This window comes from Spirosoma spitsbergense DSM 19989, from assembly GCF_000374085.1.
GTDB classification, from domain to species: Bacteria; Bacteroidota; Bacteroidia; order Cytophagales; family Spirosomataceae; genus Spirosoma; species Spirosoma spitsbergense.
The window spans coordinates 1-56,832 of sequence record NZ_KB893544.1 but is presented as its reverse complement, the minus strand read 5'-3'; the positions used below and the strand labels follow the sequence as shown (position 1 = coordinate 56,832).

Sequence of the window (56,832 nt, the reverse complement as noted above, 5' to 3'; positions counted from 1 at the left end):
CGGCAAAACTCAGGCACATGTAAAAAATCAATTCGCTGCCCCCAAACCGCTTCCCTACCAGCCGCGACGGCTCCCGGCGCGCTACCCGGCTGGCGCCCGACGCGGCCTGAACATCGTGCGACCGGATCGTTAACTGAAGTATATAGAGGGCGGCCAGAAAGGCACCAAACGCCACCAGCAGCAACCGTAATACATCGACATGGGCGTGAACCAGGGCTGCCAGCACCGCGCCTGCTGCTTTGGCAGGCATATCGCCCGAACTGATAACACCAAAGAGCCGTTTGCTCTGGCGCGTATCGAACACCACCGCCGAAACACCCCAAAACTCAAGATTGGTCAGTAAATAAATGATTCGGTAGCCCGTCATGATCGTCACTGCGGCCGCCACCGAATGCCCCACAACAACCAGTATACCAACAACTACCGTCATAACAACAGCAGCTATCAGCACGCGTACGGCCACCACCTGTAAAGCCAGGTGATGCTCAAAATAAGCGTATACCCGACTTACACCAATCATGGCCAGGGCGGCTACCACGTAGGCCACGGGCAAACTGGTTTCGGGATTATTTTCGAGCAGAATAGCATTGGCCGCTACGTAAATCAGAATCGTGCCAATGCCCAGCAGAAAGTTATGCACAAAAAACAGGCCTACTGTTCGACCCTCCTCAGGCCGGATTCCCAGTATACGCTGCCATCGTTGCTTGGAAGAAGGGGACAAATAGCTGGAATCTGCGCCAACGGTCATAATCAGGGATCAATAACAGATTTATGGCCAAATATAAGCATCCAGACAGGACAGCCGACACGGGAATGGCTAATTGGAGCAGTCTCCCCCGAAATGAATTAGCAGTAAACGAGTTGATTTTATGACTTTCCCTGTTGGGTGATTGACTGAAAGGTATAGCTAGCCAGATTGCCTGCCGTTTCTGTTTTCGTACCCACGTTATAATAATATTCTCAACCCCATGCGTTACTTATTGCCTGTTTTTATCAGCCTTTTAGCCCTCGTCACCGGCTGCAAAAAAACGGATACCACACCCCAGGATTTGGCTAAACCAGTGGTAGGGTTATACCGCATGGCCGAAGTGACACCGGCAGGTAGTCAGACGGCTATTACCGTTGCTAATGGGAGTGTATTAATGGTTCGTGAGGGCGAATCCCTAACGACTATCCTGTTTACCCTTACCTACGCCACCGTCGGCACGTCGGGCAGTTCTACGTTTTCAGAAACCCAAAAGATCACGCTCCAGCCATCGGGAAGTGCCATTGCACTACTGTCGGGAAGTACTCAGGTGGGAAGTTGGTTCAACAATACGCTCACCATGAAGGCCTACCCGTTCAATAATTCGACCGTAAGTTTTACGGCTGCCAAGCAGTAGGTTTAGCGACATCCATGGCTCAAACTGAATGATAAATAGCCCCATTTTATGAAATACTGGTTTGTTCTTACAGCGTTACTACTCTGGCAAAGCCTGGCTCTGGCGCAGCAGCCTTTCGCCGGCGGTCGCTTAAAGGTGTCGGATAATCATCGGTACCTGGTTCATCAGGATGGCACACCGTTTTTCTGGCTGGGCGACACGGCCTGGGAACTCTTCCACCGGCTGAACCGGGAAGAGGCCGACCAATACCTCAAACGCCGGTCCGAACAGGGCTTTACGGTCGTACAGGCGGTTGCCCTTGCCGAATTCGACGGGCTTAAAGAGCAAAACCCGTACGGCGAGGTACCCCTTCTGGATAATAACCCCACCCGGCCTAACGAAGCGTATTTTAAACACGTCGATTACATTATTGACAGAGCGGCTCAGTACGGCATTGTGATTGCATTTTTACCCACCTGGGGCGACAAAGTATTTAAAAATACCTGGGGTAAGGGACCGGAAATATTTACGCCGACCAATGCACGTGTGTACGGTCGTTACGTAGGGAACCGCTACAAGAACCGGGAAAATATCGTTTGGGTGCTGGGCGGTGACCGGCAACCCCGCGACGGTTCATTCGACGTAGCAATCTGGCGGGCAATGGCCGACGGTATTCAGGAAGGCGTTGGGGGTGCCGACAAAGCCCTGATGACCTATCACCCCCAGCCTAACGGGCTGGAAGGGGGCGCGTCGAAATGGTTTAAGGATGATGCCTGGTTCGATTTCAACATGCACCAGAACGGCCACTGCCGCAACAACGCCATGTACGACAACATTACCGTATCGTACAATAACCAGCCCGTTAAACCGACGATGGATGCCGAACCCATCTATGAAGACCATCCCGTTTGTTTCAACGCCAAAGACCTGGGCACTTCCAATGCCTATGATGTTCGGATGTATGCCTATCTGGATTTATTCGCGGGTGCGCATGGCCATACGTATGGCTGTCACGACATCTGGCAGATGTACAGTGCAAAACGACCGGCGGTAAATGGGCCACACCTCTACTGGCAGGAAGCCCTCGACCTGCCCGGAGCCAATCAGATGACACACGTTCGGCACCTGATGACGGCACGCCCGCTGCTCGACCGCGTACCGGATCAGTCCCTTATTGTAGAGAATAACCTCTCTCCTGCCGAACGGATTCAGGCCACTCGCGGCACCGACTACGCCTTTGTGTACACAACCGCCGGTAAGTCATTCAGCGTGAATCCGGGAAAAATTTCGGGAAAAACGGTTACGGCCACCTGGTTCGACCCTCGTTCGGGCAAAACGAAACCGGCCGGCACGTTCGATAATCAGCAACCAAAGCAGTTTACGCCACCAACGCAGGGATATGGTCAGGATTGGGTGCTGGTGCTGGACGATGCTGCCAAAAACTATGCGGCTTTATAAGCAAAGCAACCAGCAACACCCCAAATTGTGACGATGCCTGGCTACAAACGGACGAAAAGCCAACAATTTTCGTTACCTTTCAACAGGCGAATTACGCTTTATTCATCTATGAACCTCCTGACTTATACCCGTTTAGGTTTTGGTGCCGCTGCTGCCATCCTTCTAACGAATTTGGTGTCCTGCACCAAAACGGCTACCGATACCCCTGCGCCAACTGAACTATCGTCGTTTGACCTGATTCAACAGAAAATCCTGACCCCTTCCTGCGCCACATCGGGCTGCCATTTGTCCGACAAAGATATTACCTACATCCAGCATGGCCTGGTGCTGGCCGAAGGTGTAGCGTATCAGAATATGGTAGGCGTTGATCCTAAAAACGCGGATGCTAAAACAGACGGTTTAAAACGGATAAAGGCATTTGCTTCGCTGGAAAGCTTACTATACCACAAACTGGCGGGTACGGCCGCCAGTCATCATTCAGGAAAGCAGTACGGAAATCCGATGCCGCTGGGTGGCACTATACTGCCAGACGGACAAGTTGAGTTTGTAAGGCGGTGGATTGAAGCGGGGGCACCCAAAACGGGAACCGTGGCCGATGCCGCGTTACTCGACGATAAAACGGTTACGGTAGTTACCTACGATCCCCTGCCAGTGCCGGCGTCCGGCACTGGTTATCAGATGGCCGTGCCGCTGTTCGAGATTCAGCCGAATTTTGAGCGGGAGTTATTTACCCGCCGGACGGTTGGAAACACGCAGGATATTTACGTGAACCGCTACGAAACCAAAATGCGGAGTGGGAGTCACCACTTCGTCGCCTACGATTTCCAGAATAGAAATATACTTCCCAACCTGAACGACATCCGCGACTTACGAAATCCAGACAAATCCCTTAACCTGTTCACAGCGTTCAGTATGTCTAATCACGTATATTTCGCTGGTTCTCAAGCGCAGTACCAGGATTATGTTTTCCCGGCAGGAACTGCCCTGCTCGTGCCAGCGGGGGCATCGTTCGACCTGAACTCCCATTTTGTCAACAAGACCAGTACCGTGATGAAAGGGGAAGCCCAGGTCAATTTTTACACGGTCGACAAATCGACGGTGCAGCATGTGGTACAAACGCTGAACCTGAGTAACACCAGCCTCAACCTGCCCGGAAATACCCGAACGACGATGACTAAATCATTTACGTTCGACAAGCCCCGTCAGGTGCTGACGCTAACGTCCCACATACACAAAATGGGTGAGAAATTCGTGATTAAAATTAAAGGCGGCACCCGCGATGGTGAAGTGGTTTATACGTCAACCGATTGGGAACACCCAGACATCATCACCTTCAAAACACCCATCAGCCTGAACAAAGGTGAAGGCCTTACTTCGGAGATTACCTACAACAACACCTCATCCAAGACCATTAATTTTGGCCTGACGAGCGAAGATGAGATGGGGATTATTTTCGGCTACTTTTACGAGTAACAGCGGCTCATCCTGTCTTTAAACGTGGGTACGTGAAGCCCACCTTATTCCTCTATTCAGCTATTTTTGCTGCATCAAACGAACCGGAATTATTAAACTGCAGAGGAGCATGAAGCCCGGGAGCGGATATGTTTGCCTAATGCACCCCTTTTTGTGAGTAGAATACAACGCATGTTGCCCCACCTTTTTATCAACAGGACGTTGATTGGATTACCGCTGATAGCCAGTTTTGTATTGTTCATCGCCGTAGCCAGTTGCCAGTCGAATGGAGATGACCCGCAAACGGTGGAAGGCAGGCTACTGGCGCAACATTACTGCGGCAACTGCCATCAGACTCCCTCGCCCGAACTACTGGATAAGGATACCTGGGTGAAGCACGTGTTACCCGCCATGGCCACCAATCTGGGGCTGGAAGTATATCCCGAAGGGCTTTATTACGCTGGCAGCAAATCAACTATTTCGTTCGACGACTGGCAGAAACTGATTGCCTACTACCAGACCCTGGCCCCGGTAAAACTCAAACCAGCCCGTAAGCCCATCCCCGCCGTGGATGACTGGGCCATTTTCTCGGTGGAGAAACCTCGTCTTGATACCACCCAAACGGCCATGACAACACTGGTGAAGATGGATACCATTGGACATCAACTCTACACCAGCGATGCGTTCCGAAGCGACCTCACCCGCTGGGATTCAAGCCTGCAACCCACCCGCTTCCGGCAACTTAAATCGGCGGTGGTCAATGCTGATTTTTTTCGGGATAAAGGAGGGAACGAACGGGGTATATTCACGACGCTGGGAACCATGCGGGCCGCCGATATTGCGCGGGGAGAACTGGTTTCGCTGAATCTGGATAGCAAGCAGCAGGCAGACTCCTCAACACTGGCTGTCGATTTGCCCCGCCCGTTGCAGTCAATCCCCGTCGATGTTAATAAAGATGGCCGGATGGACTGGGTGATTTGTGGATTTGGCCATCTGAAAGGCGGACTTTACTGGTTGAAACAGGAGGCAAACGGGAAATTTACCCACCAAACCATTCGGAACGTGCCCGGTGCCATTCAGGCAACTACCGGCGATTTCAACGCCGATGGCTGGCCTGACCTGATGGTACTTTTTGCCCACGCCGACGAAGGTATCTGGCTATTTCTGAATGACAAAAAAGGCGGCTTCACCGAACGAAATCTGCTCCATTTCCCATCCGTTTACGGCTCTACCAGCTTTCAGCTGGTTGATTTTAACAAAGATGGCCAATTGGATATTATCTACACCTGTGGCGACAACAGCGATTATTCTAAAATTCTGAAACCATATCATGGCCTGTATATCTACCTGAGTCAGGGTAATTTCGAGTACAAACAGGCTTACTTTTACCCCATAAACGGCTGCACCAAAGCCATCGCCACCGACTTCGACCAGGATGGCGATCTGGACATCGCGACCATCGCCTTTTTTGCCGATTTTCTGCATGAGCCATCCGAAGGCTGTTTACTTTTTGAGCAGAAAGGACCCATGCAGCTACAACCCCACGCCATGCCTGTCAGCACGCTGGGACGCTGGATTTGCATGGACGTGGCCGATGTTGACCGGGATGGTGATCAGGACATTGTGCTGGGTAACTTCTCAAAAACCTTTATCGTTCAGGAAGGCATAACACCAACCTGGAATACGCACCTGCCGCTGGTTGTGCTGAAAAACAAAACCCGATAAGTTTGCCAAAACTTACTTCAACCAGCCACCGCTGAACCCGGCTCGTTGCAATCCTTTCCGAATGTGCGGATTTCGCTGCATTAGTGTCCAGACGAACTCCGTCCGAAGATTCTCGGCCATGAGCAGAATTGGCCCCTGATCGATGCCGAGGTAATCGATATCAAACCAGCCATTGGTAGTGGGGCCGTTGGAAATTCGGGCCGGATAACGATAGGTAGGATTGAATGCATCGCGGAAGCCATACTCACCGTATAGTTTGGCACCGTACTTCATTTTCATCGCCTGGAGGGCAGGGATGCATATTTCGGGGGCAAACGCCATGGAACCACCGGCAGCCGTAGGAGAAATCGTCCCATCGTCTACAATCTGCGTGGATGCGGCTCCCCGGGCCCTATACGAAAAGAATTTCCGGCCATTGACGACTGTGTCTTTAGGGCCATCGCAGGCCGTTAAGCCCCAGATATTCGGCCCGTAGTCCTGCCATCTGGCCGGATTTTCCAGGCAGTAGGCCCGGTTGGCGTAGGTTGCCCGGTGTGAGTTTTCGGCGTAGTCGATGCCTTTACCGGCCATGTACGAGTCCCTGATACCCCGAAAATCAATCCAGATTTGCGAGTACTGATGTCCGAAAAGGGGATCAAAGTTGACGTGTGTCTGCCCCTCGAATGCCGCCCAGTCGTAGGTTTTTATCCAGGCCGACCAGGCATCGGCTTCTACCGGGTGCGTGGGTGACCCCAGTGCCAGCACGTAGAGCAGCATAGCTTCGTTATAGCCTTTCCAGTCGGCTTTGATGAATCCTTTTTCTGGATGCCAGCCCATAGAAACGAGCGGCTTCCGTGGTTGTATCCAGGTCCAGTCAACGCGTCGGTAGATCTGTTCGGCCAACTGCCGTATTTCCGTTTCGACCGGTGTCTTTTTATCGAAGTATGACTGCGCGCTCAGTATTCCCCCCAATAACAGCGCCGTGTCGATGGTAGATAGTTCGACCTGTTTGAAGCGTTCACCGGTTTTCATATCCAGAAAATGGTAGAAAAATCCTTTGTAACCAGACACGTTAGCTACGTTTTCCGATTGGGGCGCATTGGCGAAAAAACGCAGTGTTTTTATGGTGCGCTCTGCCGCCTGTTCGCGGCTGATATAGCCCCGCTCTACGCCCACCAGGTAGGAGGTAAGCCCAAAGCCAACGGCGGCAATGCTGGCAAACGAAGGGCTTGGCGCACGGTCGGGTACGAGTCCGTTTTCGGGGTTAGCCGTTTCCCAGAAGTAACGAAACGTGTCGTGTTGCAGGCTGTCCAGAAAAGCCTGTTCGCTGACTTTCAGGCGACTATTTGTCTGGGGCTCTGGCTGACAGTTACCCTTCTGTAGCGAAAGGTAAGCCAGTAGTAGTACAACAAATAATTTCATAAGTAGTAGGTAGGTAAGTAAAAAACGTTGACAAAGCTAATCTTCTATTTCCTTGTTTATCAGGAGTATCAGCTTTGTCAACGTTCAGGTTACAGAGTTAAGCATTGATTGTTAATCACCTTTTCAATCCATCCTGGTCATTCACTTAGTATCCCGGGTTCTGGGTCAGTGCTCCTCCGCTCAACTGAATCTGGGTTTGCGGGATGGGGAATACTTCGCTTTTGCCCTTGGTGAATGTTTTACCGTGGGCGGCAAATGCCTGTACAGCCCGGCCCGGCTGGATGCTCTCCTGCCGAACCAAGTCGAAAAAGCGGTCGTGTTCCATCGCCAGTTCTACGCGCCGTTCGTGCCAGATTTTCGTCCGGTCAATGGTGGTGAGAGCGGGTAACCCGGCCCGAACGCGGAGTTTATTAATGTCGGTCAGCGCATCGGCGCTGTTGCCCAAAGCGAAGGCCGCTTCGGCGTGAATAAGCAACACTTCCCCCAGGCGCATGATGCGCAGTTTTTTAGGCAAGCGATCATTCACACCACAGTTCTTCTCGGCCGTGCGGCTATGGTAGGCTTTGTAATTATACCGGTCATTTTCCACTGAGTCGCGGCTCGGAACCCGGTAGCCATCCCACAACACCGTACCCATAGGAGCGGGGTTGATAAAAATGATGGTGGCTGCCTTGCGTACATCGTTCGGCTCATATTCATCCACCAAACTCTGCGACGGTGTTCCAAACCCAAAGCCTAGATCGGCCCAGCCGCGTTTGCCTCCGGTGCGTGGCCCCTGGCAAACGACGTAAATTGGAATGGCGGCATCACAGGATAAGTTGATCCCCGTTTGTACTTCGAAGATAGATTCGAAACTGTTGGCTCCTGCCTCCCGCCAGATGTTGGCATAGTTTGGTAGCAAACTGTATGTACCCACCTGATTCTTGATAATAGAATCAGTCAGGTTATAGGCCTGCTGCCAGTTTTTCTGGTACATATACACTTTGGCCAGCATGGCCATGGCGGCCGCTTTGGTGGCTTTACCCGTAGCGACCTGGCTTTTTGTGGCCAGATTCGTTACGGCAAACCGTAAATCGGCAATGATACGGGCGTAAACGGCCTCGGGGGTAGCCCGCCTTTGCAGGGATACATCATTGATACTCTCTACCGGTGGCACATTTTCGATGAGTGGTACCCCACCAAAAAACCGGACTAATTTAAAGTAAAAATAAGCCCGCAGAAACCGTACCTCCCCCTCCAGTTGATTACGGGTGGTCTGGTCGGCGGCACTCTGCGGAATCAGCGCCAACGCCTGATTGGCGCGGGCAATGGCCCGGAAATAGGTAGACCAGACGTTGTTGATATTGCCCACGCCGGGGGTCATATTCAGGTTATCGAGTGTACCATACGAGTTGGCCCCATCGGTCGCCGAACTGCCCTTGTCGGCATCATCGGACGCAATGTTGGTCATACCCACATAATCGAAGCCGTGCATACTACCATCCCACATGATGTTGTAGACCCCTGTAACGAGGTTCTGGGCTGCTGCGGGGTCACTCTGCACGGCTGCCACACCAATCTGCCCCTGCGGTGGCGTAGTCAGAAAATCGTTACAGGCCGTCAGCACGGTACCAAACAGGACCGTAAGCAACGAGAGCCGGATAAATTGTTTTGTATGATTCATGTTTGTAAAGTCTATTGATTAAAAACCTACGTTCAGGCCAACGGCAAACGTACGGGTGGTTGGATATGAACTAAGTTCGATACCGGAGTCCAGCGGCCCGCCGGGCAGTTCAGGACTGAATCCGCTGAATTTTTTGGAGGTGAATAAATTCTGCGAGGTTACGTAAATGCGGGCCTGCCGAAGTTTGGCTTTCTCGCGCAGACTAACCGGAATGGTGTAGCCAAGTGTGAGGTTATTGAGCCGCACAAACGAGCCGGACTCTACAAAATACGTAGAGGCAGGTGTAGCTTTGCGAACGACAAAACCCATTACTCTGTTATTAGAAATCCAGCGGCTATATATGACTCAGATTCGTCAGCTTACCACCTACCTCGAAGCACTTGCGCCCCTCTCCTACCAGGAATCGTATGATAATGCGGGGCTCATCATAGGCGACCCATCGACCGAAATTACCGGCGTATTGGTTACGCTGGATGCGACAGAACAAGTTGTCGATGAAGCAATTGCCAAAGGGTGTAACGTTATTGTGGCTCATCATCCCATCGTGTTTAAAGGGCTGAAAAAACTGAACGGCAAAAACTACGTAGAGCGAACGGTTATTAAGGCCATCAAACACGATGTAGCCATCTATGCTGCTCATACGAATCTGGATAATGTGACCAGCGGTGTCAATTTCCACATTGCGGAGAAATTACAGTTGCAAAACATTCGGATACTGGCTCCCAAAGCGCAGACCCTGACCAAACTGGTAACATTCGTACCCGTAGCTGACACGCAACGGGTACTGCATGCACTTCACCAGACGGGGGCCGGTCAGATTGGGAATTATATGAATTGCAGTTTTCGGGTTGCCGGAACGGGAGCCTATGAAGCGGGCGAAAATGCGCATCCGGTTCTGGGCGAGGTGGGCATGTACCATCAAGAACCCGAAAACCGGATTGAGATAATTCTACCTACTTACCTGCAGGATGAACTACTGGCTGTGCTGCGGGAAGCCCACCCGTACGAAGAAGTGGCCTACTACCTGACACCTTTAGCCAACCAGAATCAGGAGGTCGGCTCTGGGGCGGTGGGTGAACTGGCAACGCCAATGGATGGACCGTTATGGCTGGCGTACCTGAAAGAACACATGAATCTGAACCTGATTCGATACACCCCCTTGCCTGATCGGCCTATTCAACGCATCGCTTTATGCGGAGGAGCGGGTAGTTTTTTACTACCCGATGCCATTCGTGCCGGGGCCGACGTGTTTGTGACGGCGGATTACAAATACCATGAATTTTTCGATGCCGATGGCCGCATTGGTATCTGCGATATTGGTCACTATGAGAGTGAAGTCTTTACGAAAGACTTGATTTGCGGGCATTTGGCAAAAAAATTCACTACTTTTGCGGTAATTTTATCTGAATCTGATACTAATCCGGTTCGATACTTCATATAGCACTAACAAATTTCCGAATGGAACTATCGATTGCGCAAAAACTAGACGCTCTTCTGCAATTACAATCTTTTGATTCTCAACTAGACGAGCTGATTAAGATTCGTGGTGGACTACCCGAAGAAGTCCGTGATCTGGAAGACGATATTGCTGGCTTCGAAACCCGCGTTGGTAAATTTCAGGCTGAAATCAAGACGCTGGAAGAAGAAATTGAGCGAAATCGTGTGGCAAAGAAAGATGCCGAAAAGCTGATAACCAAATATAAGGATCAGCAAATGAATGTGCGGAACAACCGCGAATTCGACGCCATCTCTAAAGAGATAGAACTTCAATCGCTCGAAATCGAACTGATCGAGAAGCGGGTAAACGAATCTCAGTTTCGGGTACGGGGCAAGGACGAAGAAATCAAAACGACGCAGGCTGCTCTGTACGAGCGGCAGGAAGACCTGAAAGCCAAACGGCAGGAACTTGACCAGATTACCTCAGAAAGTCAGGAGGAAGAGAAGGAAATCATCAAACAGCGCGATCATCAGGCAACAACCATCGAGCCGCGTCTGCTGAATTCCTACAACAAAATTCGTGGCAATGCCCTGAACGGGCTGGCGGTGGTCATGGTTAAACGCGGAGCCTGTAGCGGGTGCTTTAACGTAGTGCCGCCCCAACGTCAGGCCGATATTAAAGACAAGAAGAAAATTATCGTTTGCGAACATTGCGGACGCATTTTCGCCGATGTGGAAGGCATGCCAGAACCCGCCCCAACGGGCCGTGGCCGGTAGTTTTTACCAGCCATAACGCAAAAAGGTCGTCGTACAGGCGACCTTTTTGCGTTATAACGTTACGCTTTTTCTTTACGCTGATCCAATGCGTTACGTACTTCTCTTCCTGATCTCGCTCAGTGCAGGTTACGCACAGGATTTTGTGTGGACACCTGGCTTGCAATCAGCTTATGCAGACCTGCAAAAGTTAAAAATCCAGTCGGCCAAACAACGCATGGCCCGCGAGTCGGCAAGGGATGGCGTACGAATTTTTCTGGACGATTATGCCGATATGCTCCTGCTTGTTACGTCAGACGATGACCGGTTATTTGCGGCTAAAAGTGAACAGGAGAGCACCCGGCTCGACGCCCTGAAAAAGCTGTCCGACACGTCTCCCTGGCAACGCGTACTGATAGCCGAGGTGCGCCTGCACTGGGCCTTCGTGAAGCTAAAGTTTGGCAAAGAACTGAGTGCAAGCTGGGATGTTATCCGGGCTTATAAACTGCTCAGCGAAAACCAGAAACGTTTCCCGGACTTTTTACCCACCTACAAATCACTGGGTACGCTGCACATCATGATCGGCTCCGTGCCGGAGAGCTACGTGTGGGTGGCAAAGCTGTTAGGTATGCAGGGTACCATTCGGCAGGGGCAGCAGGAACTACAGCGTGCCCAACACGACCCTAACGTTGGCCTGGAAGCACAACTGATCGACTTGATGGTTCGGGCCTACGTGCTGAAGTTTTCCGATACTGACAGGCAGACGCTGGCCCGTTTAGTGAGTCAGAATCCTGATAATCTGTTACTCCACTTCTTTGGTGCCACCATCGAACAGAAGAATGGGCGCGGGGAACAGGCACTTACCTACCTGCTCAACCGACCGGCTGATAAAAATTATCAGCCTTTACCAGTCGTAGAGAACATACTGGGCGATATTTATCTGCAAAAAGGTGAGTATGAAAGGGCTTCCTTACATTTCAACCAGTTTCTGCACGCCTACAGGGGTCAGAACTTCCTGAAAGATACCTACTATAAACTGTTCCTGTGCCACTGGTTGGCCAGTCCTCAAAATACCAGATCATCCGATACCATAGCCAGAAACCTTCTTCAAAAAGTGTTGTCCGTTGGCCGAACGACGGTCGAATCGGATAAAGTAGCGCAGAAGTTCGCAGAATCCAGTTTGAAAAACGCGCCTGCCTCAGGTCAAAAAATACTGATGCAGGCGCGTTTAGCCTCGGACGGTGGCTTCACGGATCAGGCATTGACTTACCTTCGCCCCTATTCCGAAGCGTCGTTTTCAACAACGGCGGAAAGGGCAGAGTATAATTACCGCATGGGGCGTATCTATCAGCGGAGAGAAAACCCGGATTCGGCCATTTCCTACCTGGCCCGTGCCCTTACTCTCAGCGAAACAGACCAACTATCGTTTGGGGCTACAGCCGCTTTGCAGTTGGGATATATCTATCAACAAAAAAACGACCGGGCGCGCGCCCAGTCGTTTTTCCAGAAAGCCCTCACCTTCAGGCACCACGAGTATAAAAACAGCGTAGACAATAAAGCAAAAGCAGGGATAAGCAGTTTATAGTTTGTGGTTGAATTCCAAAAAACCATGAACAACAAACTAACTACAAACCTTATTCCAGCGCTGCTACCCCCGGAAGCGTCTTGCCTTCCATGTATTCCAGCAATGCGCCACCACCGGTCGATACGTAGCTAACACGGTCGCCGTAGCCCGCCTGATTGATGGCCGACGCCGAGTCGCCACCGCCAATGAGCGAGAAGGCGCCATTTTCTTCCGTTGCTTTCACTACGGCTTCGGCAATAGCGTTGGTCCCTTCGGCAAAATTCTCGAACTCGAATACGCCCATCGGCCCGTTCCAGAGAATGGTTTTCGATTGCATGACGATTCCCTTAAATAGCTCGATGGTTTCCGGACCAATGTCCAGTCCCTGCCAGCCATCAGGAATCTGCCCCGTGGGTACTACCTGCCGGTTGGCATCGTTCGAGAATGCATCGGCGCAGAGATTATCCAGCGGCATGTAAATTTTCACCCCTTTTTCTTCTGCTTTTTTCAGTATCTCAAGGGCTAAGTCCTGTTTATCGGCTTCGAGTAATGAACCACCTATTTGTCCCCCTTTCGCTTTCGTGAACGTATAGGTCATCCCCCCGCCAATGATGAGGTTATCGACCTTATCGAGCAGTTTTTCGATGATCAGGATTTTATCGGAAATTTTGGCCCCACCCATAATGGCGGTAAACGGACGCTCGGCTTCTTCCAGAATCTTTTTGGCGTTGGCCAGTTCAGCATTCATCACGTAACCTGCTATCCGGTCATCAAAAAACTGGCCCATTACGGCCGTACTGGCGTGTGCCCGGTGCGCGGTGCCAAAGGCATCATTTACCCACACATCGCCCAGTTTAGCCAATTTTTTGGCGAATTCTACGTCACCCTTTTCTTCTTCTTTATAAAAGCGAAGATTTTCGAGCAACAGGATTTCGCCCGGTTTCAGGCTGGCAGCCAGGTCGGTAGCCGATTGCCCGATACAGTCGTCGGCAAATTTCACCTCCCGGCCAAAGGCTTCTTTCAGCGCGGGTAGCAAGTGTTTAAGCGAGTATTTCTCTTCGGGACCACCCTTCGGCCGACCGAGGTGGGACATTAGAATGGCCGAGCCCCCATCGTTCACGATTTTCATGACGGTTGGGATGGTTGCCCTGATACGGGTATCGTCGGTGATGTTGTATGTTGAGTCGAGGGGTACGTTGAAGTCAACCCGAACGAGGGCTTTCTTACCCGCGAAATTATAGGAGTCTACGGTTTTCATGCGACGGCGTATAGTCGTTGGTTTGCGGGGTCAAACTTAACGGTTTTTCGGCAGACGTGCCTATGAACTTTGCTGTTCCTGTTTATGATGTCGCAATTCTGAGGGCAGTATGACGAGCGATTTGCTCAAAGTCGATATCATTATGCAGGACGGGAAGATCGTAGAACAGGGCATAATGAGCAATCAGGCAATCGTTGGGTTTCCGAATCGTTACGCCTTTTTTTCGGAGCGTACGATACAGTTGGGCGGCTTCGATAGCAGCCTCTACAGCATCGAGCCGGAGCAGTACGCAGGCAAGCATATTTTTTTGGGTACGCACGAATTGGCTATCGTCTCGAATGCCCTGCAATGTCTCCTGAAGGATAATAGGGAGGATAGCTACGCGGTTTGTACTGACTAGCAGTTCAGTTACCAGTTTTGTCTGGCTGTTCTGAATACCTCGAAAGTAATCTATCCAGATGGACGTATCAACGATTATTGATCCCATCCGTCTACGGTTGTATCCGTTCTCATCTGGCTCAAATCACCTTCCCACGTTACCTGTCCAAACATGGACGCGAGATCCTGTCGACGTGCCATGTTAATGTATTCCCTGAGGGCAAGTTCTACAGCCGCCTTCTTAGTCTTCAACTGGCTGACCTCCATAGCTTGCTGAATCAATTCGTCGTTGATATCAATATTAGTTCGCATCGTGTTTATTGTCTTTATACACAAATATACGCCGTTTTATACACATCAATATTTCCCCTCCGCGCCACCACCACCAAAATTACCTTCGCCAAAACGCAGGTTATCTTTTTGCTCCTGCGTAGCCGCGCCCGTTGCCTGAACGATGGCTATGTTGGCGGCATTGGTGAAAAACTCATTGGGCGAATCATCATCCGGTTCATCCGTAAACCCATGCTTCGATTGGGCTGCGTAACGAATACCCATTACGGCCAACCCAATAAGTATAGCCCCTCCCAACGTCAGGGCCACGTTGAGCGGTACCAGTGCGGCATACTCATGGACCGTTGCCGCAGCCCCAATCAATCCCAACAGGCCCAGCACCAGCAGCATCCGGTCTTTTTTCGTGAATCCCCGACCGACGTAGATACCGGGAATGAGAAAGGTAAGGAGCCAAAACAACGTGGACAAGGCAATTTCAGGAGCCTCCTTTGGCAAACGAACGCCGGGTATGCGTTCCAGCAGTAAGCCGTTGAGTTCACGTACTACAAAATAGTTGCCACTGGCCGCCAGCATAATCAGCGAAAACCATTGGACGAGGTTCAGCGGGTCGGTATAATACGTGTCTTTCGGGTTAGACCGCTGAATTTGGGCAGTACCAAGATATAGCACCAGCGAGAGAGCCATCATCACGAAAGGCAGTACCTCCTTTCCCCAAGGGTATGTCAGTAAGCCGTTGAAAACACCGGTATAAAACGTAGCGACAACAAAAAAAGCAATCAGCGTATCGCCGTAGTACCACAAAATGACCAACAGCAGCGGTAATGTCAGAAAGCAGTGGGCCGCAATAGACAGTTCGGTAGAGACCAGTTGGTTAAAACCGAACGCCAGGAATCCCGCCATCGTCACCACAAAGGCGTTGTCGATGCCATTACGGTATAGTAACCGGCGCTTTATCAGAAGATTCCCAACAAGACCAATGACAACACCAGCGGCCATATTGAATAAACCATAAATGACGGACGATTCAGCCAGGGCTAAAAATAGACTGGCCGGTAACAGATAACAGGCTGTTATGGCCACTGTAGTGAACAAAAACAACCCGATTTCCAGAAAGCCATTCGTCTGCCGAAACTCGACCGGATACGTTTTCCGCACCGATTTCATCTGTTCATCGGACAGTAATTTTTGTTTATGCCACCGCCCGGCCTGCTCCAGAATCGTTCGGTTATAAATCCACTGTTCGTTATACGCTTTCATCCGCACGGTTCTGTTTGGGTAGCTGACTCATCAGGTAATACACGGCGGCAATACCCGTAATGATAAAGTACCAGTAGTAGATGTCGTCATTGGCTGGGCGCAGGTAGTGAAAAAACAGGAACGTGATGCCAATGTACCCGTACACCACACTCATCAGTAAAAAGACGAAGAACCCTTCCCGGCGGGCGTAGGCATCCAGCACCAAACAGGCAACGGCCAGGCCCCCGGCAAACCCCAGTCGAATTTCACCAAAGTTGAACAGGCCGCCCAGTAACGCCACCATCAGCAGATTACCGGCCAGCGTCAGGTAGGTATAGGTAAAATGCGGCTTAACCCGCTTTCGGTCCAGAAACAACGCCACACCGATTAAAACAAGCGCCAAACCGATAGCCGAAAAGACCGTGGCCTGGTTGACAAAGTTGGTTTTAAAATACAGTTCGAGCGGGCGAACAGTTACCCCCACCCAGGAAACGAGTGCCGTCAGCGCCATGCCCAACACGCCCCGGTGGTCGAACCGGTAGGCCAAGGGCAGAAACAACAGGGCGGGCAGCAGCGTAACCAGACCATACCGTTCGCCGAATACATTGTATGCATATTGTGCGTAGCCTTCGAGGGTCAGGAATAGCAGGCAGGCCAGAATCAGGGCGTAGTCGCCCAGGGCAGACCTGCTCTTCGTCTGATTGATGGTCCATTCAGGACGATTTCGCCAGGCAAATACAAAACTACCGGCGCAGGCAATAGCAATGACCACGAGCAGGGCACCATGCCCAATCCGGTCGAAGTTATCATAAACCAGAAGGCCAAGGCCCGAGCTCAGCAGCAGAATACCGATGTACAGCATGGCCCGCAACTCCCAGTGGAGCGAAAACAACCTTCGCTGCTCTACGTCGGCTATACCAGCCTGTTGTTCGGGGGGCAAAATACCCTGTTCTCCCAGTTCGTTCAGGACATCGTTTGGGGACATAAACGGTGTTTTTAGTGTTATTAATCCAGCATGGTCGGACAGCAGAAAATCATTCTCACCCCGCGTTATTACCTCGACAATTTCCGCTACGTGCTGGACTTTGTCAAACGGCTATACGGCAATTTACTGACCGATACCGAATGGGATTTTATTAATCGGTTTGAGGGGCTACCCCTCGATGCCCAATGCCTGTATGTACGATTCAGCAACCGCAAAGGACTCTTTTTTCGCGTCAACAAACTACAATATACCGAAATAACTGACCTACCGGTCGCTACGGCAGAGTTGCTCCGTACCGGATTTGTCGACCCCTTATCGGCGCATCATGTGTCCCAGGGCAACGAAGCCCTTAGCGTTTTCACCAAACCCGAACTGCTGGACCTGTTACCCCTGGAGCCGGAAGAAACGAAAGCATTGGGCAAAGAAAAAAAAGAACAGGTGGTCCGCTACGCCCTGAACGAGCTTGACTTTGGGGAAATTGTGACCAGCCTGACAACGCACGAAGCCGTAGTAAAGGTGAATTTCGAAGCCGAAGACATGATGGTTAAATACCTGTTTTTCGGCAATCGGGGCGGCAGCATGACCGAATTTGTGGTGCGCGACCTCGGTATGGTCAATTTTGAACGGTACGACGAAAGCAAGCTGACCGCCCGGTTCCGCACCCGAAAAGAGGTAGAAGATAAACTACTGATTTCGCTCACCAACGAGGAGTTTTATGGCCTGAAAGAAGCCGAAACGCCCGCCGACGATATTTACAACTGGTTTTTGAACTGGAACGAAACCCGCCCCGAACTGACCGAAATTGCCATTCCAGGTTACCAGAAACTGGTGTGCCGGGTGGGGGCATACCTGGAACGCCAGAAACTACCCGAACAGGCATTATCGGTCTATGAGCTTTCTGACCGGGTACCCGCCCGCGAACGGCGCGTTCGGCTCCTGTTCCGAAATGGGGCCGTGGAAGAAGCACTTGCCCTGTGCGACGAAATAGCCGTCAGCCCGCTCAATGCCGAAGAGCGGTACTTCGCCAATGACTTCCGTGAAAAAATTCTGAGCGCGGGCGAAAAGAAACGTACCCGAAAAGCCACCACCCGCTTCCTGCTCGATGCCGGGAGTGTGAACATACCAGCCGCCTACCGCCACCACGTGGAGGCTGGCGTAATGAATTATTACCTGGAGCAGGACTATGACGCGGCTTTCACGGAGAATTATCCCTGGCGCGGGTTGTTCGGGCTGGTTTTCTGGGATATTATTTACGATGCCAACGTATCGGCCATTCACCACCCGTTGCAACGTGCTCCGTCTGATTTTTACCTGCCCGATTTTTACCTGAAGCGGGAAACGCTGCTGAAAAATCGCCTGACCGAACTGGCCACCAAAGGCGACTGGCGACGGCATACGGGGCGGATGTTCAATGCCAAATACGGCATCACGAACGTACTGGTCGACTGGTCGGATGAGTTGCTGACGCTGGTGCAGCGCATGATTGATTTGCTGGACATCGAACAACTCCGGCTGATTCTGCTCGAAATGGCCCGCAATGTCCGCGAACACACCCGTGGCTTCCCGGACCTGCTCATCTGGAACGAACAGGGCGACTATGAGTTTGTGGAAGTCAAATCCCCTACTGACCATCTCGGTCCACAACAACTGCACTGGCTGGAATTCTTCCAGACCATCGGTGTTCACGGGAAAGTGATTCGGGTAATCTGGGAATTATAAAGACCGGTATGCCGGTCTTTACACCCTACCCACGCGTAGAAATATAGAAAAGCGAACCTCGCGTTCCTGCTCACCCCAGATGGGTTTTAACTCCTCTCCCAGTTCGGTTACGGGGTCGCTCTCGTTTTCGTACAGGTATTGCCGAACTGCCGACCAGGTTCGGAGGTAATTCAGGAATCGGTCCAGCGTCCAGTGTTTTCGTGCCGTGAAGGTGGCCCGTTGAGCATCCAGAAACGGAAAAGGAAGCGTAGCATACTCCTCATCGATGTGAACACGCTGCGGATCCCAGTAGGGACCAATACGGTTTCGATAAAAATCGAGCATAATGCCATCGAGGTCGGATCCCAGTTGCACCAGCCCATAGCCCCATTCGGCAATGATTCCACCGGGCTTCGCTACCCGACGAACTTCCCCATGAAAGGCATCGACATTGAACCAATGAATTGCCTGGGCTACGGTAATCAGGTCGAACGTGTTATCGGCAAAAGGCGCTTGCTCGGCAGAGCCCAGCTGGTAGTGGATATTCGGTTTCTGAACAGCCAGGATAAGTTGCGTTTCACTGATATCGGTTGCTTCGACCTGCTCAAAAAAGCTGGCTAATGCCCCGGCCACCTGCCCGTTTCCCGTAGCACAGTCCCAGGCAATATGTCTGTTTTGGATCAGTGAGCCAATAAAATCGTATAGTTCGGGCGGGTAGTCGATTCGATATTGGGCGTATAAATCGGCGTGGCCGGAGAAGCGGTCAATGGGTTGCCTGATTTTTTCTTTTGCCATTTTAAACGTTTTCGTTTAACAACTGTCTAATAGTTGGGTTAATAGGAAAACCAGTACAAAATTGGGTTATCAATTGAAAGCATCTATTTTTGTGCGGTAACCTATCGCCCTCCGTTATTTTGTTTGTTCATTTACTGTTTACCCGATTCTCATGAAAAAATTACTTGGTACTCTTTTCGCTGCGGCTTCTTTCACGGCTCTTTCGTTCAATGCGAACGCGCAGGCTTCCACTGCCGATATCCCGGCTGATATGAATGCCCTGATGAGCAAATATACCTGTATTGCCTGCCATCGCCCAAACCAGCGGCTGGTTGGTCCTGCTTATGCCGACGTAGCGAAGAAAAATTACTCAAACGAGGAAATCGTCAACCTGATTTATAACCCGATTCCAGCCCATTGGCCGGGCTATCCTCCAATGGCCGCCATGAAGCAGGTTCCTAAAGACGACGCCATGAAACTGGCCGTCTGGATTAACTCGCTGGATGGTGATAAGAAGGGGACGACGAAGAAAAGTTCAACAAAGAAGACCTCGACTAAGTCGAGCAAGACGACCAAAAAGTCGTAAGCGTTTTCCTGTACCAGTTCAACGGCTCATCCTGCGCAGGATGAGCCGTTTTTTTGTAGCCTCTTTTTCAGCGGTATCAGGTCGGATATTGCCAGTCGCCCCGGTAAGCCCGGCTGAGGAGTTTGTTTGCTTCCGGATCGTTCGGAATCTGGCTACCATCCCAGGCCACGCTCCGACCGAGTTTCATGGAGAGCATACCCAGCAGGGCCATATTGGTAGAACGGTGGCCAATTTCAATATCGCAGACAGGGAGTTTATTCGTTTTGATACTATCCAGAAAATTAGCCCAAAGCTGGGCGATATTTTGGTCGTCGGGTTTATTTAGCTGTGCATCCTGATGAATGACGGGCTTTTTGGGGTCGGCCGGATAGAACGTCCAGCCATCGAGCCATCCCATATGGAATGTGCCTTCTGTGCCGTAGAAATAGACACCCACCGCCTGCTGTGGGTGGGTTTTTTCGGCGTTGTTTCCCGCAAAAGTTCGTTGCTCCCAAATAGCGGTAAAATCCTCAAACTCATAAGTAGCTACCTGATGATCGGGCGCATCGTTACTATTCTGCACAATGGCCCGGCCACCCGTTGAATAAATTTTTCGTGGGTGTTTTTCTTCCGTCCACCACAAAATCTGGTCGAGCCAATGAATCCCCCAATCGCCGAGTACACCGTTCCCGTAATCCAGAAAATTACGCCAGCCCCGGGGGTGCATCGTTGGGTTAAAGGCGCGTAGGGGAGCAGGGCCGCACCACATATTCCAGTCCATTTCTTTGGGAGGTTCGGTATCGGGCGTCGGCTGACCGGCTCCACCGGCGTAGTACACAAAGGCGCGGGCCATCCCGATTTTTCCTACTTTCCCCGATTTTATAAACTCCATGCCCGACACATTATGGGGCGACACCCGCCGGTGGGTACCCACCTGACAGATACGCCCCGTTTGCCGGGCGGTTTTAACCATTGCCTTCCCTTCATTGACGGTATGCGAAATGGGTTTTTCGACGTACACATGCGCCCCTGCCTGCATAGCAGCAATGGCAATGAGCGGGTGCCAATGATCAGGGGTAGCGACAATGACTATCTCTGGCTTTTCGGTGGCCAGCATCTCCCGGTAATCGCGGTAGAGTTTAGGTTTGTCGGACGTTAGCTTAGCCAGATCATCGCTGGTCTTTTTAAGTTGACGCGTATCGACATCACAGAGGGCTACTATTTTGGATTCGCCTGCCTGTACGGCATTGAGCAGAATATTACCACCCCACCAGCCGGTTCCAACCACAGCCGTACGGTATTTCTGCGCTTTTTTTGGCGTGATAAACGCACGAACTTCGAGTGGGTCGGTAACGAGGGCAGCGCCGGCCAGGCCAAGTGTGGCCCGGGCTGATGTTTTAAGGAAATCAGTGCGATTCATCGGGTAACATACGGATTTAGGTATGAGTCTGAGTGGCTTTTTCTATTGCCCTATCAGGTATCAAAGAGAATCCATGCGTTTTTTTACCGTCAATTCATCAGCCCTGCCAGTAGCGGTTTACCGGCTAATGCCGAGCTGACGAAACAAAGCAGGCCAAACCAGTATAAAACAGCATTTCGGGTTTTCAGTGTCGTTATGAATGTTATCATTACGATAGCGTTTAGCACTCAGTTAAACGGTTATCTTACGGGTACGAACAATTCGAATGACCCAGTACAAAAGCAAACCAACCGGCCCCAGCATGAAGCAGAAAAACAGGGGAATGATAATAAGCCAGTGCGGTATGGCTTTTTCTTCCGAATCGCGCACAATGAACGTACCGGCCACCAGGTCGAAGGCGAGGTAATGCACCCAACCCGCCAGCATCACCCCATCGCCCCCGTTAGCAAACAGGCCTTTTACGCCCGACAAAGACCCAAATGCCGCAAAGTCAACGGGACCTCCGCTGAACAGATACATTACATACAGAACGGCCAGGGCTACCGGAATCAAGTACGAATTCATCAACCACTTCGTCACGCTCCAGCGTGGTGCAACCACCATCAGCAACCATTGCGGCAGTACAAGGGTGTTGGCCAATTGAAAAACTGTTTCAGGCACCATAACCTGTTTATAGTATTTGGTTTATGGTTTTCAGTAGTTGGTTGCCTGATAAGAACTTAGCTTATTGGGGGCGCTGTGACGCGCCCCCTTAAACCACAAACCAAATACCGTAAACCTACTGAACCTTCGCCTGACCCAGCACCCGCAGCAAGTTACCGCCCCATATTTTGGCAATATCGGCTTCGGAATACTTCCGGCGGACCAGTTCGGCGGTCAGGTTCTCGATTTCACTTACATCTTCCAGACCATTTACACCCCCACCCCCATCGAAGTCGGAGCCGATGCCTACATGATCAATCCCGACCAGTTTGACGATATGGTCGATATGATCGACAATGTCCGACAGGCTTGCCCGCTCGGATGCGTACACCTTCGCGACTGAATCGCTCTGGGCTTCCAGCCGCGCTTTCATATCGCCCGACAGTATTTTACCCACACCTGCCATCCGGATTTTGGTTTTGGCCGCGCGGTGGGCATCCGACGGTTTCTTCAGGTAATCACTCACAAAGTTCACCTGCACTACACCTCCTTTGGCGGCAATAGCCTTAATCATATCGTCGGTCATGTTGCGCGGGAAATCGCAAAGGGCGCGGCAGTTGGAGTGCGAGGCAATAACGGGCGCTTTCGAGAGGGCCAACGCGTCGTAGAATGTACTGTCGGCCACGTGCGACACGTCGATCAGAATACCCAGCCGGTTCATTTCAGGCACGACCTGTTTCCCGAAATCGCTCAAACCGCCGTAAATAGGGCCGTCGGGGTCGGTGGAGGAATCACCGATGAGGTTGTTGGCAAAGTGCGTAAGGGTGATATAGCGGCAACCCAGATCATAATAGGTTTTAAGCATGGACAAATCCTTACCGATGGGATATCCGTTTTCCATTCCGATAAAAACGGCCCGTTTGCCAGCCTTCTGAATCCGGTATGCATCGGCGGGGGATGTGGCTAATTCGGCCAGGTCGGGGTATTTTTTCAGTGCCTGATGAACCAGGTCGAACTGGTTCAGCGCATTACGTTTCGCTTCGGCATGGCCCGAATCGGTGCGGGGTCCCTGTGCGGTGTACACCGCAAAAAACATGGCATCCATCCCCCCCTTTTTCATGCGCGGAAAATCAATCTGCGAACCGTCTTTTTTGGTGTCGTGCGATACGCCCACATCAAAACCCGGCTTCTGCATCATAATAGGAGCATCGGCGTGGGTATCGAGCGTTAATACGCGCTGGTGAATTTTACGGGCCTTTTTCGCAATTGGATCATCGGGACCAGACACCTGAATAACCAGTGCATTGAGTGTTAGCAGGGTTGAGAAAAAGAGAGAGAGCATCGTTCGTAAAGGTTGTAAAATAAAACTGTGTTGGTCGAAACTACGCATTGCCCGGCATAATGGCAAACTTTCAGAATCGACGTGGGGTTAAACAATTAGTGAATGAGCGAATGAGTGAGTGAATGAATAAATTGCTGGTGCATCACTCATTCCCCGCCCTGACGGTCCTGTCATTCACTAATTCAATCATTCACTAATTCACTCATTGAAACATGTCCATTGTTCCGTATAAAGACAAAGACACCTCCAAGCGCGAACAGGTTGCGGAGATGTTCGACACCATTTCGCCCAAATATGACCTGCTAAACCACGTGCTGAGTGGTGGTATCGACATCCTCTGGCGCAAGCGGGCCATTCGGGAACTCCGCAAAGCCCTCGCGCCCAAAACCCCGAAACGGATTCTGGATATTGCTACCGGAACAGGTGATTTTGCCCTGGAAGCACTCGCGCTGAAACCCGAGACAATTGTGGGTATGGATATTTCGGAGGGGATGCTGGCCGTGGGGCGCGAGAAAATGAAGAAACGGGGAGTCGACCAGGTTATCGAAATGCGGTCGGGGGATTCGGAAGGTTTACCCCTGCCAGACAATGATTTCGATGCTGTCATCGTTGCATTTGGTGTACGTAACTTCGAGAACCTGCTCAAAGGCTTAACCGACATGCACCGCGTTACCCGCCCCGGTGGCGTTTGTGTGGTACTGGAATTCTCGAATCCGCGTCAGTTTCCGTTTAAACAGTTATACGGTTTTTACTCCCGGACTATCCTGCCGCTCATTGGGCGTATGGTAAGCAAAGACGCATCGGCCTATACCTACCTGCCCGAATCCGTGCAGGCCTTTCCCGACGGTCCCAACTTCCTGCGTATCTATGAAGCGGCCGGATTCAAACATACCAAATGGATACCGCTTACCTTCGGCGTCGCGTCAATTTACATAGGCCACAAGCTGGCCCAGCCATGATTAAACAGTTTACGCAGGCAGGAATACGCCTGAGCATGGGGCTTCTTATCGGCATACTCGTCTGTAGTCAGGCATCCGCCCAGACCTCGTATAAATATGTACGCAAGCACCTGGAACGGTACGACGACAAAACAATCCACTACGGTTTTTTCTTTGCCATGCCCGTTACCCGTTTCAGCGTAACGTATAGTCCGGCCTTCCTGACCGCCGATTCGGCCCGACGGATTTATTCACCCAACAGGCCGGCTTTCCGGGTTGGTTTTGTGGTTAATACCTTTCTGGATGATCGGTTCGATCTACGCCTGACCCCTTCCGTATCGCTTTTTAGTCGGGAGGTTCAGTATGACTATCCGGGCGGTACCTCAAAAACTGAAACCCGCGAATCGACCTGGATTGATTTTCCGCTGCTGCTTAAGTATAAATCCGAACGGCGCAACAATAGCCGTATGTATCTACTGGCGGGTGGTACGTTCAGTATCGAGAGTAACGTACGCAAGAAAGAGCTTACCGGGGCAAGCAAACTAAGCACCGGCACCATGGATTTTGCCATCGAATACGGCATCGGGTTCGAGCAGTTCTTCGAGTTTTTCAAATTCGCCCCTGAACTGCGCTTCTCGCACGGGCTCGTTAACCTCTATAACCCCGGCACCAATGCGGCCAGCGTAGGGATTAGTAGACTGACCAGCCATTCGGTGACGCTGTACCTGAATTTTGAGTAAAAACAGACGGTTGGCTATCAACTGCTTGCGAAAAAATTTCACTTTTTTTGCCCGAAGGTTTGCATAAAGGCACTTGAGCCACTTATATTTGCACTCCCAAAGCGATAGCAACCGGGACAAGAAAAGGGAGTTTAGCTCAGCTGGTTCAGAGCATCTGCCTTACAAGCAGAGGGTCGGGGGTTCGAACCCCTCAACTCCCACCACTGAAAATCAAGCACTTATAGCATAAAAACTATAAGTGCTTTTTTCGTTTCTACTAACACGTTTACTAACACAAATCTATGTTAGGCCATAATTCAAGACGTAAAAAAAGCCTGACTGTGTAGCCAGGCTTCCTTGTTTGTAGTGCTTGCCGTTAGGTTTACTTCTCCCGAAACGCTGTATAAAGTTCTCCTCCCAGCGCGTTGAACAGATCGTTCAGGATTTTCAGGCCCCGCTTACGCCTACCCTGTTCGATGTTGCCAATAACAGGGGCCGGGTAACCAATAGATTCGCCTGAGTCATGCCCCGCCACTTTCGTAAACCGGTAATCAGTTCATAGTATCAGCTTAAACCCCCAGTCAAAACTGGCTCATAAAAGGGCAAGAACATAGTAATTACATAAACGGTCAAAACCCCGGCTATAAATCAACTGCATGCACAAATAGTAATAAAACGCGCTGCGCTTCACCCTGCCAAAAGCTTAATTCTTTGCTATATTTGACCACTAAGACGTACTACATTCCATTACTATCATTTCATGTTTGATTTTAAATCACTTGAACGAACTCTTTGGCAAGCTGCTGATAAGCTGCGCAATAATATGGATGCGGCCGAGTACAAACACATTATGCTGGGCCTCATTTTCCTTAAATATATCTCCGACGCTTTCGATGAACTGCATATAAAACTGAAGGCTGGGCAAGGAGAATTTGCGGGGGGCGACCCCGAAGATGCCGACGAGTACCTGGCCTACAATGTATTCTACGAACCAGAGACGGCTCGTTGGGCGTATTTACAAAATCGGGCGAAGCAACCGGATATTGGACAGTTGATCGACGGGGCAATGAATGCCATAGAACGCATTAACACCAACCTCAAAGGGATTCTGCCCCGTAACTACGCCGACCCGGACTTAGACAAACAACGACTTGGCGAACTGCTCGACCTGATTGGCAACGTGGGTTTTGGCGCCAACGGTCACCAAAGCAAAGATTTGCTGGGGCAGGTATATGAATACTTTCTGGGCATGTTTGCCGATGCCGAAGGCAAAAACGGCGGGCAGTTCTACACACCCGTAAGCATTGTTCGGCTGTTGGTCGATATGCTGGAGCCATACCGGGGGCGGGTCTATGACGGTTGTTGCGGCAGCGGGGGCATGTTTGTGCAGAGTGAGAAATTTGTCGAGAGCCATCAGGGACGCATTAGCGATCTCTCCGTTTACGGACAGGAAAGCAACCCCACAACAGTGAAGCTATGTAAGATGAATCTGGCCATTAGGGGAATCGACGCCAATATTCAGTTTGGCGATACATTCACCAATGACCAGCACACTGAGGTAAATCATGGGATTGACTACGTAATGGCTAACCCGCCGTTTAACATTAGCGACTGGAAAGGCGAACAACTCCGCGACGACGTGCGCTGGAAATACGGAATACCGCCTGTGGGCAACGCCAACTATGCCTGGCTGCAACACTTTGTGCATAAACTCAGTCCCAACGGTACAGCGGGCATTGTGCTGGCTAACGGCAGCATGAACTCCAACTCAGGGGGCGAGGGCGAAATTAGGCGTAATATGATTGAAGCGGGCTTGGTAGATTGTATGGTAGCCCTGCCTGCGCAACTGTTCTACAACACCATGATTCCGGCCTGCCTGTGGTTTCTGGCACGTAACCGTTCTAATGCCGGGCCGTCGCACGGAAAGTTTAGAGACCGGCGCAACGAGGTCCTGTTTATCGATGCCCGGAAGATGGGCGTGATGATAAACCGACGTAACCGTGAACTGACCGATGCTGACCTTAACCTGATTACGAGTACGTACCACAAATGGCGTAATACCGATAGCGTGTACACCGACATGGCTGGCTTCTGCAAAAGCGCGACACTGGAGGAGGTACGAACGAACAGCTACGTACTGATGCCCGGCCGCTACGTAGGCACGGAGGAAGAAGCCGAAGAAACAATTCCCTTTGCCGAGAAGATGCAGACGCTGACCACGCAACTCGCCGAACAGTTTGCCAAAAGTGCTGAATTAGAAGCGGTAATACGCACTAACTTGCAGTCAATCAGGTACGAACTATAACTATGAATCAGGACATTCGCTGGCTACAACGCTTCAGCAATTTGAAAAAGGCGTTTGCTCAATTGGAAGAAGCGGTTTCGTTGCCAACTCTTTCCAAATTAGAGAAGCAAGGGCTAATCAAAGGCTTCGAGATTGTGTACGAACTGGCCTGGAACACACTGAAAGATCTGCTACAGGAGCAGGGCTACACGGGTATTCTCGGCTCAAAAGATACGTTCAGGCTGGGTAATCAGGTCGGGCTGCTTAACGACGGTAACATCTGGATGGAAATGGTGAAGAGTCGCAATGCTACATCCCACACCTACGACGAAGAAACAGCCGATGAAATCATAGAAGCGATCCGGGAGCGCTACTTCTTCGCGTTTTCGATGCTCATCTCAACAGTAGACGCTATCAGTACCGAACGACTGCGTAACCCCGATGAACCAGCAGCAAACAATTAACCCATGCCATACGGACTGACCGATACTCAGATTACTCAAATTCAGCGGGTGCTGGCCCAAACGCCCCGTCTGGAGCGGGCAGTGTTGTTTGGCTCCCGCGCCAAAGGTACCCATAAACCCGGCTCCGATATTGACCTGGCTTTGATAGGCGACACGCTCCAATTTGCCGACCGGCTCTGGCTCGACAATGAACTGGACGATCTTGATCTACCGGTTTTCTTCGACCTCATTGTGTACCGGCAAATCAGCGAACCTGCTCTACGCGAGCACATCGACCGTGTAGGCGTTACGCTCTATAGCCGCGAAAAACAAACCACCAAACACTATTCGTAAAAATTTAAAAGGAATTGGTTACGATGTAAGGGAGGAGGACATACGGTTTGAATATCAATCAGAATTTGGAATAATGGCTCCTACTGGGGCATATGATGTGTAGCAAAAAAAGAAAGCCCCGCTGGCTTAGCGGGGCTTCTGGTGCACTTGTAGGGATTCGAAGGCGGGCGCGCCCCTGGCCCAAACATCCTGCGTTCCACTCAGGGGACCTATTCCATTGAACTACGTAGGGAAATAATCTTGCTTGGCTATATGCTCTTTTAACAGTTGGCAAAACGTATCAAACGTCAGTAAACCGATTTTTGGAAACGGTATATCAGGTAAATGCCGGAAATGCCCGTCATTCGTAACAATGTAATCTGCGTTGCCTACCACAGCCGCATCAGTGAATTTATTGTCATCGGGGTCATCTGGAATAAGCAGCAACCGAAACGCTGGCTCTACTCGGATAAGAGTCGGAAAATTGTCGAGAGCCAGTAACGTGCGATCAGCGAAAGCGACTGAGTACTGACGTTCGAGCAGTTCGGCGTATTCATCTAAAATTTCAGTTGATACTACCAACTCAAATTTACCATCTCGCAGGGAATCGTACACCCACCGATAGGCAGAGAAATACGGAGTGATAACCAACATAATATTGGTATCGAGTAGTACCCTCATTGTGGTTTGTAGGGTGTACGCAAGTGGGTATCCAGCAACAGATCCAGATCGGCCTGAGTAGAAGGGCTTTGCTGTTGCAACCGTTCCATTTCTTCATCAGCCTTACTGACAAAATAATTGGCCAGCAAGGTTTTGATGTCAGCCAGTTCGCTGGGTTCCAGATCGTGGGCAAACAACTGCAATAGATGAAGTTGGACGGGATTGAGTTTCGTAGCGGTCATTTCCAAGAAAGATGTGTTTTCAAATTTACGAAATTTGCTTTATCCGAAAACATAGAAAACAAAAAGCCGGTTAGCTGATAATAAAGCCAACCGGATACTATTCAAGTGTACTTGTAGGGATTCGAAGTCGGACGCGCCCCCGGCCTAAACCTCCTGATCCCTACCGGGGTGGCGCTCCACTCAGGGGCTATATCCAAGTGAGCGACGTAGCAGACAATAAAAAAGCCGCTTCTTCTGAAGCGGCTTAGTGCACTCGTAGGGATTCGAACCCCAAACCTCCTGATCCGTAGTCAGGTGCTCTATCCAATTGAGCTACGAATGCATTTCCCGTGAATTGGGAGTGCAAAAGTAGGGAGAAAAAGCGTGTCTGTCAATCTATTTTCCTGAAAAATTTGCTTTTCGCTTCATCAGGAAGGAGCCAATGCCTTCGATAGCATCGACCGAGCCACCCAAAGTATCCTGATTAGCCGCTTCCTGTTCCAGTTGATTGGCAAGATCGGTGTACAGGGATTGATTCAAAACCCGTTTCATGGCACCGATAGCGCGGGTAGGAGCCGTAGCGTAGTAGGCTACCACATCAGCCACCGCCGTGTCCAGGTCTGCCGCTGGAACAGACTGGCTAACCAATCCCATTTGGGCGGCTTCCGGGCCATACACCCGCCTGCCGGTGCTGCACAGGTCAAATGCCCGTTGGGCGCCAATGAGCCGGGGTAAGAAAAAGGTAGAACCGGCATCAGGCATCAGGCCGATATTTACGAATATCTGGCTAAAATACGCTTCATCAGCGCAAATGATTACATCACACGCCAATGCCAATGAAAAACCCGCTCCGGCAGCAACGCCGTTGACCCGTCCAATTACGGGCTTTGGCAGGTTACGGATGGCCTGAATCATGGGGTGATAGGTCTGCCGGAGTGAATCACCCAGCGCCAACTGACCACCCGTGGATGCAGCCTGCGCAAATCCTTCTTTTAGATCAGCACCCGATGAGAATGCCTTGTCGCCCGCACCGGTCAGTACAACAACGCGTACCTGCTCATCAGCCCCCGCAGCCTCTATAGCCGCCGTAATATCATTTATCAGCCCGGCACTGAGGGCGTTGTACACCTGAGGGCGATTGAGAGTAATGTGACAAACTGCGCCCTGCCGTTCGTAGAGAAGATTATCAAACATATTGTTTTCGGAAAACAGTAGGCAAGCATACGGCTTTTGACGGAGTTGGCAAAATTATAGTAGCCTGTCACGCACTCCTAATAGGTTATAGCCACTTCATGTCAACGACAGGAACCTCCGGTTTACTCGTTTACAATAACCAGTAAACCGTCATAAAACTAACGGTCAGGCCCAGCACCAGACCAGCGTTAACCTGGGCTGGCGTGTGCGCGTTGAGTTTTAGCCGGGCACTGACAACCAAACCGGTTAACAAGATCAGCAAAAGAAACGGGAAGAATAAATCGGTTATACTAAATCGGAGCATTATACTGCCAATAATGCCGACAACTCCGCTAATACCGACACTGTGCGCACTGATCTGCCAGGATAGGCTGATAATACCAACCAGAAGAATAGAAACGGCGATACCACCAATCAGTATCCCGATTTCGGGGGCAAGTCTGGAAATCCCCTCCATTCGGAACGCGAAGAGATAGGCCAGAAAGAGATAGACCAGTGCCGTCAGAAAAAAAGGCAAACGGCGGTCAGCCAGTGTATTCAGGTATAAACTCTGAACGTAGCCGCTACGAAAAAGGTAATAAATCAGGAGGGACGGTACGGCAAACGTGCCAACAAAAACCAGTACCAGCAGGCTTAAACGTACTGAGCCGGCAAAAGCATCCATCCCCAATACCGCAGGAACCTGAAACAGGAGCAGGCCAAACAGCAAAGTCGGCATTAGTAACGGATGGAGAACGACCGAAAGTAAGCGGGCAAAAGAAGTAGTCAATGAACAGCTATCAGTTATCGGTTATCAAAACTCAGCGGCAAAAATAAGACGGTAATATTGATAACTGATAACCGTTTGTTGATAACTGATTAAAGCTGTTTCCTCAGCCGGGCCACCGGGATATTGAGTTGCTCACGGTATTTGGCAACAGTCCGGCGGGCAATGTTGTAGCCTTTATCGTTCAGAATCTTCTCGAGTTTGTCGTCCGATAAAGGGTGCAGTTTAGGCTCGGTGTCAATCAGGTCTCTCAGGATATTCTTTACTTCACGACTGCTCACATCTTCGCCCGTGTCGGTCGAAATACCTTCGGAGAAGAAATATTTGAGCGGGTAAATGCCAAATTCGGTTTGTACGGCTTTACTGTTGGCCACCCTCGATACGGTCGAAACGTCCATATCGATCATGGTTGCAATATCTTTAAGAATCATGGGCCTGAGCCTGGATTCGTCGCCCGTCAGGAAGAAATCGTACTGAAAGCGCACAATGGCATTCATGGTCCTGAGCAGTGTTTGCTGGCGTTGCTTGATGGCGTCAATAAACCACTTGGCGGCATCCAGTTTCTGCTTAACGAACGTGACCGTCTCTTTCAGATTTTTATTCTGCTTTTTGCTTTTGTCGTAGGTATCGAGCATATCGGCAAAGGAGCGGCTGATGCGCAGTTCGGGCGCATTCTTCGAGTTCAGCGTCAGTTCCAGTTTGCCATTGCTGCTGGTCAGAATAAAGTCGGGAACCAGGTATTGGGCCGTACTGGATTCACCATCTACGGAGCCGGGTTTTGGATTGAGTTTAATGATGACATCAATCACTTTTTTCAGCGAATTGTCACTGATACCGAGCCGACGCTGAATTTTGTCGTAATGCTTCTTGGAAAATTCGTCGAAGAAATCATCAATGATCCGAATAGCCAGCGTATTATACGGGTCGGAAGTATCTTTGCGCTTCAGTTGCAGAATCAGGCATTCCTGAAGCGTACGGGCACCAATACCCGGTGGATCGAACGACTGAATTTTGTGCAGCATGTCTTGCACCTCTTCGGTGTCGGTGAACACATTCTGACCAAAGGCAAGGTCATTTACGATAGCTTGCAGTGACCGCCGGATGTAGCCATCTGCTTCAATGCTCCCAATAAGCTGTAAACCAACAATACGCTGCTGATCGGTTAATGTCAGGTAACCAAACTGCTGGAGCAGGGAATCCATCAGACTCGAACTGGTTGCCAATGGCATGTCCCGTTCTTCTTCGGCATAATTACCATCACCCTGCATTTTGTATCCACCGTAGTCTTCGTCCTGAATATACCGATCTATATCCAGCTCATCGTCACGCTCCTTGTACTCATCTGCCTCATCGAAAGAGTCGTCTTCCTCCTTCTGATCATACTCCTCATCCATGCCCTCTTCCAACGCCGGATTGATTTCAAGTTCTTCTTCAATCCGGGTGTCCAACTCAACCGTGGGAATCTGCAACAGTTTGATAAACTGGATTTGTTGCGGAGATAACTTCTGCTGGAGCGATTGAGATAAGCTTAACTTCTGCATGGTGGTACGAGAGCGGTAGATATTTATCCTATTGTCAATCGATTATAGTGACAGCAAAACAGCCCCTCACAATTATCAGACCAAAGTAACGACCATTTTGTTTTTATCCTCATAAATTTTCTATGAAGTCATCTTGTTTTACTTTCGCCCTGTATGACAAACAAGCTTTACGACACCTCTCTTAGTCTGTTGACGGACCTGTATCAGGTAACGATGGCCTATGCCTACTGGAAGTCTGAAACCGCTGAAAAAGAGGCAGTTTTCAATCTGTATTTTCGCAGGAACCCGTTCGGTGGTGGTTTCACGATAGCCTGTGGGCTGGCAAACGTAATCGGCTATATCGAGCATTTTGGTTTCTCAAAAAAAGATCTGCGCTATTTGCAAACGCTGACCGGCAACGATGGGAAACCCCTGTTCGAACCTGCTTTTCTGGCGTACCTGGCTACGCTGAAACTCACGTGTAGCGTAGAGGCTATGCCCGAAGGAACAGCCGCGTTTCCCAACGAGCCGCTGGTGCGGGTTCGCGGTCCGATTTTACAGTGTCAGCTGCTGGAAACACCCCTGCTAAATCTCATTAATTTTGAATCACTGATTGCCACTAAAGCCGCCCGACTGCGGTTGGTAGCCCAATCTGACACCATACTGGAGTTTGGCCTGCGCCGGGCGCAGGGCGTTGATGGGGGTATGACAGCCAGCCGGGCGGCTTATATTGGCGGCTGCGACGGCACCTCGAATGTACTGGCCGGTAAACTCTACGACATCCCCGTGCGGGGTACCCACGCCCACAGTTGGGTGATGGCGTTTGCCAATGAGCAACAAGCATTTGACACGTATGCGCAGGTACTGCCCAACAACGTAACCCTGCTGGTTGATACCTATGATACGCTACAGGGCGTTCGACATGCAATAGAAACGGGGCGAAAACTGGAACAGCAGGGGCATAAACTAGCCGGTATCCGGCTCGACTCCGGCGACCTGGCCTACCTCAGTATAGAAGCCCGTAAATTGCTGGATGAGGCCGGTTTTCAGGATACAGCCATCGTAGCCAGCAACGACCTCGACGAAACAATTATAGGGAGTTTAAAGCAGCAGGGAGCAGCAATAACCGTATGGGGAGTAGGTACTAAACTCGTCACCGCTTTTGACCAGCCCGCCCTGGGCGGTGTGTTCAAACTGGCCGCGCTGAAAGATAGTGAGACGGGTCGGTGGTCGTACAAAATGAAACTCTCGGAGCAGGCCATCAAAATCTCAACGCCCGGTATTCAGCAGGTACGTCGCTTTCGGGATGAACGCGGTTTTCTGGCCGACATGATTTATAATACCGAAGAAGAAGCCGGGATGGATAAAGATGTCACAATGATTGATCCGCTCGATTTCACAAAACGCCGGCGTTTTGACGCGAACCAGCCCTACGAAGATTTATTAGTACCCATTTTTGATGCGGGCAAATGCGTTTATGAACTTCCCGATATTCATTCGGTACGGGCGCGGGTGCAGACGCAACTGGCCGGATTGCATCCGGGCGTGAAGCGATTTGTGAATCCGCATACTTACCCGGTAGGATTGGAAAAACACCTTCATGAACTGAAAACAGCGTTGATTTTGGCAATAAGGGAAGGAAAGGAATCGTAAACCAAAGTAGATTAGGTTTGCGATGTGTCAGGTTTGGGGAGGACCCGATGGCTTTCCCAACCTGACACATCGCAGGGAAACTCAATGTTCATCCGCACTGGGTCCGTAGCTGCCAGGAATCGGAATGTCGAGTAATCGCAGGTAAACACCCAGCTGAGCGCGGTGATGCACGACTTGGCAGAACGTTGTTCGAATCATCTCATGTTTGGGCGAATGCATATAAATGGTCTCTCCGTCCCGCAGTGTCCAGGGTTTTGTCAATAGGGATTCATTTTCGGGTACCAACTGCAACCGGCCATTGGCCAGACAGCTTTCGGCGTAGTTCATCAGGTCGGCAGTAGTGTTTATTTCGGTCGGCTGGTAGGGATTACTGGCAAAATCCAGTTCGTCCGTTGTCAGCACCATCGTTACCCAGGTGGGTAATTCGGCAATATGAGTCGCCAACTGCCGGATGGTCATGCTTTTTGGGTGCGGTTGCCAGTCGTATTTATCATCCGGAATACGTTCCAGCATTTTGCGGGTTGTTTGCGCTTCCTGCTCCATTTCGCGTAAAAACAGCGGTATCAATTCCATGAGACTTCGTTTGGTTTATTGTCCGAAACAAAGGTAAATGGGGGATGTGACAGCCCTATGTCAGCAGGCTTTCGGGCTGGCAGACCGGTTTTTCAATTACCTTGCAGCTATGATTTCGTGTTTGATATGCTGTTCCTATTTGTCCTTCTATACCAATGAAAGTTGCCCTGCTCCTACTGCTGTCTGGTTTTGGCTTCGCCCAGTCGGCGAAGCCTATTTTTCCGCAGCCGTTGAGTCCGCGGCTGGCTAACTACCAGATCGACGTAACGCTCGACCCGGCTACTAAAAAACTGAACGGGCGCGAAACGCTTACCTGGAAAAACGCATCCAGCGATGTCATTCGTGAATTACGATTTCACCTGTACCTCAATGCGTTTCGGAATGAAAAGTCGACGTTTATGCGCGAATCGGGCGGGCAGTTGCGAGGGACCACCATCGACCGGAATGAGAAAGAAAACGCTTATGGTTCCATCGATATACTCTCCATGAAACGACGGGGTTCGGGGAACACGGCTTCAGAAACACTTGTATATCAATACATCCAGCCCGACGATAGCAACGCCAGTGACCATACCGTAATCCGGGTACCCCTGAGCAAGGCCGTTGGGCCGGGCGAAACCATTACGCTGGACCTTTTATTCAAGGCGAAACTGCCGAAAATCTTTGCCCGTACGGGATTCAGCCGCGACTTCTTCCTGGTAGGACAGTGGTTTCCTAAAATTGGCGTGTACGAACCCGCCGGTACCCGCTATGCTACAGTGGGCCAGTGGAATTGCCACCAGTTTCATGCAAACTCCGAATTCTATGCTGACTACGGGGTGTATGATGTCAACATCACCACGCCAAAAGAATATTGGGTCAGTGCCACGGGTTTGTATCAATCGGAAAAGCTACACCAGAACGGTACTAAAACCATCCTTTATCATGCCGAAGATGTAGTGGATTTCGCCTGGACGGCTTCCCCTCATTTTGAGGTGATAAACGACAAATGGAAACGGCCTTCGGGCGGGGAAGTCAGTATAGAGTTAGTCATGCAGCCGGAGCACCGGAATCAGGCGCAACGCCATATCGATGCGGCCAAAGCAGCCCTTGCCTACTTCGACAAACACCTGGGCCGCTATCCGTTTCCCAACCTGACCATTGTTGATCCGCCCCTGCACGCCAGTGGCTCCTTTGGTATGGAATATCCCACATTCATCACCGCCGGTACTGTCTGGGCGATGCCCAATGGGGCGCGTTTTCCGGAAGAGGTAACGATTCATGAATTTGGTCATCAGTACTTCATGCAGCTATTGGCCTCCAACGAGTTTGAGGAAGCCTGGCTCGACGAAGGATTCAACCAGTACTACGAAGGCCGGATTATGGACGAAACCTACGGCCCGCACTCGTCGCAAATTGATTTATTGGGATTCCGGATGGGCGATATGGAAAGTTCGCGGGATGGGTACGTACATCAGAACAATCCGGCCATCGGTTCGTCATTTGGCAATACGTGGCAACTACCCGACGGGCAGTATGGGGTGCTCACGTACTTCAAAACCGCTACTTGGCTCCGAACGCTGGAGGGGCTGGTAGGGAGCCCCGTGATGGACGAAATCATGCAGACGTACTTTATCCGCTGGCAGTTCAAACACCCCAACGGGCAGAACTTCATCGACATTGTCAACGAAATTGTTCCGAAACGATTAGGCAGTAAGTACGGGGCCGATATGAACTGGTTTTTCAAACAGGTTTTGTACGGCGAGAACGTAGTGGATTACTCCTTGCATTCGCTCAAAAACAAAACGCTGGACAAAAAGAAGCAGACCATCGTTACCATTCGGCGTAGTGGCGACGGTATGGTACCGGTAGACATTCTGGTGCATTTCGACAATAACAAAGAAGTCACACTACACTGGGACGGTAAAGAGCACCAGCGCCAGTTCACCCTCACCCAGAACGCCAAAGCCGTGTGGGCAACTGTTGATCCCAGGCAAAAAGTCTATATGGATACCAATTTCAACAACAACAGCCTGACGCTGGAACCATCCTCAGCACCAGCGGCCAAATTCGCTGCGAAGTTTTTATTCTGGGTCCAGAACTGGATGCAGTGGCTAGCCTGGCTGGCGTAAGGATTGCTAAACCCGTTTCCAACTCTTTTGCGCCGAAGTGGGTCTGTATAAAAAATGAACGGTCATGAAAAAACACCTTGCTCTCTTTCTGATAGCAGGCCTATTGTCCTGCCACAAAGACGAACCAGTAACGATCAATCCTGACCCAGCATTAGGTTCCGTCGTTGAAGCAACGGGAAGGTTATCCAACTACGCGGCTATTGATGGATGCGGGATACTCCTGACGATACAGAAGGACTCAGTAACATTTAACGAGTATGCCATTAGCGAAAAGTCTGACTCGCTGGTAAAACACTATTTAGTGTACGAACGCGGTTATGCTGACTTGAAAGCGACTTTTCAATTTCAACATACGAACCGAAAAAAAGATGTACAGTGCGGCTGGGCCGGTTTCAAACCTTTCGATGAGGTGTTGCTGTTATCTATAAAACCTATTTGAGAGAAACCGTTTTTAGAATTAACCGTTGTATCTTTCAGTAACAAGTGACTACGCCAATGAGCATTCAGGAAATGAAAAGTAAAATCCATCATTTGGTGGATGAAATAGAGGACGAGCCTGCATTGGAACGCTTATTCAATTCGGCGAAAGCCATATTGGCCGACGATACGGTACCTTTAGCGACGTTAGCGGAGTTAACTACCAATCAGCGTCAAGAACTTGACAGAGCCATTCAGGACCATGAAGAAGGTAAAACCGTATCGCATGAAGAAATGAAACAACAGCGTCGTAAATGGCTAAACAGATAATCTGGGCCGAAACAACCGTAAAACAATTCAACTCCTTACGGGACTATATTGAGGAAAATAGATCAATTGAAGCCGCCATTCGATTCGTCGATGAGTTTTACCGGCAGTTGGATATTATTGATAGTCAGCCGTATATCGGCATGAGTCACGCCGAGAATTCCTTACTGAGAAAACGACTCATTGCCAAGACCCACTACCTGTATTACCTGATTGAAGACCATAATACGATTCGTCTGTTAAACATCATAGATACGCGCTCTGGGCCAGATAAAAACCCTTTTGCTTTTTGATAATTTGTATCTTTCAGTAACTAAGCCAATACGTTATGAGCATTCAGGAAATGAAAAGCAAAATCCATCACTTAGTGGATGAGATAGAAGACGAGACAATTCTGGCCGAAGTAAGTCGGATTCTGTCCCGCGAGTATGATATACTGGACGACCTAACGGATGAACAGGTAGCTGGACTGGAAAAAGCCCGGGAAGATGTCAGAAACGGCAAGTACAGCACAATGGCCGAACACAAGCAAAAAATAGAACAATGGCTGTCGGCCCGAGGCTAATTGTATCCGATTTAGCGGAAGCTGACCTGATAAAAGTCATTGAATTTTTGGACGAGCAGTGGTCACCGGAACTGGCGATTCGCTTTGTAGATAGTTATTACCAAAAACTGGACCTGATCGAATCCATGCCAAGTGTTGGATTCCTATCTGAAAAAGTGCCTGACGTTAGAAAAGTGAAGATTGACAAATTCAATGTCATCTGTTATGAAGTAAACAACCAAGTAATAACGGTTCTTCGAATTATAGACACCCGTAGTAGTCCTGATACGAATCCGTATTAATCTATGTATGACCTTCCCTGAACTAACTGACCTCCTTACTGACCAATTTGGGACTGATATTCAGATTAGTACTCAGAACTTACAACCATACCTTACCGTTCCAGCAGCTAGATTGGTAGCTATCTGTCAGTTTCTGCGTGACGATGACCGGCTCTTTTTCGATCTGCTGGCCTGCGTTACCGGCATCGATAACGGCCCGGAAGCCGATACGATGGAGGTCGTTTATAACCTCACGTCTATTCCGTACGAACACAATCTGATGATGAAGGTCATTGTATCCCGGGCTACCGGTTCGGCCAAACTACCATCTGTACCAAGCATTGCCCACATCTGGCGCACCGCCGACTGGCACGAGCGTGAAGCCTTCGACCTGGTTGGTATTCATTTTGAGCATCACCCCGACCTTCGCCGAATTCTGCTGCCGACCGATTGGGTTGGCCATCCTCTACGCACTGACTATGAAGAACAGGAGGACTATCACGGCATAAAAACGAAGTGAGCCTGCAGCTTTTTTAATAAGCAGTTGACTGTTTGGGGTTTTCGTTTGTTATTGCTTTGTCTGTTCTTACTAAAGCAATGAAAAAACGTTTCTGTATTCTGATTAACTTATTCGTTATACCCTTCTTATTCCCTTTTTCAAGTCAGGCCCAAACGGACTCTGTCATCGTAACGGGCCGTATTCGTAATCTATCGGCCCGGATGTACCGGGAAGCCTCTACCGTACTAATCAGCCGAAACAACGTATTGCAGGCTAATAGGGAGCTGGTACGGCCTGCTCCGCTGAGTGTTGACGGAACATTCCGGGTTACGATGCCGCTGATTTATCCGCAGGAGGAAATGTATTTTAACTACGGACGTATTTCAACCGCGTTTCTGGCCGCTCCCGGTACGCTCACGCTTGACCTAAATGCCGACTCACTCTTCTCAATGGCCGTTCCTTTCAGGTTTGGTGGGGTAAATGCGCAGGTGAACCAACAGTTTGCCCGCTACAAAGCGTTTGAAGCTACTTACCCCGACAAACCCGATGGCAAAAAGCTTTCGGAGATGGTTGAAAACCGCAATAACGTCGATGCGTTTCGGTCGCTCTCTACGGCCTACCAGGCTCCGTTCCGGCAGTTTGCAACGAAAGAGAAACCGTTTCCGCTAACGGCTCGCTGGATTGCCGGAAACAATACCTACAACGCGGCTGCTTTTCTGTACGATAAAGCCACGTATGAAAATGAAAAGTTGCCTACTTCTTTAGATGATTCGCTCCGGCCTCCTAACAATATTCTGCTCACGGCGGCCCGCGCATCAGCCATGAACCGATTTGCGGCTTATGCTACCCAACGGCTCACGACTGATGCCAGTACCCGAACCAACGGCATCACCGTGCGGGCGCTGGCTCTTTTGCTGGAGCGATACGGCAAAAACCTTACGGCTGATGAGCGTACCCGGCTTCGCGATTATGCCCAGCAAAACTCCGCCCGGGCCGCCGATTTACGGTTTTTCGATGGGTTGGTGAAACGGAGCCCGGATACGCTCCAGCGCCTGGTTAATTACGAAACACTCATTCAGCGAAGTATACGGCAATACGATAGCACCGCCGTCGATTACCTGGCTGCTTACTGGCTGACGACGACGCTGCCCGGTTTGACGCTTAATTTCGCCCGGTTGCTGTACGATTACGCCCGTCCTCAGATCAGGGATTCAAAACTAGCGGCATCGCTGGATGAGCTGTACGGACTGGAAGTAAAAGACAGTACCCGAATCAGGTCAGCTATGCAAACGTTGCGTAAAGCTGGTACGCGAACCGCTGCACTGGAAATTTCGCCCGGTGTGTTCGTTACCCGCAATGATTTCGGCAGCGGTTCTGGACTATTAGACCAGGTTATCGATGCCAACCGGGGAAAGGTAATTTACCTGCTACTCACCTCCCCTAGTAATGAAGCTGGCCGACAGGCCGCGCTCGATGCCCAGCGGGTACGCAACACCTACAGTCCGCGCGATTTTGCGTTGATATACGTCCCCATGTCAGACAACGACAAAAACCTCTGGCCCGAATTTGCCACCCGGCGCAACCTCTCCGGCGACCATCTGCTATTGACGGATGATCAGCTCATGGATGCCATAAGTCGATTCAGGGCCAATGACGAAATTTCGGCTATGGTCATTAATCGAAAAGGTAAGATTGTAAAACGAAGCGCGCCCTTACCGGGCGCGCTCGAGGAAGCAACGAAAATCATTGATAAAAACCTGTAAGCTACCTATCACAAACCATACGCATCCAGTAGGTAAACTATTGCCGCCATAGACGCTGCTCCCAATTCCAGCTCACGCTGACTAACGGCTTCAAACCGGTCGACCGTTGTATGATGGTAATCAAAGTACCGCTGCGAATCAGGTTTAAAGCCTAGTAACACGGTGCCCGTTTGAGCAAGGGGACCAATATCGGCCCCTCCTCCACCCGGCCCGATTTCAGCTAGTCCGTAGGGAGACAACAATGGTTTCCAGGCCATGATTTTTTCCCGCTGCTCGGGTTTTCCGACAATACCGAAACCACGCGGTGTAAAACCACCATTGTCGGACTCGACGGCTGCAATGTGTTTTTCGTTGTTTTTCTTTGCCAGGTCAGCGTATTGAACTCCGCCACGCAGGCCGTTCTCTTCGTTCATAAACATGACCGCCCGGATGGTCCGCTTAGGCTTAATGCCCAGGGCTTTCATGATTCGCAGCACTTCCATCGACTGTACACAACCGGCACCGTCATCATGAGCACCTTCGGCCAGGTCCCAGGAATCCAGGTGTCCGCCCACCACAATAATTTCGTCGGGTTTTTCACTACCCTTAATTTCACCGACTACGTTATAGGATTTAGCATCGGGCAGAGTTTCGCAATTCTGTTTGAAATAGAAAGTCAGGGACGGATTTTCTTTCAGGGACTTGCTGAGCAAATCAGCTCCGTTGGTACTAATGGCGGCTGTTGGAATCAGCGCAACGCCAGTGCCATAGCGCATGCCGCCCACGTGCGGGTTGTCGTCGTGTACATTGGTCATGGAGCGAACAATAGCCCCGACGGCACCGAGTTTGGCCGCTTCGGTTGCCCCATTAGCGCGCTGGTCTACGGCTCCACCGTAGGCTTCGAATGTGTTAATTTTCGTCGGGTCCATCGGGCGGTTGTAAAACACGATTTTACCCTTTACCTTCTCAGGACCGAGTGCCCGTAATTCGGGGAAACTTTTCACCTCAATTACCTGCGCTTCGATACCTCTCGGCGGTGTCGCCACCGAACCGCCCAGGGCAGCAATAGGCACCGTCATTTTCTGTTTTCCGATGTGAATAAAGGCTTCCTCTTTTGCACCACGAACCCAATGGGGCACCATGACGTCCTGCAAAAATACTCGATCAAAACCCTGTTGCTCCATTACCAGTTTCGTCCAGTCAACGGCTTTTTGGGCACCGGCAGAGCCGCTTAGTCGGGGGCCGATCTGCTTGGTGAGGTGTCGTAGCCACTCATAGGATTTACCATTCGAGAGCGCTTCATTGTAAATTTTTCGGATGGCAACCGAGTCAGCATTTTGAGCATAGCTATAACTAACAAGCAGGCTTAAGAGAAGTGTAAGCGTTTTTTTCATCATTCAGGAGTTGTATAGATTAAGCAGGCAAGATACAGAAAAGCCCGGCTACCTCACAGCAGCCGGGCTTTTGTTCTTTCACTGGTAAATTACATATTAATCGCCCGGTTATCGGTAGCGGTCAGGTATGGTATCTAGGCTTCTATCAGTTCGCCTATGTACCATAACGTATCGGCGCTCAAGTCGACCTCGCCATCAAGCCATTCCACGTAATATTGCCGATTCTGCACCATATTAAATAGCCTTAGGTCGGTCAAAGGTTTAAATACTTCTGAATGAAGGTATTGGGTAATATTAGCAATCTTCTCTGTTCCATCTTCAAATGTACAGGCAAGTCTGTAGTCAGGCAAGGGTGCTATAGTAGTCAGGATTCTCATACTATCTATTTCAATGCATCTATCTTAAAAACAGTGCTACCTTCGGTTGCTAATTGCCAGTTTGCCATTAATTCGTCTTCGTGAATTTCTATCCAGGCTTGTACCAGTTTCAATTTTCCGGCAGGGAATTTACCCGTAAGTAAATCTCCTGCTGGTATAGAAACAACAGCATTTTGTCCAGAGTACTCTACATGGATATGAGGTAGATGATGTTCTTTATTATCGAAGTAAAACATACGAATGATAATACCATAGAACATCGAGATAACAGGCATAAGCAGGTAGCTTTGATTTACCTCAAAGTTATAGATTTCAAACATAAAAAGCCCGGCTACCTCACAGCAGCCGGGCTTTTGTTCTTTCACTGGTAAATTACATATTAATAGCCCGGTTATCCGTAGCGGCCAGACAGGCTTCTTTGAAGGCTTCGGTATAGGTTGGGTGTGCGTGTGACATACGCGACACATCTTCGGCCGATGCCCGGAACTCCATGGCCACTACAGCTTCGGCAATAATGTCGGCGGCACGGGCACCAATAATGTGAACCCCCAGAATCTCGTCGGTTTCTTTATGTGCCAGTACCTTCACCAGGCCATCGATGTCCATACTGGCCCGCGCCCGGCCTAATGCCTTAAACGGGAAAGACCCTACTTTGTAGGGAAGACCCTCCTGCTTCACTTCCTCTTCGGTGTATCCTACAGAAGCTACTTCCGGCCAGGTGTACACCACGCCCGGAATCAGCTTGTAGTGGATATGAGGTTTTTGACCCACAATGGTTTCGGCAATGAAGGTCCCTTCTTCTTCCGCCTTGTGCGCCAGCATAGCCCCCCGAATCACATCGCCCAAGGCGTAGATGTGCGGTACGCTGGTACGCAGGTGGTTGTCGACGTCAAGCTTGCCCTTCGCGTCCGTTTGCAACCCGGCAGCTTCCAGATTCAAGCCGTCCGTATAGGGCCGACGACCAACGGATACCAGGCAGTAGTCGCCGGTGAGGGTAGTGCTTTCGCCTTTGGGCGTATCCATTGTCACCACGACTTCGTCGCCTTTGTTTTCAACCTTGGTCACCTTATGGCTGAAGTAAAAATCGGCACCGAGCTTTTTGATGGATTTCTGCAATTCCTTGCCCATTGTTTTATCCATTGTCGGTATCATGGAATCGAAAAACTCCACAAACGACACCTTCGACCCAAGTCGGGCGTATACAGAGCCTAATTCGGCACCAATCACCCCGGCACCAATCACAATCATGTGTTTTGGTATTTCGGTAAGCGTCAGCGCTTCAGTAGACGTAATAACCCGCTTCTTATCAATCGGCATGGAGGGAAATGACGAAGGTTTCGAGCCAGTGGCAATCACGATGTTTTTACCTTTGATGGTTTGTTCTGATCCATCGTCCTTCGTTATTTTGATAGTATGAGGATCAACGAATGACCCCAGGCCATGTAACTCGTCAATCTTATTTTTCTTCATCAGGTAGGTTATTCCCTTCGTAGTCTGATCGACAACGTTGGCCTTCCGTGCGATCATCTGCCCCAGATCAACCTCCAGGTCATTTAACTTGATACCGTGCTCAGCAAAAGTGTGAGCGGCATTGAAGTAATGCTCTGACGAGTCGAGCAGGGCTTTCGACGGAATGCAGCCAACGTTTAAACACGTTCCGCCAAGAGTCGGATATTTTTCAATAATAGCCGTTTTCAGACCAAGTTGGGCACAGCGAATGGCCCCGGTATAACCACCGGGTCCCGAACCTATAAAAATCACATCGTATTCCATAGAATCAAATAAAGAGACGACTAAACAGAAGATATAAGAAGAAAGACAAAAGGACGGTTTCGCATCTTTCTTCTTATGGACAACACCTTTCCTTCAAACTAAATGCAAATTTGGGTTAGAAATTGATTACCCAAACCGATTTACCAAAAAACGTGTTGGAAGTTTTGTAAGGTCTTTCCAAACCAGCACCGTTTTGCCCTGATTTATGCGTTTTATTTTCTCTGTTTTTATACTATTACAATTCGTCATCAGTAGTTGTACCAATCCCGCCCGCCAAGATCAGCCAAACGTTTATTATGATGTACTGGGGTTTGTTAAGCAGCAAATCGCGGATCTCTCGGTGCGGAAGCCATTGGTAAGAAAGGCCGTCAGTATCAATGATACCCGAAGTCAGCAGCATACCCGCGAAATTAACTGGAGCCGTGAACTGGCCTTATTCACGCAGGCCGACATCAATAAACCAGCTCTCCGAACCAGTTATCAGATTACCCGACCCGATTCACTCACGTACCAATACACGCTGAAAAATTCAGCCGATCAACTAACCGTTCAGTCTCTTATAGTACAGGTCGATTCTGTAACACACCAGCCGCGCCGGATTGAAGCGTTTTTGCAAACCAGCAACCCTTTATATTCATCTGAGCGCAATCTTTTGCTGGAAAGTGGTCCAACTGGAGGTCAATGGCGCGTAAACCATTACAGGCTATCAGGATTCCAGAAACTTCCGTATTTCGACAAAAACAGTTTTCTGGTAGAAGGACAGGTTAATTAAGTAAGCCTCGGTTAGGCTTTGTTCAATGGCAGAATAAAAATGAAGGTCGTTCCTTCACCCACACCGGAGTGGATTTCGTAACGACCCTGAATCAACTCCATCCGGGCCTGAATATTACGCAACCCCATACCCGTTGCATCATCTGGATTCATCCCACAGCCATTATCCTTTACAATCATATTTAACTCATTGGCAAATCGCTTAAACAGGATGTCGCTTTGTGTTGCTTCGGAGTGACGGATGATATTGCTGCACAATTCAATACAGATTGAATATAAATTAAACTCCGTGGTTTTGCCTAACCGGGATAATTCGGCGTGGTCTAAATGAAACTCGATCTTCTGGGTATGATTTAACTTATCGACCAGCCGGGTGAGGGCTTCAGCCAGGCCCTGTTTTTCCAGTTCATCGGGTTGGAGGTTGTGTGACAAATAACGCACCTCGGCGAATGCCTCTTTGCTCATAGTTAGCAGATTATGGTAGATCTTTTGCTCCCCATCAGCCATTCTGTCGGGATTAAGTGCGGATAAACTCGTTCGGATGGCAGCTAACAGTCCACCCAGGTTATCGTGTAGATCAGCGGCCATTCGCTTTCGTTCGAGCGTTTGGCCACGTAGTAAAGCCTCTTCAATCTCCCGATTTTTAGCCCTCAGTTGATCGTTAGCCAGCTTTAATTCGGCCGTTCTTGCCAGCACTTTATCTTCCAGATCGTGATTGAGGCCTTCAATTTCTCGTTTTTGCCGACTGATTAATCGGTTCTTCCGGTAATAAACAGCAATAAAACCCCACAACATAGCTATACCCCCAACCAGAACGATCCTAAGCAAATCGGCCTGTTCAATATCACGCCGTAGCTTGTCAATGTTCGCCAGCTGCTCCAGACGGTTCTTTTGCGACTCAGCCTTCAGGTGTTCTGTTTCTATCGACTGCTTAAGTTGACTCATGCGGGTTTTAGCTACTAACTGATTACGTTCTGATTCCGCCCGCAATCGTTCCAGTTCAGCTTCCCGTCGCACATTGGTCAATTGTTGCAGTTGCACGTATCGCTCATTTTCGGCAACTGTAATTACCTGATCCACAGCATACTTCTGCTGCATGGCTGACAACTCTTCTACCCGTTTGAGATTTTCCAGGCTATCGGTCAACAAGCTGTACTCATCATACATGGCCAGTGCCCGAACAGGCTGATTAGTTAGTCGGTAGGCACGATACAATGAATGAGCTGCCATTTGCCGGATACGTAAAAAGCCCGCTTCCCGCGCAACAGACACCGCTTTCTCACCATACTCAATGGCCAGATTTGGCTTATTGGTGAGTGTGTAACATTCCGATAACCGCGCCCAAACAGAGGCCTGCCCGGCTCGATCAGCCAATTGACTCCAGATGGTTAATGCTTCGCCAAAAACCATTATAGCGTTTTCTGGCTGGTGCCGATTGATAAAAAAATCACCGAGCCGTTCATTGGCATAGGCCAGATTGACTTTCGAGTGAGTTTCCAGCGCAATTTGCCGACTTGAATCATACGCGCCACGAGCTTTCCCGTACTGCCCCTGAATTTCGTAGATTTCGCCCATCTGGCTTATCGCCTGGCTCATCAGAAGTTTTCTGTTTTTGGGCGACAGCGATGTGTTTGCGCTAAGGAATGTTAATGAAAGCCGGTAGTTCGTCAGCGCATTGTCATATTCTTTCAACAGCCTGTAGATATCTCCCATGTTCATTTGTATCTGCCAGCAGGGCGAACTTTCGGGAGGGAGTTTTTTGCATAATTCCAGCGCCTGTTGATTAATCTGGAGTGCCTGAGGGTAGTTATCCTTCACCGCCCTCAAGTAGTACTCCTGAAGCATCATAGCCCGAACGATGTAAAGACTGTTGTGATATCCTTTGGCTTTTTTTTCCAGCTGTTTTGCGTAGAAGTAGCTACTGTCATAGCCTGCCCCCCTCATTTGCTTAAATACAATGGACATAAAGCGGAGACCTTCCAGCCGAAGCGTATCATTGGTACGCCCTTGGGGTAATTGGACAGCTATTTTTCGATGCGTTCGGCCCAGAGTCAGTAGACTATCTATATACGAGATGTCACTCCGCCGGTCGAAATTTAGTTCAGGCAGCTTGGGACACGACTGGGCGAAGCAGGTGACACACCAGCCAGGCAGTAGTATCAGAGGTACAAGCCAAACGAGTCTCATAGAATTTCAACAGCAATAAGGCAAGACAATAGGGGACACGAAAATACTGATTAACTACACTAAATCAATGTGTTGCGTGCAAGGGCTTTATTTTCATTCTCACCATCCCTAATACATACTTACTTTTGTACACGTATTGAGACTTTTTCATTGGTGGTTTATTAAAGGAAGCAATAAAAAATTGAGAGGAAACTAAACTAAATGGGAACCACATGAATCCAAAGGATATAATCATAACGTAAATACAATTATTTCCCTGAAAAAGCTATCTTTGTGAGACGCCAACGATAGGGTATTTTTTCTCGATGTAAATTGACTTTTTCTAAGAAAACATACGCTCTGGCAGATTTTTTGCTATATATATTTGGATTTTGACATAGTTTTCCTTTATTTTCAAGTCTTGAATAGTAGTAAGTTTACAAAAAACATAACCTCATATACACTATCGAAACACAACTCTACGTTACCTAATTGTCTTACTGAAAATGGAAAAAGCCCAGGTAAACGACAGTGAGTTGATTTCCCTGTACATCCGTGGTAATGAGAAAGCCTTTGCTAAATTAGTGCAACGGCACAAATCGAAGATTTATACCACTATTTATCTGATCGTAAAAGACCAGTACGTAGCGGAAGACCTGATGCAGGACACGTTCATAAAGGCCGTGGATACGCTCAAGTCGGGTAGATACAACGAGGAGGGAAAATTCTTACCCTGGATTATCCGAATAGCTCACAACTTGGCGATTGACTATTTCCGAAAAGATAAACGCTACCCCAGTGTGGTGTTTGAAGACGGAAGCAGTGTGTTTAATACGCTTGAGTTTGCGGAGGATTCCGTTGAATCACTCCAGATTCGGCAGGAAACACACGAGCATTTGCGCGAGTTGATTCAGCGATTGCCGGAACAACAACGTCAGGTGCTCATCATGCGGCACTACGAGGAAATGAGTTTCCAAGAGATAGCCGATGCAACCGGCGTCAGCATCAACACGGCTTTGGGACGTATGCGTTATGCGTTAATTAATTTGCGCAAACAACTGAGCAAACGTTCGCCGAGTTATGATAAAAACATTTACCCAAGATGATGTAGTCCGGTATGTCTATGAAGAGACTTCTCCAGAGGAGAGTCTGCTCGTTGAAGACGCCCTAATGTCGGAGCCGGATCTGATGACTTTCTTTCTGGAAGCCCTTGAGCTGAGAGCTTTAATGAATAAGATAGAGCGTCAGCCAAGGCCCAACACGGTTCAGACTATTCTGAATTACTCAAAAAATCATCCAGCAAATCCACCTGCCCGTTTACGATCTTCGTAACCAGCGGGTGGATTTTAGTTTTTTACAGCCCGGGCAGTTATGCGCTGTAGGTTAAGCTTCTTCATGGTTGTACCATACAACTGGAAGTGGCATATCCTTCACACATTACTGCCCGGGCTGCACCTATATTACCACATGCAAAAGAAAGAACGCTTTCATCGCTTTATAGACTATTTTACCCAACACTACCCTGATCCTAAAACGGAGCTGGATTTTTCCAATCCCTACGAACTACTGGTCGCGGTTATATTATCAGCCCAATGCACCGATAAGCGAATCAACCAAATTTCGCCTGCGCTGTTTACCCGATTTCCAGAGCCGGAATCGCTGGCAGCCGCTTCCATTGATGAAGTGTTTGGTTACATCCGCAGTGTTTCCTATCCCAACAACAAGGCAAAGCATCTGGTTGGTATGGCAAAAACACTGCTGGAAAAATTTAGCGGAAAAATACCGGCATCCGTCGAAGAATTACAGACATTGCCCGGTGTAGGCCGAAAAACGGCTAACGTGATTTTGTCGGTTGTTTATAATGAGCCGACTATGGCTGTAGATACCCATGTATTCCGGGTTTCGCATCGAATAGGATTAGCCCCACTAACAGCCACAACACCACTAGCCGTAGAGAAGGCTCTAATGATGCATATTCCTAAAGAATACGTGCCGAAAGCGCATCATTGGCTTATTTTGCATGGGCGCTATGTGTGCCTGGCCCGTTCACCCAAATGCGGGGAGTGTGATTTGAGCGAATTTTGTAAGTACTATCAAAAGAGTCAGCCCGTTTATTAGTCAATGAGTTAACCAGTGGCATATTCGCTGGTATTGATCAACTCATTGACTAACAAACTGGCCGACTAGCTTAATATTGATCGGTACCGGCGAAAAAGAAGCTACCTTCAATCTGGGCGTTCTCATCTGAATCTGACCCGTGAATAGCATTAGCTTCCAGTGACTTAGCGTACAATTTACGAATAGTACCTTCCTCAGCCTGAGCCGGGTTGGTAGCTCCGATAAGTTTGCGAAAGTCGGCAACAGCATTCTCTTTTTCCAGAATCATTGGAATAATAGAACCGGATGACATATACGCACAAAGATCATTGTAGAATGGGCGTTCGCTATGGACAGCATAGAACTGTCCTGCCCGCTCAGATGTTAACTGTGTTTTGCGAATGGCGACGATCCGGAAACCTGCTTCTTCAATCATTTTGATAATGGCACCTGTATGCCCGGCCACTACGGCATCGGGCTTAATCATAGTAAATGTTCGGTTGGTTGTCATTCTGAGTAGTATTATCCAAATTTTATTGGGCGCGAAGGTACAGACTTTCAGCTAAAAAGCCACGATTTTTGGCAAACCCCACCATCAGTAGCCTCTACAGGCGTATGTATAGTAAATGGCCGAATTTAAAATCAGCCAGTGCGCCTTTGCATCCTAATGGGTAAACCGGCCTTCGTAATTAGTATTATTCGTACTTTTGGGTTTCGATTACAACTACGGTTGTTTATATATGCAAGATATTGAAGCAATTGGTGCGATTGTGGGGCAACTACCCGGTAACTCCAAATACACCATGCTGATTACTACTCACCAAAATCCTGATGCCGATGCGATGGGATCATCATTAGGGCTGGCGGGGTACCTTCGTAAAAAAGGGCATCAGGTTACCGTGATTACCCCAACCGATTACCCGCAGAACCTTCACTGGATGTCAGGTAACGACGATGTCATTGCATTTGATGAAAAAAAACGGGTGGTAATAAGTCAACTCATTGAAGAAGCTGATATTATTTTCTGTCTTGATTTCTCAAGTCTTGATCGAATTCGTGAGCTAGCGCCCATGGTACGGCAGTCCCGCGCTCGTAAGGTACTAATCGATCACCACCTGGAGCCGGAGTCCTTTGCGGATGTGGCTTTGTGGGACCCCAAAGCTGCGGCTACTGCCGAATTGGTTTTCCGGCTAATAGTGCAGTTAGGGGATAAAGATCTGATTGATATCCCAATAGGCGAATGCCTCTATGCTGGGCTGATGACTGATACAGGTTCATTCCGTCATTCCAATACGACCGGCGACGTGCACCGAATGGCTGCCGTATTGGTGGACCTCAATATTAATGTCAGTAGTATTCACCGAAGGATTTTTGATAATGTATCCCTGGATAAGTTTCGGTTGTTGGGTTACATTCTAAACGAAAAACTAAAGGTTCTGCCCGAATACAAGTTCGCCTATATTATTCTGACTGATGCCGAATTAAAAAAGTATCGCTCAAGAACCGGCGACACGGAAGGTATGGTCAACTACGCTCTAGCCGTTGAAGGAGTTGTTATGGCTGCTATTCTAATCGACCGGGTAGACGAAATACGAATTTCATTTCGGTCGATAGGTAATTTTTCCGTCAGGGATCTGGCCAGTACACATTTTAATGGAGGAGGGCATCGAAATGCAGCAGGAGGACGCTCAAAACTATCATTAGCCGAAACCGAAGAGAAACTTTTAGCTGTAATACCCCTGTATCAGCAACAGTTGCTGGAAACTGTTTAGATGAATTTGCCGTATTGGGTTTATGGTAATAAGCCAATACGTATTGAGTTCCATTACCATAAATCGAATACTGTAAACTCATTCAAGAATAAATCAACTAATTTCTCATGTCTCTTAAAAATTTCGGGAAAGCCGCCCTACTCGTCGCTGTTGTAGCGGCCTGCGGTAAAAACCGCGTACAGGTGACGGACAACGGCCTGAAGTACAAAATTCACGAACAAACGGAAGGAACCCGCAAAGGTAAAGTCGGTGACATTCTCACGCTTCACCTTACGCTGATGAATAATAAAGACTCCGTACTGCGCGACACCCACAAGGAAGGCGCCCCTTTTCAGATGCTGTTACAGGTTCCACCTTTCAAAGGTTCTTATGAAGAAGGGTTAACCATGCTCGGTAAAGGCGACAGCGCAACCTTCTACGTCAGTGCCGATTCCCTGTTTACCAAAGCCATGCAACCTCTGCCTCCGGGCGTTCAGAAAGGAACGGACATTGGTATTGCGGTTAAAGTAATGAACGTACAAACCGAAGAAGAATACAAGAAAACACAGGCGGCTGACTTTGATAAGCAGAAAGGTATTGATGAAAAAGTAATTCAGAATTACCTGGCCAAAAATGGCATGACCGGCAAAGCCCAGAAAACCGATTCGGGCGTGTATTATGTTGTTACGCAGCCGGGTAGCGGCCCTACGCCTAAGCAGGGAGAAGTGGTAACCGTACACTATACCGGTAAACTGCTGGACGGAAAGGTTTTTGATAGCTCCCGGACAAATCCCCAGGCAGGCGGGAAACCCGCTCAGTTCCAGTTGGGCGTGGGGATGGTTATTCCCGGCTGGGAAGACGGCGTTAGTAAGCTACACAAGGGTGAAAAAGCGACGTTGGTCATACCTTCAACGCTGGCCTATGGTCCCCGTGGCAACCAAGCTATTCCACCTAATTCGGTGCTTCTGTTTGATATTGAACTGATGGATATTCAGAAAGGTCAGGCACCTCAGCCTGGTATGCCACAAATGCCACAGCAACCTTCGGGTCGATAAAAAGCCGCAACATTTTTCAGATGGCCGTTTGCAGTTTCTGCTGCAAACGGCTTTTTTTGTTTATGATTGAACTCTGTTTTGCGACCAATAATAAGTATAAACTGGATGAAGTTTCCGACCAGCTCGGTAACTCGTTCATTATCAAAACACTCCGCGACATTGGCTGTACGGTTGAATTACCAGAAACCTCCGGCACCATAACGGGTAACTCACGCCAGAAGGCAGATTATGTATGGACGCATTTTGGCACACCCTGCTTCGCCGATGATTCAGGGCTGGAGGTGGAAGCCCTTAATGGTGAACCGGGTGTCGATTCCGCTCACTATTCGGGTAGTCGCGATGCGGAAAAAAATATAGAGAAGTTGCTGAAAAAACTGGCAGGGAATAGCAACAGGAAGGCTCAGTTTGTAACAGTCTTCACACTCGTTCTTCACGGGGTAGAGCACCAATTCGAAGGTCGGATTGAGGGTCAAATCTTAACCGAACCAAAAGGCATTGGTGGATTTGGGTACGACCCAGTATTTCAGCCTGATGGACAAAATCGTACTTTTGCCGAGATGAGCGTAGAAGAAAAAAATGGCATGAGCCATCGGTCACGGGCATTAACCAAGATGATAGCTTACCTGGAAAAGCAGGTAGATTAAGGCACTGTCTAACATTTTATCCTGACTCGGGCCACTCGATCCGAGCCAGGATAAAATACCAGTGTCAAAAACTATTCTGACCGTGATGAACCTACTTTGGCAGCCGCAGCTTTTTCAACGGCTTTTTTGACGGCTTCCCGCTGGTCATCGCGCAGGGTTGGGTACTTGATACCGAGTTGCTCCAGGTACGTTTTGTACTTGCTGGGATCGTAGTAAAACTTCTCCAGCTTCGGCTTGAACTCGGCCATAATTTTCTGGTTCAGGTAGATAGCAGGTTGTTCTTTCGAACTGATGAGCGGTTCGTACTTGATGTCTTTCGTCTGTTCGTCCTTATAGTATGCCCAGGCCTCTTTGATGATTTCGGGTTTTAACAGCAAATCCAGCAATGTCATGGCTTCGGCCTTGGCACCGTATACAATGCCTTTGTGGGCGATAGGGGTTGCCATCGAAATGGCATTGGCCCAGTGGTGACCGGGTAAGCCCGGAATATTGCTTGGATAACGCAGCACAATGGTAGGTAACGACCAGGAGATGTCAGCAATGTCGTCGGAGCCACCGCCCATGGGTGTCATAGCCTGACCACCCATCATCACAACGGGGGCAGAGGAAGTAGGCATGCCCATCGAATCCAGTTTCGTGGCTAACCCTTCCACTTTGGGAGCCTGTAATTCGAGTTGAGAAGCCCGCGCCAGTAACTGATCATCTTCCGACCAGGTGGGTAAGCCAACCTTTTTGATATTGTCGTACATAGCAGCCGCCATAGGCCGGTTGGTATGTACAGGCCAGGCCGAACCCAGAATTTCGTACGTAAATTTCGTATCAGTCATCAAAGCCGCCCCTTCTGCCGTTTTCACACCTTTCTCAAAAAGGGCTTTAATTTTGGGATAGGTGCGTTCGCGAAAGTAGTACCAGACAGCCGCTTTAGAGGGTACAACATTGGGCTGGTCGCCACCATCGGAAATAACATAGTGTGAGCGTTGCGTCAGTTCAAGGTGTTCGCGCCGGAAGTTCCAGCCAATGTTCATTAATTCAACAGCATCTAGTGCGCTCCGGCCACGCCAGGGTGCTCCTGCGGCATGGGCTGCCTGACCTTCAAAATTAAATTTTACCGAAATCAGTCCATTATTACCATTGTCGCCCCAGGAAACCCCCAGGTTATTGCCCACATGGGTGAAGATACAGGCATCTACATCCTTGAAATAGCCATCGCGCACGTAAAACGCTTTGGTACCCACCAGTTCTTCGGCTACACCGGGCCAAAGCATGAGTGTACCTGGAATTTTCTCCCGTTCCATGAGCTGTTTTACAGCTAGTACGGCCACAATGTTAAGCGCCTGACCAGAATTATGCCCTTCGCCATGACCGGGTGCTCCCTCCACGATGGGGTCTTTGTAAGCCACACCGGGTTTCTGGCTGGCTTTGGGAATACAGTCAATATCAGAGCCTACAGCGATGAGCGGTTTACCCGATCCCCAGGTAGCAACCCAGGCCGTCGGAATACCGGCAATGCCTTTTTTTACGGTAAACCCCTCTTTTTCGAGCAGGTTAGTCAGGTACTTGAACGACTCTTCTTCCTGAAAACCAAGTTCCGAAAAACTAAATAGCATATCGTTGATTTGCTGAGCCTGATCTTTACGGGATTCAACAGCGGCAACGGCTTCAGCTTTCAGTTTGCCGAGCCGGTCCGACGTTCGGTTAGTTTCAGATTTAGTTACTTTTTTTGCCTGGCCAAACAGGAGCGTAGGGGCCAGTAGAAAGGCGATTAGTAGATTTTTACATTTTTTCATTGATAAGGCAAAATTTTATGTTGCTTTTTAACGTATAACCAGCTAAAAATAAGGAAAATTTACTGAATACAAGAATATCCCCTCCTTAATGTCAGGCTAAAAAGGGAAGATGGTATTGAACCATTACGTTCACTCAGCAGATGAAACTCCTAACCGACGCCGATGGATTGAAACGTTAGTTCTTCATAATATTTACACGACTCCAAAGCTTACAGCCGATGGATACGATGGCATAGAAATTGTCGTTGTTTGACGTACGTTTTTGCGATATCTTCTTTTACTCGTAACTTCATACAACCGTGTTCGTCTATGCGTTCACACATCAGGCTACATGATCCGTATCCTTTGTTCTACTTTTTGCCTGCTCTCATTGCTGGCCATGCAGCCAGCCTTAGCGCAATTGGCTCAGGCCCTGCGTATTGAAATTGCCTCTGACCCAAATGAATCCGAATCGTTCGACGTTACGCCCTTAGCAGAGCGGGGTGTGTTGATGACAATTCGAACGGGAGGCTTTTATGATAATACTCCCGTCACGCTCCACTTTAAAAAGTATGATATTAACCTGAAATCACTCTGGCAGGTAGCCTTTAAACAAGACCTTAAGTTTAGACCACTGCTAACCTATAATACCGATCAGTACGCTTATCATCTCTTCCGCGAATACGACACTGACCGGTACCAGTTTATACGATTGCACCTGGAAGATGGAGCTATAGATCTCTTTGAGAGTAGTTTGATTGATCAGTTCGATGTACGCCAGTTCAAAGTATTGGGTAGTCAGGCTTATATCAGTGGTTATCATCACGGCCGACCCGTGGTGATGGCATTTTCTTTCTTTGATCATTCTACCAAAGTATTACCTGGCCTGTATGTCAATCGGATGGAGATTAGCAGTCTGGAAGTTGACGAGATCCATCGGGAAGTAAACGTGCTGGTTCACTCGCTGAAACGGCACTGCAAATTTTCGATCAGAACCTATAATTATGATTGTAAACTGCTCCGTATCAAGGATTTTGATGGTGCTGAAAACAGCCTGATTACGGGAAAGCTACTCCCGGTAAACGAAAATGAATCACTACTGGTTGGTAATTATTCAACAGACTGTACTCCTTATTCTCAGGGCATCTACGTTACCCGAATTCATCACGGCGAAACGGGTAGTTCGCAGGTAACTGAGTCAGTCAATGACATTCAGTACATTGAGTTTTCTCAACTTCAGAACTTCTTTAATTATTTGAAACCAAATCGTCAGCAAAAACTGCTGGCCCGGGCTTTAAAGAAAAAAGAGGAAGGTAAAGAATACAAATTTCATTACCGGTTGCTGGTACACGACCTGCAACCCACTCCTGATGGCCTTACGCTTGTTGCGGAGGTATATTATCCCCAATACCGGGGTAGTACCCTCGGGTATGGAACGTACATGCGGGGTGCCGACCGCTACGAGGGCTTCCGCTATACGCATGCCTTTATTTGCGGTTTCGATAAGCAGGGAAAACTCTTGTGGGACAATTGCTTTCCCATTAAAGAACTACTTAGTAAAGACCTGACCGAAATGGTACAGGTATCGCAGCAGGGTGACCAAATTGTACTCGCCTACCCAAACGATGGCGAAATCACGACAGAAGTGATTCAGGGTAATAAGGTCCTGAAAGGGACCGAAAAATTCAAGCTCCAGACAAATGCGGAAAACGAAAAGGTGACCTTTTCCGCACAGGATAATTTGATGGCCTGGTATGGGCAACATTTTCTGGCGTATGGGTTTCAGAAAATAGCCCCCTCGCAAAACTACGCCAACCAGCGTCAGGTGTTTTACCTGAATAAACTCACCTATCGCGAAGAAGAACCGACCGGAAAATCGACGAACGCTACGACCCGAAAAAACGACGAACCAGAACGATAAGCAGGTTCAGCAGAATGCTGACGACAATACAGGTCACAATAGGAAAGTAGACCCCACCGCCGTTTTTGCCCTCAATCCGGATATCGCCCGGTAAGCGTCCCATCCAGCTAAGCTTGTCCCCAAAGAAGTACACAACAAGGCCTGCCAGCACAACAGCTGCGCCGACCAGAATGATGTATTTGCCGATAGATGGGTTCATAGCAGTAAAATAGACAGGAAGTGATACTAGAGTTTATGTCAATTTAGGCTTAGGATGATTAGGATACTGAACAGGCTTTCGTGTCACTCTGAAATTGTGCAAGCCAGCGCACAAGTGAATCACCGTACCCACAAAATCGCTTTTTCGCAACCGACATGCATCCCGAACGATTCGATATCGTTTCGTACTCCCAATCACGTGTTCAACCTGAACCCGAATTCGCGATACCGCTTGGTTGTAGGCTTTCTGCTCCATACTCAATTCCTGGCCACGAGGCTTCTTGATGGGTT

General features: G+C 49.4%; 60 protein-coding genes and 2 tRNA genes (1 of these 62 only partly in view). 32 read left to right on the top strand and 30 right to left on the bottom strand.

Annotation, left to right across the window (positions count from 1 at the left end):
- A protein-coding gene (locus tag B157_RS0115150) for a cyclic nucleotide-binding domain-containing protein (protein ID WP_020604147.1) crosses the window boundary here: on the bottom strand, positions 1-748 show its 5' portion. Its footprint begins 2,420 nt before the window's first position; only the first 748 of its 3,168 coding nucleotides appear in the window; the start codon lies at positions 746-748; its stop codon lies off the left edge, out of view.
- Between the two features lie 220 nt (positions 749-968).
- Here B157_RS0115150 and B157_RS0115145 point away from each other — a divergent pair, with 220 nt between their 5' ends.
- The 4 genes from B157_RS0115145 (at position 969) to B157_RS0115130 (ending at position 5,996) form a co-directional block, all read left to right on the top strand.
- Positions 969-1,382, top strand: coding sequence for a hypothetical protein (locus tag B157_RS0115145; RefSeq protein WP_020604146.1), 414 nt, complete (start codon positions 969-971; stop codon positions 1,380-1,382).
- A 48-nt stretch (positions 1,383-1,430) separates the two neighbouring features.
- Complete coding sequence (locus tag B157_RS0115140; RefSeq protein ID WP_020604145.1) at positions 1,431-2,819, top strand: glycoside hydrolase family 140 protein; 1,389 nt, start codon at positions 1,431-1,433, stop codon at positions 2,817-2,819.
- 108 nt (positions 2,820-2,927) lie between these two features.
- Positions 2,928-4,292: a hypothetical protein gene (locus B157_RS0115135; RefSeq protein WP_026308719.1), complete on the top strand. Its 1,365-nt coding sequence runs from the start codon at positions 2,928-2,930 to the stop codon at positions 4,290-4,292.
- Between the two features lie 171 nt (positions 4,293-4,463).
- Positions 4,464-5,996 (top strand): FG-GAP repeat domain-containing protein, encoded by a 1,533-nt coding sequence (locus B157_RS0115130; RefSeq protein WP_020604143.1) that lies wholly within the window; start codon positions 4,464-4,466, stop codon positions 5,994-5,996.
- A gap of 12 nt (positions 5,997-6,008) precedes the next feature.
- Here the strand turns inward: B157_RS0115130 and B157_RS0115125 are convergent, their stop codons facing one another.
- The 3 genes from B157_RS0115125 to B157_RS0115115 form a co-directional block, all read right to left on the bottom strand.
- Entirely contained in the window at positions 6,009-7,397 is a 1,389-nt protein-coding gene (locus tag B157_RS0115125; RefSeq protein ID WP_020604142.1) for a glucoamylase family protein, read from the bottom strand.
- A gap of 145 nt (positions 7,398-7,542) precedes the next feature.
- Complete coding sequence (locus B157_RS0115120; RefSeq protein WP_020604141.1) at positions 7,543-9,060, bottom strand: RagB/SusD family nutrient uptake outer membrane protein; 1,518 nt, start codon at positions 9,058-9,060, stop codon at positions 7,543-7,545.
- Between the two features lie 18 nt (positions 9,061-9,078).
- On the bottom strand, positions 9,079-9,369 hold the full coding sequence (locus B157_RS0115115; protein ID WP_020604140.1) for a hypothetical protein: 291 nt from the start codon (positions 9,367-9,369) through the stop codon (positions 9,079-9,081).
- A gap of 31 nt (positions 9,370-9,400) precedes the next feature.
- Between B157_RS0115115 and B157_RS0115110 the strand changes: the two genes are divergently transcribed.
- From B157_RS0115110 to B157_RS0115100, 3 genes are all read left to right on the top strand, one after another.
- Positions 9,401-10,501: a Nif3-like dinuclear metal center hexameric protein gene (locus tag B157_RS0115110; protein WP_020604139.1), complete on the top strand. Its 1,101-nt coding sequence runs from the start codon at positions 9,401-9,403 to the stop codon at positions 10,499-10,501.
- Between the two features lie 17 nt (positions 10,502-10,518).
- A complete protein-coding gene (locus B157_RS0115105) occupies positions 10,519-11,274 on the top strand; it encodes a zinc ribbon domain-containing protein (protein ID WP_020604138.1) in 756 nt (251 codons plus the stop codon).
- Between the two features lie 85 nt (positions 11,275-11,359).
- Positions 11,360-12,835 (top strand): tetratricopeptide repeat protein, encoded by a 1,476-nt coding sequence (locus B157_RS0115100; protein ID WP_020604137.1) that lies wholly within the window; start codon positions 11,360-11,362, stop codon positions 12,833-12,835.
- A 49-nt stretch (positions 12,836-12,884) separates the two neighbouring features.
- On the opposite strand, the gene B157_RS0115095 is transcribed toward B157_RS0115100, so the two are convergent.
- From B157_RS0115095 to B157_RS0115075, 5 genes are all read right to left on the bottom strand, one after another.
- Positions 12,885-14,072 (bottom strand): phosphoglycerate kinase, encoded by a 1,188-nt coding sequence (locus B157_RS0115095; RefSeq protein ID WP_020604136.1) that lies wholly within the window; start codon positions 14,070-14,072, stop codon positions 12,885-12,887.
- Between the two features lie 82 nt (positions 14,073-14,154).
- Complete coding sequence (gene vapC, locus B157_RS0115090) at positions 14,155-14,559, bottom strand: type II toxin-antitoxin system VapC family toxin (protein ID WP_020604135.1); 405 nt, start codon at positions 14,557-14,559, stop codon at positions 14,155-14,157.
- The gene (locus B157_RS0115085; RefSeq protein ID WP_020604134.1) at positions 14,547-14,762 is read right to left on the bottom strand and encodes a type II toxin-antitoxin system VapB family antitoxin; all 216 of its coding nucleotides are present in this window, start codon (positions 14,760-14,762) and stop codon (positions 14,547-14,549) included. Before B157_RS0115085 ends, vapC begins: the two co-directional genes overlap by 13 nt.
- A 45-nt stretch (positions 14,763-14,807) precedes the next feature.
- Positions 14,808-15,998, bottom strand: coding sequence for a hypothetical protein (locus B157_RS0115080; RefSeq protein ID WP_020604133.1), 1,191 nt, complete (start codon positions 15,996-15,998; stop codon positions 14,808-14,810).
- The gene (locus tag B157_RS0115075) at positions 15,985-16,962 is read right to left on the bottom strand and encodes a DUF2157 domain-containing protein (protein ID WP_020604132.1); all 978 of its coding nucleotides are present in this window, start codon (positions 16,960-16,962) and stop codon (positions 15,985-15,987) included. The genes B157_RS0115080 and B157_RS0115075 overlap by 14 nt, the downstream gene beginning before the upstream one ends.
- A 30-nt stretch (positions 16,963-16,992) precedes the next feature.
- On the opposite strand from B157_RS0115075, the gene B157_RS0115070 reads away from it, so the two are divergent.
- Entirely contained in the window at positions 16,993-18,681 is a 1,689-nt protein-coding gene (locus B157_RS0115070) for a VRR-NUC domain-containing protein (RefSeq protein WP_020604131.1), read from the top strand.
- An 18-nt stretch (positions 18,682-18,699) separates the two neighbouring features.
- Here the strand turns inward: B157_RS0115070 and B157_RS0115065 are convergent, their stop codons facing one another.
- The gene (locus tag B157_RS0115065) at positions 18,700-19,455 is read right to left on the bottom strand and encodes a class I SAM-dependent methyltransferase (protein ID WP_020604130.1); all 756 of its coding nucleotides are present in this window, start codon (positions 19,453-19,455) and stop codon (positions 18,700-18,702) included.
- A 151-nt stretch (positions 19,456-19,606) separates the two neighbouring features.
- On the opposite strand from B157_RS0115065, the gene B157_RS0115060 reads away from it, so the two are divergent.
- Positions 19,607-20,020: a c-type cytochrome gene (locus tag B157_RS0115060; RefSeq protein ID WP_020604129.1), complete on the top strand. Its 414-nt coding sequence runs from the start codon at positions 19,607-19,609 to the stop codon at positions 20,018-20,020.
- Positions 20,021-20,096: 76 nt separating this feature from the next.
- On the opposite strand, the gene B157_RS0115055 is transcribed toward B157_RS0115060, so the two are convergent.
- From B157_RS0115055 to B157_RS0115040, 3 genes are all read right to left on the bottom strand, one after another.
- A complete protein-coding gene (locus tag B157_RS0115055; protein ID WP_020604128.1) occupies positions 20,097-21,419 on the bottom strand; it encodes a Gfo/Idh/MocA family protein in 1,323 nt (440 codons plus the stop codon).
- 231 nt (positions 21,420-21,650) lie between these two features.
- Positions 21,651-22,082, bottom strand: coding sequence for an ABA4-like family protein (locus B157_RS0115045; RefSeq protein WP_020604126.1), 432 nt, complete (start codon positions 22,080-22,082; stop codon positions 21,651-21,653).
- A 115-nt stretch (positions 22,083-22,197) separates the two neighbouring features.
- A complete protein-coding gene (locus B157_RS0115040) occupies positions 22,198-23,403 on the bottom strand; it encodes a dipeptidase (protein ID WP_020604125.1) in 1,206 nt (401 codons plus the stop codon).
- A gap of 212 nt (positions 23,404-23,615) precedes the next feature.
- Here B157_RS0115040 and ubiE point away from each other — a divergent pair, with 212 nt between their 5' ends.
- The 3 genes from ubiE to B157_RS0115025 all read left to right on the top strand — a co-directional run bounded on the left by ubiE (position 23,616) and on the right by B157_RS0115025 (position 25,284).
- On the top strand, positions 23,616-24,362 hold the full coding sequence (gene ubiE, locus B157_RS0115035) for a bifunctional demethylmenaquinone methyltransferase/2-methoxy-6-polyprenyl-1,4-benzoquinol methylase UbiE (protein ID WP_020604124.1): 747 nt from the start codon (positions 23,616-23,618) through the stop codon (positions 24,360-24,362).
- A complete protein-coding gene (gene porT / locus B157_RS0115030; RefSeq protein ID WP_020604123.1) occupies positions 24,359-25,081 on the top strand; it encodes a type IX secretion/gliding motility protein PorT/SprT in 723 nt (240 codons plus the stop codon). Before ubiE ends, porT begins: the two co-directional genes overlap by 4 nt.
- A 125-nt stretch (positions 25,082-25,206) precedes the next feature.
- Positions 25,207-25,284 (top strand) — tRNA-Val (locus B157_RS0115025).
- A 158-nt stretch (positions 25,285-25,442) separates the two neighbouring features.
- Here the strand turns inward: B157_RS0115025 and B157_RS38290 are convergent.
- Positions 25,443-25,595, bottom strand: coding sequence for a hypothetical protein (locus tag B157_RS38290; protein WP_020604122.1), 153 nt, complete (start codon positions 25,593-25,595; stop codon positions 25,443-25,445).
- Positions 25,596-25,820: 225 nt separating this feature from the next.
- On the opposite strand from B157_RS38290, the gene B157_RS0115015 reads away from it, so the two are divergent.
- From B157_RS0115015 to B157_RS0115005, 3 genes are read left to right on the top strand one after another with little or no spacing between them, the layout of a single operon-like run.
- Entirely contained in the window at positions 25,821-27,365 is a 1,545-nt protein-coding gene (locus tag B157_RS0115015; RefSeq protein WP_020604121.1) for a class I SAM-dependent DNA methyltransferase, read from the top strand.
- A 2-nt stretch (positions 27,366-27,367) separates the two neighbouring features.
- Complete coding sequence (locus tag B157_RS0115010; protein WP_020604120.1) at positions 27,368-27,808, top strand: nucleotidyltransferase substrate binding protein; 441 nt, start codon at positions 27,368-27,370, stop codon at positions 27,806-27,808.
- Between the two features lie 3 nt (positions 27,809-27,811).
- Entirely contained in the window at positions 27,812-28,141 is a 330-nt protein-coding gene (locus tag B157_RS0115005) for a nucleotidyltransferase family protein (protein ID WP_020604119.1), read from the top strand.
- A 222-nt stretch (positions 28,142-28,363) separates the two neighbouring features.
- On the opposite strand, the gene B157_RS0115000 is transcribed toward B157_RS0115005, so the two are convergent.
- The 6 genes from B157_RS0115000 to rpoN form a co-directional block, all read right to left on the bottom strand.
- Positions 28,364-28,801, bottom strand: coding sequence for a putative toxin-antitoxin system toxin component, PIN family (locus B157_RS0115000; protein ID WP_020604118.1), 438 nt, complete (start codon positions 28,799-28,801; stop codon positions 28,364-28,366).
- A complete protein-coding gene (locus tag B157_RS0114995) occupies positions 28,798-29,022 on the bottom strand; it encodes a hypothetical protein (protein WP_020604117.1) in 225 nt (74 codons plus the stop codon). Before B157_RS0114995 ends, B157_RS0115000 begins: the two co-directional genes overlap by 4 nt.
- Before the next feature lie 248 nt (positions 29,023-29,270).
- Positions 29,271-29,344, bottom strand: a tRNA-Arg gene (locus tag B157_RS0114990).
- A 53-nt stretch (positions 29,345-29,397) separates the two neighbouring features.
- Positions 29,398-30,195 (bottom strand): enoyl-CoA hydratase/isomerase family protein, encoded by a 798-nt coding sequence (locus B157_RS0114985; protein ID WP_020604116.1) that lies wholly within the window; start codon positions 30,193-30,195, stop codon positions 29,398-29,400.
- Positions 30,196-30,325: 130 nt separating this feature from the next.
- Positions 30,326-30,913: a hypothetical protein gene (locus B157_RS0114980; protein WP_020604115.1), complete on the bottom strand. Its 588-nt coding sequence runs from the start codon at positions 30,911-30,913 to the stop codon at positions 30,326-30,328.
- A 140-nt stretch (positions 30,914-31,053) separates the two neighbouring features.
- A complete protein-coding gene (gene rpoN, locus B157_RS0114975; protein WP_020604114.1) occupies positions 31,054-32,502 on the bottom strand; it encodes an RNA polymerase factor sigma-54 in 1,449 nt (482 codons plus the stop codon).
- A gap of 153 nt (positions 32,503-32,655) precedes the next feature.
- On the opposite strand from rpoN, the gene B157_RS0114970 reads away from it, so the two are divergent.
- Entirely contained in the window at positions 32,656-34,134 is a 1,479-nt protein-coding gene (locus tag B157_RS0114970) for a nicotinate phosphoribosyltransferase (protein ID WP_026308716.1), read from the top strand.
- 81 nt (positions 34,135-34,215) lie between these two features.
- Here the strand turns inward: B157_RS0114970 and B157_RS0114965 are convergent, their stop codons facing one another.
- A complete protein-coding gene (locus tag B157_RS0114965; protein WP_020604112.1) occupies positions 34,216-34,707 on the bottom strand; it encodes a DinB family protein in 492 nt (163 codons plus the stop codon).
- A 155-nt stretch (positions 34,708-34,862) separates the two neighbouring features.
- On the opposite strand from B157_RS0114965, the gene B157_RS0114960 reads away from it, so the two are divergent.
- The 8 genes from B157_RS0114960 to B157_RS0114925 all read left to right on the top strand — a co-directional run bounded on the left by B157_RS0114960 (position 34,863) and on the right by B157_RS0114925 (position 40,649).
- Positions 34,863-36,818 (top strand): M1 family metallopeptidase, encoded by a 1,956-nt coding sequence (locus B157_RS0114960; protein WP_020604111.1) that lies wholly within the window; start codon positions 34,863-34,865, stop codon positions 36,816-36,818.
- Positions 36,819-36,882: 64 nt separating this feature from the next.
- A complete protein-coding gene (locus tag B157_RS0114955) occupies positions 36,883-37,257 on the top strand; it encodes a hypothetical protein (protein ID WP_020604110.1) in 375 nt (124 codons plus the stop codon).
- A 56-nt stretch (positions 37,258-37,313) separates the two neighbouring features.
- Positions 37,314-37,565, top strand: coding sequence for a hypothetical protein (locus B157_RS0114950; RefSeq protein ID WP_020604109.1), 252 nt, complete (start codon positions 37,314-37,316; stop codon positions 37,563-37,565).
- The gene (locus B157_RS0114945; RefSeq protein ID WP_020604108.1) at positions 37,550-37,855 is read left to right on the top strand and encodes a type II toxin-antitoxin system RelE/ParE family toxin; all 306 of its coding nucleotides are present in this window, start codon (positions 37,550-37,552) and stop codon (positions 37,853-37,855) included. The genes B157_RS0114950 and B157_RS0114945 overlap by 16 nt, the downstream gene beginning before the upstream one ends.
- 35 nt (positions 37,856-37,890) lie before the next feature.
- Complete coding sequence (locus B157_RS0114940) at positions 37,891-38,127, top strand: hypothetical protein (protein WP_020604107.1); 237 nt, start codon at positions 37,891-37,893, stop codon at positions 38,125-38,127.
- The gene (locus B157_RS0114935; protein ID WP_020604106.1) at positions 38,106-38,408 is read left to right on the top strand and encodes a type II toxin-antitoxin system RelE/ParE family toxin; all 303 of its coding nucleotides are present in this window, start codon (positions 38,106-38,108) and stop codon (positions 38,406-38,408) included. Before B157_RS0114940 ends, B157_RS0114935 begins: the two co-directional genes overlap by 22 nt.
- A gap of 7 nt (positions 38,409-38,415) precedes the next feature.
- Entirely contained in the window at positions 38,416-38,907 is a 492-nt protein-coding gene (locus B157_RS0114930) for an NADH-quinone oxidoreductase subunit C (protein WP_026308715.1), read from the top strand.
- 77 nt (positions 38,908-38,984) lie between these two features.
- Positions 38,985-40,649 carry a hypothetical protein gene (locus tag B157_RS0114925; RefSeq protein WP_020604104.1) on the top strand — a complete coding sequence of 555 codons (1,665 nt, stop codon included), beginning with the start codon at positions 38,985-38,987 and terminating at the stop codon, positions 40,647-40,649.
- 8 nt (positions 40,650-40,657) lie between these two features.
- Here the strand turns inward: B157_RS0114925 and B157_RS0114920 are convergent, their stop codons facing one another.
- From B157_RS0114920 to lpdA, 4 genes are all read right to left on the bottom strand, one after another.
- A complete protein-coding gene (locus B157_RS0114920) occupies positions 40,658-42,022 on the bottom strand; it encodes a M28 family peptidase (protein ID WP_026308714.1) in 1,365 nt (454 codons plus the stop codon).
- A gap of 134 nt (positions 42,023-42,156) precedes the next feature.
- Complete coding sequence (locus B157_RS0114915) at positions 42,157-42,399, bottom strand: DUF2442 domain-containing protein (RefSeq protein WP_020604102.1); 243 nt, start codon at positions 42,397-42,399, stop codon at positions 42,157-42,159.
- A gap of 5 nt (positions 42,400-42,404) precedes the next feature.
- Positions 42,405-42,764: a DUF4160 domain-containing protein gene (locus tag B157_RS0114910; RefSeq protein WP_020604101.1), complete on the bottom strand. Its 360-nt coding sequence runs from the start codon at positions 42,762-42,764 to the stop codon at positions 42,405-42,407.
- A gap of 7 nt (positions 42,765-42,771) precedes the next feature.
- Positions 42,772-44,172 carry a dihydrolipoyl dehydrogenase gene (lpdA, locus tag B157_RS0114905; protein WP_020604100.1) on the bottom strand — a complete coding sequence of 467 codons (1,401 nt, stop codon included), beginning with the start codon at positions 44,170-44,172 and terminating at the stop codon, positions 42,772-42,774.
- A gap of 205 nt (positions 44,173-44,377) precedes the next feature.
- Between lpdA and B157_RS0114900 the strand changes: the two genes are divergently transcribed.
- Positions 44,378-44,944 (top strand): hypothetical protein, encoded by a 567-nt coding sequence (locus B157_RS0114900; RefSeq protein WP_020604099.1) that lies wholly within the window; start codon positions 44,378-44,380, stop codon positions 44,942-44,944.
- A gap of 11 nt (positions 44,945-44,955) precedes the next feature.
- On the opposite strand, the gene B157_RS0114895 is transcribed toward B157_RS0114900, so the two are convergent.
- A complete protein-coding gene (locus B157_RS0114895; RefSeq protein ID WP_026308712.1) occupies positions 44,956-47,130 on the bottom strand; it encodes a tetratricopeptide repeat-containing sensor histidine kinase in 2,175 nt (724 codons plus the stop codon).
- A 485-nt stretch (positions 47,131-47,615) separates the two neighbouring features.
- Between B157_RS0114895 and B157_RS0114890 the strand changes: the two genes are divergently transcribed.
- From B157_RS0114890 to nth, 3 genes are all read left to right on the top strand, one after another.
- On the top strand, positions 47,616-48,215 hold the full coding sequence (locus B157_RS0114890; RefSeq protein ID WP_018617705.1) for an RNA polymerase sigma factor: 600 nt from the start codon (positions 47,616-47,618) through the stop codon (positions 48,213-48,215).
- Positions 48,190-48,441, top strand: coding sequence for a hypothetical protein (locus B157_RS39760; protein ID WP_020604097.1), 252 nt, complete (start codon positions 48,190-48,192; stop codon positions 48,439-48,441). Before B157_RS0114890 ends, B157_RS39760 begins: the two co-directional genes overlap by 26 nt.
- 135 nt (positions 48,442-48,576) lie before the next feature.
- Entirely contained in the window at positions 48,577-49,227 is a 651-nt protein-coding gene (gene nth / locus B157_RS0114880) for an endonuclease III (protein WP_020604096.1), read from the top strand.
- 70 nt (positions 49,228-49,297) lie between these two features.
- On the opposite strand, the gene B157_RS0114875 is transcribed toward nth, so the two are convergent.
- The gene (locus tag B157_RS0114875; protein WP_020604095.1) at positions 49,298-49,717 is read right to left on the bottom strand and encodes a nucleoside-diphosphate kinase; all 420 of its coding nucleotides are present in this window, start codon (positions 49,715-49,717) and stop codon (positions 49,298-49,300) included.
- A gap of 196 nt (positions 49,718-49,913) precedes the next feature.
- On the opposite strand from B157_RS0114875, the gene B157_RS0114870 reads away from it, so the two are divergent.
- From B157_RS0114870 to rdgB, 3 genes are all read left to right on the top strand, one after another.
- Positions 49,914-50,978, top strand: a complete 1,065-nt coding sequence (locus B157_RS0114870; RefSeq protein WP_020604094.1) for a DHH family phosphoesterase — start codon at positions 49,914-49,916, stop codon at positions 50,976-50,978.
- 107 nt (positions 50,979-51,085) lie between these two features.
- Complete coding sequence (locus B157_RS0114865) at positions 51,086-52,012, top strand: FKBP-type peptidyl-prolyl cis-trans isomerase (protein WP_020604093.1); 927 nt, start codon at positions 51,086-51,088, stop codon at positions 52,010-52,012.
- Between the two features lie 62 nt (positions 52,013-52,074).
- Entirely contained in the window at positions 52,075-52,656 is a 582-nt protein-coding gene (gene rdgB / locus B157_RS0114860; RefSeq protein WP_026308711.1) for an RdgB/HAM1 family non-canonical purine NTP pyrophosphatase, read from the top strand.
- 71 nt (positions 52,657-52,727) lie between these two features.
- Here the strand turns inward: rdgB and B157_RS0114855 are convergent, their stop codons facing one another.
- Positions 52,728-54,443: a peptidase dimerization domain-containing protein gene (locus B157_RS0114855; protein WP_020604091.1), complete on the bottom strand. Its 1,716-nt coding sequence runs from the start codon at positions 54,441-54,443 to the stop codon at positions 52,728-52,730.
- Between the two features lie 331 nt (positions 54,444-54,774).
- On the opposite strand from B157_RS0114855, the gene B157_RS0114850 reads away from it, so the two are divergent.
- The gene (locus B157_RS0114850) at positions 54,775-56,343 is read left to right on the top strand and encodes a hypothetical protein (protein WP_020604090.1); all 1,569 of its coding nucleotides are present in this window, start codon (positions 54,775-54,777) and stop codon (positions 56,341-56,343) included.
- Here the strand turns inward: B157_RS0114850 and B157_RS0114845 are convergent.
- Together B157_RS0114845 and B157_RS35445 are read right to left on the bottom strand one after the other, a co-directional pair.
- On the bottom strand, positions 56,309-56,542 hold the full coding sequence (locus B157_RS0114845; protein ID WP_020604089.1) for a DUF2905 domain-containing protein: 234 nt from the start codon (positions 56,540-56,542) through the stop codon (positions 56,309-56,311). The genes B157_RS0114850 and B157_RS0114845 overlap by 35 nt on opposite strands.
- Before the next feature lie 33 nt (positions 56,543-56,575).
- Positions 56,576-56,832 (bottom strand): transposase family protein (locus B157_RS35445; RefSeq protein ID WP_020604088.1); only part of this gene is annotated, 257 nt, incomplete at its 5' end.

Coding starts and splice junctions, on each gene's coding strand:
- B157_RS0114925 (WP_020604104.1), top strand. CDS start 38,985: ATGAAAAAACGTTTCTGTATTCTGATTAACTTATTCGTTATACCCTTC.
- B157_RS0115130 (WP_020604143.1), top strand. CDS start 4,464: ATGTTGCCCCACCTTTTTATCAACAGGACGTTGATTGGATTACCGCTG.
- B157_RS0115135 (WP_026308719.1), top strand. CDS start 2,928: ATGAACCTCCTGACTTATACCCGTTTAGGTTTTGGTGCCGCTGCTGCC.
- B157_RS0115060 (WP_020604129.1), top strand. CDS start 19,607: ATGAAAAAATTACTTGGTACTCTTTTCGCTGCGGCTTCTTTCACGGCT.
- B157_RS0114875 (WP_020604095.1), bottom strand. CDS start 49,717: ATGACAACCAACCGAACATTTACTATGATTAAGCCCGATGCCGTAGTG.
- nth (WP_020604096.1), top strand. CDS start 48,577: ATGCAAAAGAAAGAACGCTTTCATCGCTTTATAGACTATTTTACCCAA.
- rpoN (WP_020604114.1), bottom strand. CDS start 32,502: ATGCAGAAGTTAAGCTTATCTCAATCGCTCCAGCAGAAGTTATCTCCG.
- B157_RS0115015 (WP_020604121.1), top strand. CDS start 25,821: ATGTTTGATTTTAAATCACTTGAACGAACTCTTTGGCAAGCTGCTGAT.
- vapC (WP_020604135.1), bottom strand. CDS start 14,559: ATGGGATCAATAATCGTTGATACGTCCATCTGGATAGATTACTTTCGA.
- B157_RS0115065 (WP_020604130.1), bottom strand. CDS start 19,455: ATGGCAAAAGAAAAAATCAGGCAACCCATTGACCGCTTCTCCGGCCAC.
- B157_RS0114890 (WP_018617705.1), top strand. CDS start 47,616: ATGGAAAAAGCCCAGGTAAACGACAGTGAGTTGATTTCCCTGTACATC.
- B157_RS0115055 (WP_020604128.1), bottom strand. CDS start 21,419: ATGAATCGCACTGATTTCCTTAAAACATCAGCCCGGGCCACACTTGGC.
- B157_RS0114855 (WP_020604091.1), bottom strand. CDS start 54,443: ATGAAAAAATGTAAAAATCTACTAATCGCCTTTCTACTGGCCCCTACG.
- B157_RS0115110 (WP_020604139.1), top strand. CDS start 9,401: ATGACTCAGATTCGTCAGCTTACCACCTACCTCGAAGCACTTGCGCCC.
- B157_RS0114935 (WP_020604106.1), top strand. CDS start 38,106: ATGGCTGTCGGCCCGAGGCTAATTGTATCCGATTTAGCGGAAGCTGAC.
- ubiE (WP_020604124.1), top strand. CDS start 23,616: ATGTCCATTGTTCCGTATAAAGACAAAGACACCTCCAAGCGCGAACAG.
- B157_RS0115045 (WP_020604126.1), bottom strand. CDS start 22,082: ATGGTGCCTGAAACAGTTTTTCAATTGGCCAACACCCTTGTACTGCCG.
- B157_RS0115115 (WP_020604140.1), bottom strand. CDS start 9,369: ATGGGTTTTGTCGTTCGCAAAGCTACACCTGCCTCTACGTATTTTGTA.
- B157_RS0114850 (WP_020604090.1), top strand. CDS start 54,775: ATGATCCGTATCCTTTGTTCTACTTTTTGCCTGCTCTCATTGCTGGCC.
- B157_RS0115000 (WP_020604118.1), bottom strand. CDS start 28,801: ATGAGGGTACTACTCGATACCAATATTATGTTGGTTATCACTCCGTAT.
- B157_RS0115095 (WP_020604136.1), bottom strand. CDS start 14,072: ATGAAAACCGTAGACTCCTATAATTTCGCGGGTAAGAAAGCCCTCGTT.
- B157_RS0115120 (WP_020604141.1), bottom strand. CDS start 9,060: ATGAATCATACAAAACAATTTATCCGGCTCTCGTTGCTTACGGTCCTG.
- B157_RS0115040 (WP_020604125.1), bottom strand. CDS start 23,403: ATGCTCTCTCTCTTTTTCTCAACCCTGCTAACACTCAATGCACTGGTT.
- B157_RS0114920 (WP_026308714.1), bottom strand. CDS start 42,022: ATGAAAAAAACGCTTACACTTCTCTTAAGCCTGCTTGTTAGTTATAGC.
- B157_RS0114930 (WP_026308715.1), top strand. CDS start 38,416: ATGACCTTCCCTGAACTAACTGACCTCCTTACTGACCAATTTGGGACT.
- B157_RS0114970 (WP_026308716.1), top strand. CDS start 32,656: ATGACAAACAAGCTTTACGACACCTCTCTTAGTCTGTTGACGGACCTG.
- B157_RS0115100 (WP_020604137.1), top strand. CDS start 11,360: ATGCGTTACGTACTTCTCTTCCTGATCTCGCTCAGTGCAGGTTACGCA.
- B157_RS0114965 (WP_020604112.1), bottom strand. CDS start 34,707: ATGGAATTGATACCGCTGTTTTTACGCGAAATGGAGCAGGAAGCGCAA.
- B157_RS0115005 (WP_020604119.1), top strand. CDS start 27,812: ATGCCATACGGACTGACCGATACTCAGATTACTCAAATTCAGCGGGTG.
- B157_RS0114940 (WP_020604107.1), top strand. CDS start 37,891: ATGAGCATTCAGGAAATGAAAAGCAAAATCCATCACTTAGTGGATGAG.
- B157_RS0114865 (WP_020604093.1), top strand. CDS start 51,086: ATGTCTCTTAAAAATTTCGGGAAAGCCGCCCTACTCGTCGCTGTTGTA.
- B157_RS0115075 (WP_020604132.1), bottom strand. CDS start 16,962: ATGTCCCCAAACGATGTCCTGAACGAACTGGGAGAACAGGGTATTTTG.
- rdgB (WP_026308711.1), top strand. CDS start 52,075: ATGATTGAACTCTGTTTTGCGACCAATAATAAGTATAAACTGGATGAA.
- B157_RS0114895 (WP_026308712.1), bottom strand. CDS start 47,130: ATGAGACTCGTTTGGCTTGTACCTCTGATACTACTGCCTGGCTGGTGT.
- B157_RS0114995 (WP_020604117.1), bottom strand. CDS start 29,022: ATGACCGCTACGAAACTCAATCCCGTCCAACTTCATCTATTGCAGTTG.
- B157_RS0115125 (WP_020604142.1), bottom strand. CDS start 7,397: ATGAAATTATTTGTTGTACTACTACTGGCTTACCTTTCGCTACAGAAG.
- B157_RS0115105 (WP_020604138.1), top strand. CDS start 10,519: ATGGAACTATCGATTGCGCAAAAACTAGACGCTCTTCTGCAATTACAA.
- lpdA (WP_020604100.1), bottom strand. CDS start 44,172: ATGGAATACGATGTGATTTTTATAGGTTCGGGACCCGGTGGTTATACC.
- B157_RS0115070 (WP_020604131.1), top strand. CDS start 16,993: ATGGTCGGACAGCAGAAAATCATTCTCACCCCGCGTTATTACCTCGAC.
- B157_RS0114985 (WP_020604116.1), bottom strand. CDS start 30,195: ATGTTTGATAATCTTCTCTACGAACGGCAGGGCGCAGTTTGTCACATT.
- B157_RS0115010 (WP_020604120.1), top strand. CDS start 27,368: ATGAATCAGGACATTCGCTGGCTACAACGCTTCAGCAATTTGAAAAAG.
- B157_RS0114950 (WP_020604109.1), top strand. CDS start 37,314: ATGAGCATTCAGGAAATGAAAAGTAAAATCCATCATTTGGTGGATGAA.
- B157_RS0115080 (WP_020604133.1), bottom strand. CDS start 15,998: ATGAAAGCGTATAACGAACAGTGGATTTATAACCGAACGATTCTGGAG.
- B157_RS0114960 (WP_020604111.1), top strand. CDS start 34,863: ATGAAAGTTGCCCTGCTCCTACTGCTGTCTGGTTTTGGCTTCGCCCAG.
- B157_RS0114945 (WP_020604108.1), top strand. CDS start 37,550: ATGGCTAAACAGATAATCTGGGCCGAAACAACCGTAAAACAATTCAAC.
- B157_RS0114900 (WP_020604099.1), top strand. CDS start 44,378: ATGCGTTTTATTTTCTCTGTTTTTATACTATTACAATTCGTCATCAGT.
- B157_RS0114980 (WP_020604115.1), bottom strand. CDS start 30,913: ATGCCGACTTTGCTGTTTGGCCTGCTCCTGTTTCAGGTTCCTGCGGTA.
- B157_RS0114955 (WP_020604110.1), top strand. CDS start 36,883: ATGAAAAAACACCTTGCTCTCTTTCTGATAGCAGGCCTATTGTCCTGC.
- B157_RS0115140 (WP_020604145.1), top strand. CDS start 1,431: ATGAAATACTGGTTTGTTCTTACAGCGTTACTACTCTGGCAAAGCCTG.
- B157_RS0115145 (WP_020604146.1), top strand. CDS start 969: ATGCGTTACTTATTGCCTGTTTTTATCAGCCTTTTAGCCCTCGTCACC.
- B157_RS0114915 (WP_020604102.1), bottom strand. CDS start 42,399: ATGAGAATCCTGACTACTATAGCACCCTTGCCTGACTACAGACTTGCC.
- B157_RS0115085 (WP_020604134.1), bottom strand. CDS start 14,762: ATGCGAACTAATATTGATATCAACGACGAATTGATTCAGCAAGCTATG.
- porT (WP_020604123.1), top strand. CDS start 24,359: ATGATTAAACAGTTTACGCAGGCAGGAATACGCCTGAGCATGGGGCTT.
- B157_RS0114845 (WP_020604089.1), bottom strand. CDS start 56,542: ATGAACCCATCTATCGGCAAATACATCATTCTGGTCGGCGCAGCTGTT.
- B157_RS39760 (WP_020604097.1), top strand. CDS start 48,190: ATGATAAAAACATTTACCCAAGATGATGTAGTCCGGTATGTCTATGAA.